We start from the raw sequence: 56586 nt of genomic DNA, 5'->3' as shown, positions 1-56586 counted from the left end.
CGGTGCAGACGGGCGAGCGGATCGCGTCGCTCGATGACATCCGTGCGCTGCCGCTGACGAGTTCGTCGAGTTCGTCGAGTTCGTCGGGTTCGGACGGGGCCGGGTCCGCTGGTGCCGATGGGACGGCGTCCGGTGACGGTACGGCCGCGGGCGCGACCGGGACGGGTACGACAGGGAGCGGCACGGGTGCGACCGGTTCCGCGCCCACGGATGACGCCGCGACGGGCGGGTCCACGACCGCCGCCACCCCGACCGACACCACGCTCGGCGACGTCGCGAAGGTCGCGATCACGGAGTCGCCACGCACCTCGATCAGCCGGGTGGACGGCGAGCAGGCCCTGACGATCTCGATCACGAAGACGCAGGAGGCCAACACGGTCGACGTCTCGAAGACCGTGCGCGACGCCCTGCCGGGAATCGAGGACAAGATCGAGGGCGATCCCCGCTTCACCGTCGTCTTCGACCAGGCGCCCTACATCCAGCAGTCGATCGACTCCCTGGCCGAGGAGGGGCTGCTCGGCCTCGCCTTCGCGGTGATCGTGATCCTCGTCTTCCTGCTCTCGTGGCGTTCCACGCTCGTCACCGCGATCTCGATCCCGACGTCGGTGCTCCTGGCCGCGATCGGCATGCGTGCCGCCGGGTACACGCTCAACATCATCACGCTGGCCGCACTCACCATCGCGATCGGCCGCGTGGTCGACGACTCCATCGTCGTCATCGAGAACATCAAGCGGCACATGGTCCCCGGTGTCGACCGCGGCCAGGCCGTGCGGGAGGCCGTGCGCGAGGTCGCCGGTGCCGTCACCGCCTCGACCCTGACGACCGTCGCGGTGTTCCTCCCGGTGGCCTTCGTCGCCGAACTCGTGGGGGAGCTGTTCCGTCCGTTCGCCGTGACGGTCACCCTGGCGCTCGTCGCGTCGCTGTTCGTCTCGCTCACCATCGTCCCGGTGCTCGCGTACTGGTGGCTGCGCCCGTCGAAGGTGAGGCCGGGCGAGGCGACGGCAGCAGCGGCGGCGGCCACGGACGCGGAAGCGGCAGTGGAACCGTCGGCGGTCGGTGCCGAGCACGATCGCCCAGACGGAGCGCTCGCCTCCGCCGCGGACCTGCACGACGCCGGCCGGGTGGACCGCCTGCGCCGCGTGTACCTGCCGGTGCTCCGGTGGGTCGTCCGCAAGCCGGTCGTCGTCATCCTGCTCGCCGTGATCGTCCTCGGCGGCACGGTCGCCACGCTGCCGTTCGTCACCACGAACTACCTCGGCGACTCGGGGCAGAACACGTTCACGGTCACGCAGGACCTGAAGGCCGGCTCCAGCCTCGCCGTCCAGTCCGAATCCGCGCGCAAGGTCGAGCGGGCGCTCCAGGGCGTCGACGGCGTCGAGACCGTGCAGACCACCATCGGCACGAGCGGCCAGTCGATCCAGGCGGCGTTCGGCGGTGGCGGCAGCGCCTCGGTGCAGTACGCCGTGACGACCGATGCCGAGGCCGACCAGCCGACGATCCAGGCCGACGCCCGGAAGTCGATCGCGCGGATCGACGACGTCGGCGAGGTCACCATCGCGTCCTCCGGCGGCGGGTTCGGCGGCAGCAGCGACATCGAGGTCGACGTGACCGCGCCGACCCAGGCGCAGCTCGAGACCGCGTCGCGCCAGGTGCTGAAGACCATGCAGTCGGTCCCGGACACGACCAGCGCGACGAGCAACCTGTCCGCCGCCGAGCCGTTCCTCGCCGTCCGGGTCGACCGTGCCAAGGCCGCGTCACTCGGCCTCACCGAGACCCAGGTGGGTGGCCTCGTCGCCGCCGCGGTCTCACCGCGGGACACCGGCAGCATCGAGATCGACGACGCGACGCTCGACGTCTACATCGCCGACCCCGAGCCGCCGACCACGATCGCCGCGCTCCGCGCCCTCGACGTCCCGACGAGCACCGGCACCGTCCCGCTGTCCGACGTCGCCTCGGTGGAGGAGTCCGAGGGTCCCACCACGGTCACGACGACGAACGCCGCCCGCACCGCCACGATCACCGTGTCGCCGGACGCCACCAACCTGGGGGCGGCCGTGCAGTCCGTCACGACCGCCGTCGACGAGCTCGACCTGCCGAAGGGCGCGACCGCCTCCATCGGTGGCGTCGCTGCCAGCCAGTCGTCGGCGTTCTCGCAGCTCGGCCTCGCGGTCCTGGTCGCGGTGCTGATCGTCTACGTGATCATGGTCGCGACGTTCCGGAGCCTGCTCCAGCCGCTGCTGCTGCTCGTGTCGGTACCGTTCGCAGCGACGGGCGCGATCCTGTTGCAGATCGCCTCCGGCGTCCCGATCGGCGTCGCGTCGCTCATCGGCCTGCTCATGCTCGTCGGCATCGTCGTGACGAACGCGATCGTGCTCATCGACCTCGTCAACCAGTACCGACGGCGCGGCTTGCGGGTGCGTGAGGCGTTGATCGAGGGCGCGACACGACGCCTCCGTCCGATCCTGATGACGGCGATGGCGACGATCTTCGCGCTGCTGCCGATGGCGATCGGTCTGACCGGCAAGTCCGGGTTCATCTCGCAGCCGCTGGCACTGGTCGTGATCGGCGGCCTGGTGTCCTCGACACTGCTGACGCTCGTGGTGCTGCCGGCGCTGTACTTCGTGGTCGAGCGGGCGCGCGAACGGCGGGCCGACCGACGGATGGCGAGCGAACCGGCGACGGGCGAGGCTGCCTAGCGGCGGTACTCGGCGTCGATCGCGGCGAGGGGCGAGACGGCGGGCCGGTCGGCACGCTCCTCGCGCTCGACGGCCCGGAACCACGACACGAGCACACAGGTCAGCGTGACGAGGAAGACGATCCCGGCGGCCTGCGCGAACACCGCCAGGTGCCCGGTCGCGGCCGCGTACCCGCCGAAGGCCATGGTGGCGGCGAACGACAGCCCGAGCAGCAACTCCGCAGAGGTCTGCAGCGCAGAACGGTCCCAGCGGGTCGCGGCGGCGCGTGCAGGGCGGGTCGAGGTGTCGGTCACCCCGGAAGTCTGCGACCTGCGGGCTGTCGGCAGTAGTCCCGACTCCGGGTGCCACCCACCCGGGGCACGCGGCAGAGGCCGTCCCCGCGAGCGCGCCCGCGCGTTCCCGCGAAAGCGACACTCTCCCGCCGAACATCGGCGGCACAACGTCGCTTTTGCGGCACGGACGGCCGCTCGTCGGCGAGGAGTGTCGCTTCGGCGGCACACAGCCCGGCCGCGGCCGTGCCCGCGCACGCCCGCGCCTCAGCCCAACTGGGCCCGGAAGAACGTCGCGACGCGGCGGCTCATCGCCTCGTCGAGCTGCGCGATCGAGTGCGCCGTCCCCTCGACCTGCACGAACGTGACCGGCACGTCGTGTGACCGGAGCGTCGCCGCGAACTCCTGCGACTCCCACAGCGGGATGAACTCGTCCGTCGAGTGCCCGATGAAGAACGGCGCCGTGTCCGAGGTGACGTGGTACTCCGGCGACGCCCGGGTGGCCGCTGGACAGTTCGCGTAGGTCCGGCATCCGAGGTAGAGCAGCTGCTTGCGCTGGAAGGACGCGGACACCCCGTCGGCCCGGGTCGAGCGTGACGTCAGGTTCGTGGGGCCGCTCAGGTCGACGACCGCACGGATCCGGTCGCCATCGGCGTACGCGGCGGACTCGTGGTCGGTCACCGCGAGCATCGCCGCCAGGTTGCCGCCCGCGCTCCCCCCGAACACCCCGACCCGCTGGGAGTCGACGTCGTACGTGGACAGCGTGGTGGGGCGGAACACGTAGTCGAGCGCTCGCCGGACGTCGTCGAGGCCGGCCGGGAACGGGTCGGTGGGGGCGAGCCGGTAGTCCACGTTGAACGTGACGAAGCCCTCGGACGCCAGGTACTTGCACACCGACCGGTAGGCGGCGGTGGCCTTGTCGCCGTGCGACCAGCTGCCGCCGTGGATCATCAACACCGCGGGCCGGCCGGTGCTGGCCGCAGCCTCGGCGGGGTCGGCGGTCGGGGTGGCGGACGGCGTCGCCGTGGGGGTCGCGGTCGTCTCCGGGGCGCTGTCGGCCGGCAGGCAGACGTCGAGTCGCTGCAGCGGAGCCGTGCCGTACGGCACATCCGCGACCACGTCGATGCCGTGGTACTGCAGGGACAGCGGGTAGATGACGCTGTCGGCGGTGACCGTCGCGTTCTCGTCGCCGACGGGGTCCGTGCTGCAGGACGCGACCGCGCCGAGCGCCACGACCGCGGCGACGAGCGCGAGCACTGTGCGGCGGCCGGACTTCATCGGTTCCACGGTAGCCGCACCCGAGGCCGGCCACGTCACCCCAGCGGAGGAACCCCAGCGGAGGAACCCCAGCGGAGGAATCCCAGCGGAGGAACCCCGACCGCGCAAGCCGACCGCGCAACCCTGCAACCACGACAGTGCCAGGATGAGAGCAGGGGGCAGCCGCCGCCCGGACCGCAGGAGGACCCGTGAGCCGTCGCAAGGCCTGGAACGCCGATCCCGAACCACTGCTCCGCGTCGAACCGGGCTTCCGCCTCGACCAGGTCGACCCGGATGCGACCCCGGGCTTCCCCGGCCGCAAGATCGACGGGCTCGAAGCGCTCGCCGCGGGAGCCTCTCGCCTCGCTGCCCTGCAGGAGCGCCTGTACGCGGCGTCGACCGCCGGCGACCAGCGCCGGGTGCTGCTCGTCCTGCAGGCGATGGACACCGCCGGCAAGGGCGGCATCGTCTCGCACGTCGTCGGTGCGGTCGACCCGAACGGCGTGCGGTACGCGGGCTTCAAGGCCCCGACGGCCGAGGAGCGCGAGCACGACTTCCTCTGGCGCATCGAGCGCCAGCTCCCGAGTGCCGGACAGCTCGGCGTCTTCGACCGCTCGCACTACGAAGACGTCCTCATCCAGCGCATCCGGGGCTTCGCGGCACCGGACGAGATCGAACGACGCTACGGCGCGATCACCGAGTTCGAGGACCGCCTCACCGCCGAGGGCACCACCATCGTCAAGGTGATGCTGCACATCTCGAAGGACGAGCAGCGCGAACGCCTCGGCGAGCGACTCGACCGCCCCGACAAGCACTGGAAGTTCAACCCGGCCGACATCGACGAGCGCCTGCTGTGGGACCGCTACCAGGACGCGTACCAGATCGTGTTCGACCGGACCTCGACCCCGCAGGCGCCCTGGTACGTCGTGCCGGCGAACCGCAAGTGGTACGCCCGCCTGGCGGTGCAGCAGCTCCTGCTCCGGGCCCTCGAGGACATGCAGCTCTCGTGGCCCAAGGCGGACTTCGACGTGGCCGAGCAGCGACAGCGGCTCGCCGAGTCCTGACCGACGGGCAGGCCGGGAGGCACGGGCCGGGTCCCGTTCGCGGCCGTCGGTCGACGACGGGGCTGGCATCAGAGCGCGGGGTCGCGTAGACTCGCTCGGTCGGCCTTCGACGCCGTGACATCGTGATCACGGGCTTTTTGTTGGGTGTGTGTTGCTCGAGGGCTGGAATCACGTCGAATCGCGACGGGATGAACCCCCTCTCCGCAAGCAGCCCCCGCCGATGTCGCTGTCGGGCGCTGCGGTTCGTTGCGCACCCGAGAAAGCAGTCATGGCTCCGTACAACAAGGGCGCGGACAACCGCGCCTCCGACCGTCCCCGTCACCCGAACGGCACCCCCGCCGCCCGCAGCAGCAAGCACCGCGGCTTCCGCGCCGCCGAGCCGACCGCGCCGCGTCAGAAGCAGCGCTGGGACGCCGAGGAGCGTCGCGGCCGCTCGGCGCAGGGCGAGCGCCCCGCGCGCCCGAACTGGGAGCCCCGCGACAGCGGCGGCCAGCGCCGCCCGGAGCGCGACGACCGTGGTGGTCGCGGCTACAACCGTGACGACCGCGCCCCGCGTCGCTTCGACCGCGATGACCGTGCGCCGCGTCGCTTCGACCGTGACGATCGCGCTCCGCGTCGTGACAACGACGACCGTCCCCGTCGCTTCGACCGCGACGACCGCGCTCCGCGTCGTGACAACGACGACCGTCCCCGTCGCTTCGACCGCGACGACCGCGCTCCGCGTCGTTCGTTCGACCGCGATGACCGCGCTCCGCGCAGCTTCAACCGCGACGACCGTGCGCCCCGTCGTGACAACGACGACCGTCCGCGTCGCTTCGACCGCGACGACCGTGCGCCCCGTCGTGACAACGACGATCGCCCGCGTCGTAGCTTCGACCGCGACGACCGTGCGCCCCGTCGTGACAACGACGATCGCCCGCGTCGTAGCTTCGACCGCGACGCTCCCTACTCGCACGGCCGTCCCGACGCTCCGCAAGCTCCGCGTCGCGCCGGAACCGGCTCGCAGGGGCCCAGCGCTCCGCGCAAGTTCGACCGCGACGACCGCAGCGCTCCCCGCCGTTCCTTCGACGAGCCCGAGCGCGGCAAGTTTGTCCCCGCCGACGACGTCAAGCTCGCGAAGCTCCAGGCCGAGTCCACAGTGGCGTCCGACGTCGAGGGCGTGACCTTCGGCGACCTCGGCATCGGCGGCAACATCTCCCGCGCCCTGCAGGAACTCGGCGCGAGCAGCCCGTTCCCGATCCAGGCAGCGACGATCCCCGACGTGATCGCCGGCAAGGACGTCCTCGGCCGTGGCCGCACGGGCTCCGGCAAGACCATCGCGTTCGGCGCCCCGCTCGTCGAGAAGCTCATGGAGCACGGCGGCGGCACGAAGCGCAAGATGGGCCGCGCCCCGCGTGCGCTCATCCTCGCGCCGACCCGCGAGCTGGCCCTGCAGATCGACCGCACGGTGCAGCCGATCGCCCGCTCGGTGGGCCTCTTCACCACGCAGATCTACGGCGGTGTCCCGTACGGCCGCCAGGAGGGCGCGCTCGAGCGCGGCGTCGACATCATCGTCGGCACCCCCGGTCGTGTGCAGGACCTCATGAACAAGGGGAAGCTCGACCTCAGCGAGGTCGTCATCTCCGTGCTCGACGAGGCCGACCACATGTGCGACCTCGGGTTCCTCGAGCCGGTGCAGGAGATCCTGTCCGCGACCGCCGAGGTGACCCCGCAGGGCAACCGTGCGCAGAAGCTGCTGTTCAGCGCGACGCTCGACACCCAGGTCGCGGCGCTCGTCGAGCAGTTCCTGCACGAGCCGAGCGTGCACGAGGTCGCGGGTGAGGACCAGGCGTCCTCGACCATCGACCACCGTGTCCTCGTGGTCGAGCAGCGCGAGAAGGACCGTGTCCTCGAGGAGCTCGTCGCCGGTGACGGCAAGACGATCGTCTTCGCCCGGACCCGTGCCTACGCCGAGCGCCTCGCCGACCAGTTCGAGGACGCCGGCATCCGTGCCACGTCGCTCCACGGAGACCTGAACCAGTCGCGCCGGACCCGGAACCTGCAGCTCCTGACGAGCGGCCGCGTGAACGTGCTCGTCGCCACCGACGTCGCCGCCCGCGGCATCCACGTCGACGACGTGTCGCTCGTCGTGCAGGCGGACGCCCCGGACGACTACAAGGCCTACATGCACCGCTCCGGCCGCACGGGTCGTGCCGGCAAGGAGGGCACCGTCGTGACCCTCGTGCCGCGTGGTCGCATCCGCAAGATCGAGGGCATCCTCGATCGCGCCGAGATCGCGGCGGACCTCGTGCAGGCCGCCCCTGGTGACGGCATCGTCAGCGAGCTCGCCGCGCGGTAGTCGCGACCACACGGACGACGGGAGGCCCGGTACCAGCTGGTACCGGGCCTCCCGTCCGTCACATGGTGAGCAGAAATGGTCGGGTCCCGAAGTCGGACCCGACCATTTCTGCTCACGAAGCGAGCACGCGAGCGCGCGACCGCGTCAGCGGTTGAAGAACAGCAGCCCGCGCACGAAGCCGGCCTGGCCGGCGTGCTGCGTGCAGTCGTCGAGGATGCTCACGAGCCGGGCGCCGGCGGTGACGGGCGGGTCCCACGCGTCGTCGACCACGGGGTCGAGGTCGTCGGGGCCGAGCGTGCCGAGGTACGCGACGGTGCGGTCGTGGACGGCACGCAGGTACCCGGTGAGCAGCTCGGCCGAGGCACGCACGCGACCGACGTCGTCGCGGGACATGCCGTAGCCGAGGGCCTCGGCCGGGAACGGCAGGCCGAACCGCTCGTACCAGCCGTCGGCGGTCCACACCTGCGCGGTACCGGCGAGGTCGGCGATCTGGACGTCCTGTCCCCGGGCGGTGTGCCACGCGAGCCATGCCAGGGTGTTCGCCCCGGCGGCCGGACGCGCTGCGAGTTGGTCCTCGGACAGGCCGTCGACGGCACGTTCGACGGTCTCGGGGACGCGGGAGAACGCTTCGATCAGGACTTCGGACGGTGTCATGGGCACCACGCTACGCGCGCGCCACGACACACGAGGTCACGCGCATCGTCACGCGGAGCGGGCTGCGGTCTCCGCGCGCGAGTGGCGGTCCAGCGCATCGCCGAGCCCGGCGAACGCGGCGGCGAGCCGGACCCGGTCGGCGGGGGCGACGACCTCGCGGAAGGCGTCCGAGTACACGGCGCCGATCTGCCGGGCGACCTCGGCGCCGGAGGCGGTGAGGTGCAGCAGGACGCTGCGACGGTCCTGCGGGTTCGGTCGTCGCTCGAGGTGTCCGCGCTGTTCGAGGCGGTCGACGAGCGACGTCATCGCGCCCGTGGTGAGCTCGAGGTACTCGCCGGCCTGCTTCGGGGTGACGCCCTCGCCGTCGGCCGCGGCCAGGAAGAACACGAAGCGGGTGTCGGTGGCGTTCAGCCCACGCACGACGCTCTCGTGGTGCAGGACGCGGGCGTGCTGCGTCTGGAGCAGGCGGAAGGCGGTGAGGAGCTTCGCGAGGTCGGTGTCCGAGTCCACGCTCTCCGGCACGGAGACGGTCGGCGACACGGGCGCGGGCGGCAGGGTGTCGGGCAGGACGGGCTGGGTGGTGTCCGTCATCAGCAGCTCTTCTCGGCAGGGGGTGGGAAGACTCAGTCAACAAGTATCTCACTCGTCAAGACACCCCCAGCACGGGGGTGGTTCCTTCCCTTGTGAGCCGCTCGGCGGAAAAGTAACTTGATCGTCGTAGCAAACACCACGGCACCGACGCGACCAACCACCGCGACCACGGCGCCACCGTTTCCGGATCAGGAGCTCTCGCAATGTCTCGTGTCACCCCTCGCGCCGCCCGTCTCGCGGCCTGGATCGCCATCCCCGCCGCCCTCGTCGCCTCGGGTGTCGTCGTCTCGACCGCGTCCTACTCGGCGTTCTCGGCCACCACCGTCAACCCGACCAGCAACTGGACCGCCGGCAGCGTCGCCCTCACCGACGACGACAACAACACCGCGCTCTTCACGGCGACGGGCCTCAAGCCCGGCTCGACCGGCGCCAACTGCATCACGGTCACGTCGACCGGCTCGCTGGCCTCGACCGTGAAGCTGTACGGCACGAACCCGGCCACCACGAACAACCTCTCGGGCAACATCAACCTGCAGGTGGAGCAGGGCACGGGCGGTGGCTTCGGCTCCTGCACCGGCTTCACCCCGGCCGCGACCAGCGGAACGCTCTACAACGGCACCCTCGCCGCGTTCGGCACCGGCTCCACGAACTTCGCCACCGGCCTCGGCACCTGGGCCCCGACCGGCTCCGCGTCCGAGTCGCGCGTCTACCGCTTCACCTACACGGTCTCGAGCACCGCGCCGAACACGGTGCAGGGCGGCACCGCGTCCCTCGGCCTCACCTGGGAGGCCCAGAACAGCTGAGCCGGGAGCCCTCCCACCCGGTGACCGGGGCTGAGCCCGAGCCAGCCCCGGTCGCCACCCCCGAGAACGCGCCCCCGGTCGAAGGCAGTCATGAGCAGCATCGCAGTGCACGGTGGTCCCACACCGCACGCCGTGTTCCGTGACGTCGTCGACTGGGGGCGCGTCGTCGTCGGCACCGTCGCACGCGGTGTGGTCGCGACCCTCCTCGGCCTCGCCCTGTGGGCGGCCGCCCCCGCGCTGATCGGCTGGCAACCCACCACGGTGATGACCGGGTCGATGGAGCCGCGGCTCACGCCGGGGGACGTCGTCGTCTCGCGACCGGTCGCGTCGGGCGAGGTCCGGACGGGCAGGATCCTGCTCGCCGACGACCCGGACCAGCCCGGTCACCTCCGCATGCACCGCTACGTCGAGGACGGCCCGCACGGCACCGTGGTCACCAAGGGCGACGCGAACCCGCAGCAGGACTCCACGCCGCTCGAACGCTCGGCCGTGCGCGGGGTCGCCTTCCTGCGCATCCCCTTCGTCGGTTCGCCGGTCCTGTGGCTCCGGCAGGGGGAGTGGGTGAAGGTCGTCGTGGTCGCACTCGGTCTGACGGCGATGCTCGCGCTCTGCACGGCCGACGGGTCGCTCCGCCGCCTCACGGCGGTCGACGACGGCTCGGACCGGGACGACACCGACCACGGGTCGGGTGACGGTCCGCCGGACGGGACCGACGCCGGCCGGGAGGCGCGGGACGGCGCCGCGACGCGCCTCCCGTCCGCCACCTCGACCGTCGTCACCCGTCGCTCGCTCCGTGTGCACGAGCGTCGCGTGCAGCGGCTGCGCCGCTTCGGCGGTGCGGCGGCGGTCCTCGTCATCGCGGGGAGCATCGGCGTGCTCGTGCCCGCGCAGGCGGTGGCCGTGCCGTGGTCGCGGACGACCGTGAACCCGGTGTCGAACTTCACGGCGGGCACGGCCACCGGTGTCCCGACGCTGACCTGCACGGCCGCGTCGTCGAGCACCGTGACGATCGCCTGGACCTACACGGACCCGACCGTGCCGAACTCCTTCGACCTGATGAACGGGGCGACCCAGCTCGCGACCGCCACGACCGCTGGACAGCGTTCGCTGGTCTACGGCGGTGCGGGCCTGCTCGACCTCGGCACGACCTACACGCTGAACCTCCGCACGAACCTCGGCAACAACTGGACCGCGACCAGCACCCAGACCGTCAAGGTCAAGGTCGTCTCGGTCCTCGGCCTGGCATCGGCGAGCTGCGTGCCCTGAGTTCTCCACAGGCGGCGCGCGGCCGTCCGGCGATGTCCCCGGCCGGCGTTACCGTGTCCGCATGCGCATCCTGCACACCGGCGACTGGCACCTCGGCCGCACGCTGCTCGGTGCCGACCTCCTCGAGCACCAGGCGGCGTTCACCGACTGGCTCGTCGACCTCGTGCGGGACCGCTCGGTCGACCTCGTCGTGATCGCCGGTGACGTGTACGACCGGGCGATCCCGCCGATCGACGCGGTCCGCATGCTGTCCCGGGTGCTCGAACGCCTTGCCGAGACGGCGACCGTGGTGCTCACGCCCGGCAACCACGACTCCGCCGCACGCCTGGGCTTCGGTGCCGGTGTGATGGACCGCCGCGTCCGCATCCTCGCCGAACCCGCCCGGATCGCCGACCCGGTGCTCGTCGACGACGCCGACGGCCCGGTGGCGGTCTACGGCATCCCGTACCTGCACCCCGACCTCACCCGTTACGCACTCGCCGACGTGCCGGACGAGCCCCTCGCGCGGTCGCACCACGCCGTCGTGCACGCCGCCACCGAGCGGATCCGGTCCGACCTCGCGCTGCGGGGCGGCACCCGCAGCGTCGTCGTCGCGCACGCCTTCGTCGGCGGGGCGGACCCGAGCGACAGCGAGCAGGACATCCGCGTCGGCGGTGTCGACCGGGTGGCCGAATCGGTCTTCGACGGCTTCGACTACGTCGCCCTCGGGCACCTGCACGGCCCGCAGCGGGTCGGCGACGGCGGACGGATCCGGTACGCCGGCTCACCGCTGGCGTTCTCGTTCGGCGAGCGGCACCAGCAGAAGTCGGTGACGATCGCCGAGCTCGACGCGGCCGGTGCCGTCTCGGTCGAACTCGTGCCCACTCCCGTGCCGCGCCGCCTGGTCGACGTCCGTGGGGGCATCGACGACATCGAGTCGGGGGTCTTCCGTGCCGACGCCGACGCGTGGGTGCGGGTGGCCGTGACCGACACGGTGCACCCCGAACGCATGTACGCCCGGGTGAAGGACCACTTCCCGCACGCGTTGGCGATCACGCACGAACCGGCTGACCGCGGCCCGGCCTCGGTGGCCCGTGCGGTCACAGCGACGTCCGACCCGGTCGAGGTCGCAGCCGACTTCGTGGCCTTCGCCACCGGTGCCGCCCCCGACGACGACGAACACGCCGTCCTGACCGAGGCGTACGAGGCCGCGGCACTGGCGCTGCAGCGTGAGGGGGACCGCTGATGTACCTGCACCGACTCGAACTCCGCGCCATCGGGCCCTACCCCGACCTGGTGTCCATCGACTTCGCAGCGCTCGCGGCCTCCGGGGTGTTCCTGCTCGAGGGGCCGACGGGCTCGGGCAAGTCGACCATCATCGACGCCGTCGTGTTCGCCCTGTACGGCGGGCTCGCCGGGTCCGACGCCAGCTCCGACCGCCTGCACAGCCAGCACGCCGACCCCGCCGTGGAGCCGTTCGTCGAGCTCGTCTTCGAGACCAGCGCAGGGACCTACCGGGTCCGACGCACCCCGCAGTACGACCGCCCGAAGCAGCGGGGGACCGGCACCGTCAAGCAGCAGGCGTCGGTGCAGCTGTTCCGTCTGGCGAACCCGTCCGACGCCGTCGGCGAACCGATGTCGTCACGCATCCCCGAGGTCGGCGTCGAGATCGGCCGCATCATCGGGCTCGACCGCGCGCAGTTCCTGCAGACCGTCGTGCTGCCGCAGGGCGAGTTCGCACGGTTCCTGCGCTCCCCGGGCGAAGAGCGCCGCAAGCTCCTGCAGTCCCTGTTCGGCACGCAGGTCTACGACCGCACGGCCGACGAGCTCGCCGCGCGGCGCCGTGCCGTGCAGGCCGAGGTCGACGGTGCCGACGACCGCGTGCGTGACGCCCTGAACCGCTTCGCCCAGGCCGCTGGTCTCGACGACGCCGACGAGTCCGCCGTGCCGTCGACCGTGGCGTCGGTCCGAGCGGCCGCCGATGCCGCTGCCGCCGTCCGTGCTGCAGCAGCCGCGGCGGCGACGACCGCGGCCGAGCACGAACAGGCGGTCACGGCACGTGCGAGCGCGCTCGAACGACGCGCGGGGCTGCTCGTGCGACGGGCCGCGCTCGACGACGACGCCCCCGCCGTCGACGCCGCCCGGTCGGCCCTCGCCCTCGGCGAACGCGCAGCACGGGTCGCTGCCGTGGCCGACGGACTCGACGCCGCGGTCCTGCGCTCCGACGCGACCAGCGCGGCCGCCCGGTCGCTGCGTGACCGCCACGGCGTCACCGAGGACGCCGACGCCGTCGTGCTGCGACGCGACGCCCTGGCCGACGACCTGTCGGCGGTGCGGCACCTCGTCGCGGTCGAGGACGGCGCCGCTGCCCGTCGGTCCGCCATCGCCGATGCCACCGCGGACGCCGAGCAGATCGCCGAGCAGCTGCTCGAACGCGACGCCGCACTCGACGCCCGTCCCGCCGAGCGGGCCCGCATCGTCGAGGCCGCACGCACCGCGGCCCGCACAGCAGCCGACGCGGACGCCGCCGCGCACGAGGTCACCCGGATCCGGTCCCTCCGAGCCGACCTCGTGGCGCGCGACGACGCGGCGCAGCGGGTCGCCACGGCCGAGCAGTCCGTCGCCGCCGCGCGCCGATCAGCGACGGACGCCCTCGCCGCCGAGCGGGCACTCCGCGAACGCCGGATCGCCGGGCTCGCCGGAGAACTCGGCGCGGCGCTCACGACCGGCGACCCGTGCCCGGTCTGCGGGTCGACGGCGCACCCGTCGGTGGCGACCCCGCAGGACGACCACCCCACGACCGAGGCCGTCGACGCCGCCGGTGACGCCACGCGCCGAGCGGATCAGCGCCTCGCCGACGCCGCGTCGGACCTGGCGGTCGAGCGCGCCGGACACCAGCGGCTCGTCGACGTCGTCGGCACGGTCGACGCGGCCACGCTCGACACCCTGACGGTGGCCGCTGACGAACGGGTCCGGGCCGCGCACGACGCTGCCGCGCTCGTCCTGCAGCACGAGCGGCAGCGGGCGGAGCACGACACGACGACCGGTCGGCTCCAGCGCGAGCGGAACGACCTCGACGCACGGCGGACCGTCCTGGTCTCGACCGCGCTCGCCGACGCCGAGCGGCTCGACACCGAGCTCAGCACCGTGGAGGCGGCGCTCGAGCGGCTCGCGGCGCTCCTCGACGACCGGCCTGCGACGCTCCGGACAGCCGTCGAGCTCCTCGACGAGCGACTCGTGGCGTACCGCGCGGTCGTGCAGGCCGACGAACGGGTGGCCACCGCGATCCGTGCCCGCGACGACCGCCGTGCCGAGGTCGACCGGGTCCTCGACGACCAGGACTTCCCCGACGTCGCCGCAGCGCGGGCCGGACGACTCGACCCCGACGACACCGACCGGCTGCGGGCGCGGATCAGCGCGGCCGACGCCGAGCGGGCCGTCGTCGTGGCCGGTCTCGCCGAGCCCGCCGTGGTCGCCGCGGCGGACGACTCCGCGGAACTCCTCGACCTCGACGGTGCCCGTGCCGACCGCGCGCGTGCCGCCGTGGCACTCGACGAGGCCTCCGCGGTCGCCGTCTCCGCGGCCGACCGTGCCGACGCGGTCGACCGGTGCGCCACCGAGCTCACCCGTGCGACCCGTGCCCGCGACGAGACGTCGGCACGCAGCCGCGCCGTGGTCCGGCTCGCCGACATCGCGAACGGGGTCACCGCGGCGAACCCGACGGGGATCACCCTGGGTACCTACGTGCTCATGCGCCGGTTCGAGGACGTCGTCGCCGCGGCCAACGACCGACTCCGGGGGATGCTCGCGGGGCGGTTCACGCTCGAGACCTCGGACGAGCGGGAGTCGGGGTCACGGGCACGCCGGACCGGACTGGCACTCGCCGTGCACGACCACACCACCGACACCGTGCGGGACCCCCGCAGCCTGTCCGGCGGCGAGACGTTCACGGTGTCGCTGTGCCTGGCGCTCGGGCTGGCCGACGTCGTGCAGGCCGAGGCCGGTGGCGTCTCGCTCGGCACGCTCTTCGTCGACGAGGGGTTCGGCACGCTCGACCCGGAGACTCTCGACGACGTCATCGGGCAGCTGTCGCGACTGACCGCGGGTGGGCGGCAGGTCGGCATCGTCAGCCACGTCGAGGAGCTCAAGCAGCGGATCCCGGAGCGGATCGCCGTGCGTCGCACCGCGGCGGGCGGCTCGCACGTCACGACGACCGTCTGACGCCGTCGGCCGTCGGCCGTCCGCCGTCGGCCGTCACCGCCGTGGTCGACCGCTACGGGGTCGGCGTGGACTCCACGGTGCCGTCCGGCGGCGGCAGGATGTCCGCCGCGATCCACGGGAACACCCACTGGAACAGCACGAACACGATCGCGGCGAGCAGCACCAGCAGCTCGAGCACCTTCAGGAACGTGGGGCCGGGCAGCAGCCGCCACACCAGGGGGAAGATCACTTGGCCGTCTCCGAGAGTTCCTTCGGGGTGCCCTCGGACGCGGGCATCCAGTAGTCGAGCTTCGCGTGCGTGACGAACCGTTCCGCCGCCGACCACATCGGGTGGCACGCGGTGAGGGTCAGCCACCGGTCCGACGCCGAGGGGTCGACACCCGGCTTGTTCGGCACCGGCGCGATCGTCTCGATGTGGTCCGGGGTGACGATCTGGCTGTCGGTGACCTTGTAGACGTACCAGACGTCGAACTTCGTCTTCGCGTCGGTGACCCGCACGACGACCGAGTCGCCCGTCTTGAGCTCGGCGATCTGGTTGAGCGGCTTGCCGTAGGTCACGCGGTGTCCGGCGACGGCGAAGTTGCCGGGAGCGCCGGGCATGGCGGTGTCCTGGTAGTGCCCGAGCCCGATGGTGTTGAGCACCTTCTCGCGGTCCGTGCCCTCGCCGATCGGCCGGTTGTAGTCCTTGCCGAAGCGCGGGATCTGCATCGTGCCGAACACGTCGGTGACGTCCGGCGGCTCGGCGAGCACGGGTGCGGTCCCGCGGTGCTCGGTGCCGGCCCCGTCCGGGGTCTTCAGCTGGTCGAGTCCCTCGACGAGCTTCGACTGCTCGTTGACCGCCACGACATCCGTCCACCACGCGGTCCACACCACGTACAGCCCGGTGCCGGCCCCAGCGATGATGAGCAGTTCGGCGATGAGCGAGACGATCGCCCCGCCGACCGTCTGCCGTCGCCGGGGGGAGCGGCGCCCGGACCGTCTGCCGCCGTCGTCGTCCCGCGCGCTGCGGCGCGACGAGATGGTGTCGTGTGCGGTCACGGGGCTCCTGATCGGGTGGTCGGTCGGACAGGTCTATCAGATCACGACGACGGCCCGGTGACGACGTTCTCCACACCCCCGTAACGTGGGGGGATGGAGTACCGGATCCGCCCGTTCCGCGCCGACGACACCGAAGCGGTCGTCGCCCTCTGGGAATCGTGCGCTCTCGTCCGCCCGTGGAACGACCCGCGCCGCGACATCGCGCGCAAGGCCACGGTGCAGCCCGAGCTCTTCCTGGTGGCGGAGTCGGAAACCGGCGGGGTCGTCGCCGCGGGGATGGCCGGTTTCGACGGGCACCGCGGCTGGGTGAACTACCTCGCCGTGCAGCCGGACCTGCAGGGCTCCGGTCTCGGCCGGACGCTGATGGCCGAGTTCGAGCGGCTGCTCACCGAACTCGGCTGCCCGAAGGTGAACCTGCAGATCCGTGCGGGCAACGAGCGGGTGCTCGGCTTCTACGAGTCCCTCGGGTACTCCGACGACCGCACCGTGTCGCTCGGCAAGCGGCTCATCCCCGACGTCTGAGCCCCCCCGCTGGGAGCCGTCCGCGGAGCCGAGTCTCGGCGTGGGCGACAGTTCTCGGGTTCTTCGCCCCGAGAACTGTCGCCCACGCCGAGGCTCGGGGCCGCGCTCAGGCCGACGCGAGTGCCACCGACGCCACGACCGCCAGCGCGATGCCGACCCACTGCGGCGCGGTCAGCCGCTCCCGCAGCACCACCCCGGCCAGCACGACCGTGCCGATCGGGTAGAGCGCGTTGAGCACGCTCACGACGGGCAGGGCGCCCGGGTCGTCGCTCGCGTGCAGCCCCGCCTGGATGCACACGTTCGCCAGGGCGTCGAAGACGCCGCAGGCCGCGACCGTCAGCAGCAGTCGCGGCGGCCACCAGCGCCCTGGAGGCACGGCAGACCCCGCGACGTCGTCCGACGCTGCTGGGCCTGCCGCGCCTCCAGACCGCGCCCCGCGCCCGGCACGCACCGTCACCACGAGCGTCGCTGCACCCAGCAGCACCGTCTGCAGCACCCGCGCGACCACGAGTGGGTGGATGCCCGCGCCGGGCGGTGTCATGTCGTAGGCGAGCACGATGCCGCCGAACCCGCACCCGGCCACCGCGGCGGCGACGACCCCGCGCACGGTGGGGCGTGCACCCGAGGTGTCCCGCACCGCGGCGACGAGCACCACCGCGACGACGGCCACGACCACCGCGGCGATCGCCAGCGGAGACAGGACGGTCCCGCGGGCGACGGCGACCACGACCGGGACGACGGCCGCGAACACGGCGGTCAGGGGTGACAGCACGCTCATCGGGCCGATCGCCAGCACGGCGTAGAGCAGCAGGACCCCGACGCCGCCGGACAGCCCGGCGACCGCGCCCCAGAGGGTGCTCGTCCACGACGGTGTCCCCCCGAGCACGGCCAGTCCGATCAGCAGCGGCGCGATCCCGATCGCCGCGGCCACGGCGGCGACCGTCACCGGACGGATGCGCCGTGATGCGAGCCCGCCGAGGAAGTCGGCGAAGCCGTAGACGACGGCTCCGGACAGGCCGAACAGCACGGTGAGCACGGGTCCCATCCTGCCCGGCCCGGTAGCCTGCGTGGCGTGAGCGTTCCCTACCACCGCCTGCCCCGTGTCGACGCACGATGGAGGTGGTGGCGCCCGCTGGTCGCCCTCGCGTTCCTGGCTGGCTGGTACTTCGTTTCCCAGGTGGTCATCGCGGTGGCGTACTTCGTCCCGCTCGGCGTGACCCAGGGGCCGCAGGCGCTGATCGACCTGCAGAACGACCTGGCGGGCGGAGCGCTGGACCCGACCGATCCGCTCGTCCTGTCGCTGTCGCTCGTGTCGCTGGTCATCCTGCTGCCCGGCATCCTGCTGGCGGTCAAGGTCGCACGCCTCGGTCCGGGCAGCATCCTCACCTCGACGCGCTTCCGGGTGCGGTGGGCGTGGACGGCGTGGTGCGTGCTGCCGACCCTGGTCATCGCGGCGGTCATGTTCGTGGTGCAGACCGGTCTCTTCTGGGACGGCGGGATGATCACGACCGACGGCGGTTTCGCCTGGAACCACGCTGCGATCGGGCAGTCGACGGTGTCGCTCGGCACCCTCACGCTCACGATCGTCCTGGTCGTGCTGCTCGTGCCGTTCCAGGGTGCGGCCGAGGAGTTCATCTTCCGTGGCTTCCTCATGCAGACGATCGCCTCGTGGATCCCGCGACGCACCGGCACGATCATCGCCGTGGCGGTGTCGACCGTCGTCTTCGCGGTGCTGCACATCCCGAACGGCTACAACGTCTGGGGCATCCTCGACGTCGGTTCGTTCGGCCTGATCGCGGCGATCATCGTGCTCCGCACCGGCGGTCTCGAGGCCACCGTGCTGCAGCACGCCTTCAACAACATCATGATCTTCGTGCTGCAGGCGCCCGGGTGGTCGAAGGTGGACCTGCAGTCACAGGACGCGAACGGCACCTGGCAGGGCTGGCTCGTCACCCTCGGCACCTCGCTCGCGTTCTGGGGCATGGTCGAACTCCTGGCGTGGTGGCGGAAGCTCGACCGGACGTTCGCCGGACACCAGGCACCGCGGTTCCGCGGGACGCCGCCGGTCTGGGCAGGTGGCAAGCGCTGGCTCGGCCCGGCGGGCACGGGGTGGGCCGTCGCGCCGGCTCGTGCCGTCGACGTCGACGACGTCGACGCAGCCGCTGTGGATGGTGCCGCTGTGGACGGTGCCGCTGTGGACAGTGCCGTGGGTGTCGCCGGTCGCCCGTAGGCTCGTGGCATGAGCACCACGCCCGCGCCCGCTGCCGTGTCGGCTTCGCGAGCCGCAGCGCTCGACGTCCTGCACCGTGTCTGGGGCTACGACGACTTCCGCGGCGAGCAGGCGTCGATCATCGACCAGGTGGTCGCCGGCGGTGACGCCCTGGTGCTCATGCCCACCGGCGGTGGCAAGTCGCTCTGCTACCAGGTGCCCGCGCTCGTGCGCGACGGCGTCGGGGTCGTGGTCTCGCCGCTCATCGCCCTCATGCAGGACCAGGTCGACGCCCTCGCGGCGAACGGGGTGCGTGCTGCCTTCCTCAACTCGACGCAGGGGCCCGACGAGCGTGCCCGGGTCGAGCGCGCGGTCGTCCAAGGCGAGGTCGACATGCTCTACCTCGCGCCCGAGCGGCTCCGGCTCGAGTCCACGCGCGCGCTCCTCGACCGGGCGCGCGTGTCCCTGTTCGCCATCGACGAAGCGCACTGCGTCGCCCAGTGGGGCCACGACTTCCGGCCGGACTACCTCGAGCTGAGCGTCCTGCACGAGCGCTGGCCGACCGTGCCCCGGATCGCCCTCACCGCCACGGCGACCCCGCAGACCCACAAGGAGATCTCGGCGCGGCTCGGCCTCGACGACGCCGCACACTTCGTCGCCGACTTCGACCGCCCGAACATCCAGTACCGCATCGAACCGAAGACCGGCGCGCTGCAGCAGCTCCTCACCTTCATCCGCACCGAGCACAGCGGCGACTCGGGCATCGTCTACTGCCTGTCGCGCAAGTCGGTCGAGCGGACCGCCACCGCACTGGCCGAACAGGGCATCCAGGCGCTGCCGTACCACGCAGGGCTCGACGCCAGGGTGCGAGCGCGCAACCAGTCGACCTTCCTGCGCGAGGACGGCATCGTCATGGTCGCGACGATCGCCTTCGGCATGGGCATCGACAAGCCCGACGTCCGGTTCGTGGCGCACCTCGACCTGCCGAAGTCGGTCGAGGGGTACTACCAGGAGACCGGTCGTGCCGGACGCGACGGACTGCCCTCGACCGCGTGGCTGGCGTACGGCCTGAACGACGTCGTGCAGCAACGACGGATGATCGACCAGTCCGAGGGCGACGCCGCACACCGTCGGCAGCTCAGCGCCCACCTCGACGCCATGCTGAGCCTGTGCGAGACGATCGAGTGCCGTCGGGTTCGGCTCCTGGCGTACTTCGGGCAGCCGTCGACGGCCTGCGGCAACTGTGACACGTGCATCGCCCCGCCCGAGTCGTGGGACGGCACCGTGCCCGCGCAGAAGCTGCTGTCCACGGTCGTCCGGCTCGAGCGTGAGCGCGGCCAGCGGTACGGCGTCGCCCACCTCGTCGACATCCTGGTCGGCAAGCAGTCCCCGCGGGTGCAGGAACTGCAGCACGAGTCGTTGGCGACCTTCGGCATCGGCTCCGACCTGTCCGACGGCGAGTGGCGCGCGGTGGCCCGACAGCTGCTCGCGCAGGGCTACGCCGCGGTGTCCGGCGACGGCTTCGGCACGGTCGTCCTCAGCCCGACGAGCGCCGAGGTCCTGACCGGCAAGGTCCAGGTGCGGATGCGTCGCGACCCGGTGAAGGCGCCGCGAGCGAGCCGGTCGTCCCGCCGGACCGTGGTCACCGACATGCCCCAGCAGGCGGTCGGCTTGTTCGAAGCGCTCCGGGTCTGGCGTGCTGCGCAGGCGCGCGAGCAGGGGGTGCCGGCGTACGTGGTGTTCAACGACGCGACGCTCCGCGGCATCGCAGCGGTGCGTCCGGCTGACGTCGACCAGCTCGCCGAGATCTCCGGGGTCGGTGCCGCGAAGCTCGAACGGTACGGCCGCGCGGTGCTCGACGTCGTCGCGTCCGAGGCCGACTGACCCCACGGTCGGACCTGCATGCCGCCGTGGGCATGTACCGCTCGCAGGCGTGATTACACTCGGGAGTTCGCCGTCACGACGAGGAGGCCCGGTGTCCGGTTCGACCAAGTTCGCCACCGTGCTGAGCCGCGCAGTGGTGACCCCGCTCGCGCGGATGCTCTGGCGACCGAAGATCATCGGACGCCGCAACGTGCCCAAGCGCGGAGCGGTGATCCTCGCGAGCAACCACCGCTCCTTCATCGACTCCCCGGCGATCACGTTGATGGCGCCGCGGAAGGTCGCCTTCCTCGCGAAGCAGGAGTACTTCACCGGGACCGGGTTCCGTGGCGCGGTGTCGCGGGCGTTCTTCGGCGGCATCGGTGCGATCGGCGTCGAGCGCGGCGCGGGGGCCGCGGCGCAGCAGGCGCTCGACCTGGGGCTCGCGCGGTTGAACGAGGGCGAGGCTTTCGCGATCTACCCCGAGGGCACCCGTTCCCTGGACGGCCGGATCTACAAGGGCCGCACGGGTGTGGCCTGGCTGGCCCTGACGAGCGGCGCGCCCGTGGTGCCCGTGGCGCTGACGGGGACCCAGGACGTGCAGCCCGTCGGCTCGAAGCTGCCGAAGCTCGCCAAGGTGACGATCGAGTTCGGGAAGCCGATCGACCTGTCCTCGTTCGGTGAGGCCTCCTCCGGACGCGCGCGCCGGCACGCGACCGATGCGGTGATGGCGGCGATCCAGGAGCTCAGCGGGCAGGAGCCGGCGAACACGTACAACAACCCGCCGGCGACGATCGTCGAGCGGGTCAAGCGGGCGCTGCAGCCCGATGACCCAACCGCGGCTGCCGTCGACCCCGACTGATCGCGTTCTGTTCGGTCACTATTGCACATCTGAAATATCGATGGTTGAATGAGAGACGTGCCGCACGGCACGCATCTCCGACGGGTCGCCCGCAAACGGCCCGCAACCACGACTCAGATCGGACGGTCAGCAGCATGTCCTCCACCCCGCTCTTCGACTCCATCGCCCAACGACGCGACCAGCCCGAGGCGCCCGTGCCGACCCCCGCCCGTGCAGCCGCCGCCGCCGCACCGACCTCGCCGATGACCGCTCCCGTCCGAGCCGGTGACTCGACCCTCGTGCCCGCGGCCCTCGTCGCCGCGATCGACGACATCACGGTCCGCGTCACCCCGTCGGTGGGCACCGAGCTCCGCGTGCAGCCCGAGCAGCTCGTCCTGGTCGAGACCGTCGCCGACGCCATCACCCGAGCGGTCGTCGACGCCGTCGCGATCGAACTCGACCGGATCGCCCGCGACGGCGTCGTCCGCGCCTGAGTCGGCGGTCCCCGAGCGATGACGACGCCCACCGACGGACTCCCGCTGCGCCCGCGCGGTGCCGAACGGCGGGCCGCGAACCGCTCCACCACCCGCCGACCCGAAGCGTCCGTGCGGCGCGGTGCTGGTGACGGCACGCGCCCGGACGTTCCCAGAGCCGCCGGGGTGACGGTGTCCCCTCCCGTCACCCCGGCCTCCACCTCCTTCTTCCGCAGTTCCGTCCGGCGTGCCCTGCCCGCGACGGCGACAGCGGCGGTGACCTGTCTCTTCGTCGCCGTCGGCTCCCCGCAGACCGCGATGGCGTCGACCCCGTCGCCGAGCACTCCCGTGCTCGGTGTGCAGCAGTTCATCGCCGACGGCTCCACCCAGCTCTCCGTCGACCGCGACGGTTTCTCGATCGGCAGGGCTGCTGCCGCCCAGGCACGTGCGACCACCGTCGGCTCGTCGGACGCGGCGGCCCGCCCCACCGCGGGGAGCGTGCCGGCCGCCGGTGGGTTCGGCTCGCGCTGGGTGACCGGGTGCTCCGCTTGCTCGACGAACCACCAGGGCATCGACTTCGCGGCTCCGATCGGCGCCACCGTCGTGGCGGCGATGCCCGGCAGTGTCGTCTCCGCCGGCGTTCTGGGCGGGTACGGCAACCAGGTCCTGCTCCAGCACGCCGACGGCACCCAGACCCGGTACGGCCACCTGTCGGCGATCGGGGTCCGACCCGGTCAGGTCCTGTCGGCCGGCCAACGCCTCGGTGCCGTCGGCAACACCGGCGTCTCCACCGGGGCACACCTGCACTTCGAGGTCATCGTCGACGGGGTCCCGGTCGACCCCGCCACCTGGTTGCAGGCCCGCGGGCTCCTCTGACAGCGACGACGGTCGAGCGCGTAGCGTCGGGAACGTCGGGGCACCGAGCCGTGGCAGGACGGAGACGCACGTGCGAGTGACGGTGTTGGGGACCGGGGCGATGGGTGCCGGCGTGGCGGGATCACTGCTGCGCGAGGGGCACCAGGTCACGGTCTGGAACCGGAGTGCTGACAAGGCTGCACCGCTCGGTGAGCACGGTGCGACGGTCGCCGCGGACCCGGGTACGGCCGTCGAGCACGCCGAGGTCGTCCTCCTGACCCTCTTCGACACCGACGCCGTGATCGACGTACTCGAACAGGCCGCCGGAGACGCTCCGACCGACGCTGTGTGGGTGCAGGCGTCCACGATCGGTGTCGACGGCACCGAGACCGTCGTGCAGCTCGCCGCGAAGTACGGCATCACCCTGGTCGAGGCGATGATGCTCGGCACGAAGGCCCCGGCCGAGCAGGGGAAGCTCACCATGCTGGCCGCGGGTCCCACTGACGAGGTCGACCGGGTCGTCACCGTGCTCGACGCGATCGGCGCCAAGACCGTCCGTGCCGGCGAGCGGGTCGGCGACGGGACCGCGCTCAAGCTCGCGGCCAACGCCTGGATCGCCTCGATCACCGCCGCCACGGGGCAGTCCCTCGCCCTCGCCGCGGCGCTGGGGCTCGACCCGCAGCTGTTCCTCGACGCGATCGACGGCAGCGCGAGCGACTCGGCCTACGCGCACACCAAGGGCGCGGCGATCATCGCGGGGGAGTTCCCGGCGCAGTTCGCGCTCGACGGGCTGCGGAAGGACATCGGCCTGATCGCCGAGGCCGCGCGGGCGAACGACGTGTCCACGACGCTCCTCGATGCCCTGGGTCGCGTCTACGCCGACGCGAGTGCGGCCGGGCACGGGGGTGACGACATCGCCGCGGTCGTCACCGCCTTCTGAGTCGACGCGCGAGGCGACGCGTCAGTCGCGGCGGAAGAACCGTCGCAGCCGTGCCGTGAGTCGCCCCACGGCCTCGTCGTTCATGGTGTTCGCCAGGTCGAAGGCCTCGCGTGTCGGATCGGCCCCGCCCTGGATCCGTCGGAGTGCGGCGTCGGCGCGGGCCCGGGAGTCGAGTTCGGCGAACGGCATGTCGTCCTCGGGGTCGTGCGTGCCGCGAGGGTCCATGGAGAGCAGGTTACGCGCGGCGGACGGCGCGGGCGCCGGCGTCGACGTCGTCCACCACGCGGACCATCTCGTCGAGGAAGTCCACGACGACGGCCATCTCGTCGGTCGGCAGGTGCTCGGTGACCTCGAGGGCGCGGGCGTCGAGCTCCTCGATCACGCGCAGGGCATGGCGCATGGACGTCCCCGTCGCGGTGAGGATCACGCCGCGTCGGTCGATCGGGTCCTGGTGCCGCTCGACGTGGCCGCTGCGGACGAGTCGGTCCACGAGCGCCGAGGTCGACGCCGCCGTGATGTCGAGGCGTTCGGCCAGGTCCTTGGCGTTGACGGTCCGGCCGTCCTGCTCGGCGTCGATGAGGACCCGCAGTGCGAGCAGTGCGTTCTCGCCGATGCCCAGGGCTTCACGAGCCCGACGCTGCGCGGCGCTCTCGGCGGTGCGGTACCGGCGCAGGGCGTTCAGCACGTCGACGGCGGTGACCGGGGAGTCCTCGTACCAGAACCCCGCGGTGCTGGTCAGGACCTCGGACGTCATCCTGCAATGCTAGACGGTCTAGTTAGATTGTCTAGCGAGGGACCGTGATCGCGGCGGAGACCCAGGTGTGTGCGCGGACATCGGACACTGCAACACCCGTGACGCGGCTCCGAAACACTCCCGCAATGCCCGCTGGTTAGGTTCTGGGGATGCAGGAGCAGCCGTGCTGAGCCGACTCGCGGGGAACGTCTTCCACGTGGGGAGCGCGGTCGAGCGCACCGACGTGGTCGCACGCCTGCTCGACGTCTACGTCGCCCGGCGTGAACCCGGCACAGTCGAGGACGACCGGGTCGTGGCAGCGGAGCTCCGTTCGGTGGTGGGAACCGCGGGGCCGGCGAACGACGCCGACCGGTCCGCGACGATCGACGCCCTCGCGCTGGACCGGCACGAGCCGGCGTCCATCGCCGCCGCGGTCGCCGTCGCGCGGGACCACGCCCGTCGAGCCCGCGAGGTCGTCTCGAGCGAACTCTGGGACTGCCTCGACGTCACCCGTTCACGCATGCCGCGCAAGATCGCCCCGGGCCGCGCACACGAGTTCCTCGGCTGGGCGCGGGAACGCAGTGCCCTCGCCATCGGCGTGGTCGAGGGGGACGCCAGTCGCGACGAGGTCTGGGAGTTCTTCACCCTGGGCCGTTCCCTGACCCGGGTCGCCTCGACCGCCCGCTTGCTCGCCTCGGGGCTGCTCGAACCGGACTCGGTCACCTCGTGGACGGCGGCGCTCCGGGCCTGCGGTGCGGGCGAGGCGTTCCTGCGTGGCCGGGACCACCATCCGGTGCCGGACGACGCCGCGGCGTTCCTGCTCCTGGACGAGCACAGTCCGCGGTCGCTGCGGTTCACCGTCCGACGGGCCGCCGAGTGCCTGGCCGACGTGGCACCGTCCTGCGTCGCAGAGGAGGTCGCGGCGTTCTCCGCCGCCCGCGACCGGCTCGAGGCCGTTCCGGCGGACGCAGCCCTCGGCGTCGTCGGCGACGCCGGCGGGCGGCTCGCCGCAGCCGCGGACCGCATCGCTGCGGCGCTCGACGCGCGCGTCTTCGCGGTGACCGAACCCGCGCACTGATCGCGGCCCTGGACCGGACCGGCGGCGGCCGGGAGGCCCGTGGCGGGCCCGACCCGTGCCTCCCGTCCGCCACGCGAAAGCGTCAGAGACCCGCCAACGGTTCGCGGAGATCTGTCGCGCTCGTGAGACGGACGCTGCCGCGTGACAGCGATCTGTCGCGTTCGCGGAGTGGACGCGTCAGACGGCGCTGGAGCGGTCGGCGACGGCCTCTTCGCGCTCGAGCTCCTGGCGGAGCGCGGCACGCGAGGCACGAGTGCCGACCACCGGCATCGCGTGCGTGACCGCGAGGTGCAGGCGGGTGTCCGCGTCGTACCGGAGCCGGAGGTGCTGGAAGCGGACGAGCCAGACGATGGCGATGGCGAGCGCGACGAAGCCCGACGCCGCTCCGACCGCGATGGCCCAGCGGGGACCCCATGCGTCTGCGATGGCACCGACGATCGGGGCGCCGATGGGGGTGCCGCCGGCGAAGATCGCCATGTAGAGCGCCATCACGCGGCCGCGCATCGCGGGCTTCGTGGTGGTCTGGACCAGGGCGTTCGCGGTGGTCATGAAGGTCAGCGCCGCGAGTCCGACGAACACCAGGACGAACGCGAACGTCCAGTACGTGGGTGCGAGGGCAGCAGCCGTGCATGCCAGGCCGAAGCCCCCGGCGGCGAGCACCAGCGTGCGCATCCGCGGCTTGTCCCGGCGGGCGGACATCAGCGCGCCGAACACCGATCCGATCGCCATCACCGAGTTGAGCAGGCCGAACTCGCCGGCGCCCTGGTGGAACTCGACCCGGGCCATGGTCGAGGTGAAGATCGGGAAGTTCACGCCGAACGTGCCCACGACGAAGATCATGCAGAGCACGACGATGATGTCCGGCCGGGTCCGCACGTACCGGAAGCCGGCGACGATCTGCCCCTTGCCGCGGCCGGCGTGCACCCGCTCGGCGAGCTGTGCGGGGTCGACGAAGCGCAGCGCGATGAGGACCGCCAGGAACGAGCCGGCGTTGATGACGAACACCCAGCCGGAGCCGATGGCAGCGATGAGCACGCCGGCGACCGCGGGACCGATCAGGCGGGCGGCGTTGAACGATGCGGAGTTCAGCGCGACGGCGTTCGCGACGTTCTCGCCCTGCACGACGTCGGAGACGAACGCCTGCCGGATCGGGGTGTCGAACGCGGCGACGATGCCGAGCGCGAGCGCGAAGCCGTACAGCGCGAGGAGCGTCGCGGTGTGTGTGAGGACCATGACGCCGAGGCCCAGCCCGAGCAGGCCCATCAGCGCCTGGGTGAGCATGAGCATCTTGCGACGGTCGAAGCGGTCGGCGGCGAGCCCGGTCAGGGGGAGGAGCAGCAGCTGCGGGCCGAACTGCAGCGCCATCGTGATGCCCACTGCGACGGCGTCGTTGTCGGAGAGCTGGGTCAGGACGATCCAGTCCTGGGCGGTGCGTTGCATCCAGGTACCGACGTTCGACACCAGGGCACCGGCGAACCAGATGCGGTAGTTGCGTCCGGCGAGGGAGCGGAACATGGCGGTCACTGCTGGGCCAGCCTCCTCATGATCTCGGTGGCGTCGGCGAGGGTGGCGCGCTCGACGGGGGTGAGTGCGGCGAGCCGCGGGGTGAGCCAGCCGTCACGGCGGCGCCGGGTCTCCTCGACGAACGCGGCTCCGGCGGGGGTGGCGCAGAGGACGACCTTGCGGCGGTCGTCGTCGTGGCCGCCCTTGGACACCAGGCCACGCTCGACCAGCACTGCGATGGTCTTCGTCATCGAGGGCGGGGTGACGCCGTCCTGGCGGCTCAGGTCGGCGAGGGTCATCGCGCCGTCGCGGTGGAGCCGGGCGAGCGCCGCGAACTGGGCGTCGGTGACGGTCGTGTCGGCCTTCTGCGCGCGGAGCGTCCGGGACAGCCGGTTCACGGCGATGCGGAGGTCGGTGGCGTCGGTCACAGGTCGTTAGCCTATCTCATTAGTTCAGCGAACGAACTGGTTTTCGGGTGTACCGTGATCCTGGACAACAGGTGTTGTTCAGAGAGAAGGAATCATGTCCGAGTTCGAGGGCAAGGTCGCCATCGTCACCGGTGGTGGCAGCGGCATCGGCGAGTCCGTCGCGAAGGAGCTCGCGCGCGAGGGGGCGATCGTCATTGTCAGTGACATCACGCCCGACGCCGCCCAGCGCGTCGCGACCTCGATCGTGGAGGCCGGCGGCACCGCCAGCGCGTTCGAGGCCAACTCCGCCGTCGCCGCCGACAACGAGCGCATGGTCCAGTACGCCGTCGACACGTACGGCGCGCTGCACCTCGCCGTGAACAACGCCGGCATCGGCGCCGCCCCGCAGAAGATCGGCGAGTACGACATCGCCGCCTGGGACCGCGTCCGTGCGGTCGACCTGGACGGCGTCTTCTACGGCCTCCGCTACGAGCTGCCCGCGATGGTCGCCGCCGGCGGTGGCGCGATCGTGAACATGGCCTCGGTGCTCGGCACGGTCGGCATCGCGCAGAACGCCGCGTACGTCGCGTCGAAGCACGCCCTGGCCGGCCTGACCAAGGTCGCCGCGCTCGAGTACTCGGCGCAGGGGGTCCGCACCAACGCCGTGGGCCCCGGGTTCATCGACACCCCGCTGCTCCGCAACGCCATGACGCCCGAGGCCATCTCGGCGCTGGAAGAGGAGCACGCCACGAAGCGTCTCGGCACCGACAAGGAGGTCGCCGCGCTCGTCCTGTTCCTGCTGAGCGACAAGGCCTCGTTCATCACGGGCAGCTACCACCTGGTCGACGGCGGGTACAGCGCGCACTGACGTCGGTCGGCGCACCTGGTCGAAACGGGCGTAGGTGGTCGAAACGGGCGTACCTGGTCGGAAGTTTCGACCAGGTACGCCCGTTTCCGTTTCCCAGCGTGGGTGCGATGGGAAGGAACGTACTAGTGGAACTGGGGGATCGTCAGCCAGATGCCCGCGAGCACGGCTGCCGCACAGACCACGAAGCACAGGACGGCACCCGCCAGTGCTGCCGGTGGCGTGTGCCCGGACCGCGGGGTCTCCTCGGAGTACTGGGTGCGCTCGCCGCCGGAGTCGAGCGGTTGCCCCGTGCCGAGCAGCCGCAGGCCGAGCGTGTAGACGAGCACGATGCCCACCGCGGCCACGAAGCCGACGCCCGCGACCAGGCCGATGCTCGTGAAGTCGATCTCCATCGTCGTTCCCCTCAGTTCTGCGCGCCGGCCGGCTGCGGCTCGGCCTGGTCGGTGGGTTCGGTCGATCCGGCGGCGACGTCGTCGTGCGAGATCGGCTTGCGCTTGGCGAGGATGTAGAAGGTCAGCCCGCCGGCCAGGGCGAGCACCGCCACCAGCACGAGGCCGACCGCCGAGGTCGAGGCGAGCCACGTCGCCAACCCGCCGACCACCGCGGCCGCCGGCAGCGTGATCACCCACGCGACGACGATGCGGCCGACGACCGACCAGTGCACGTCGGCGAGCTTCTTGCCGAGCCCGGACCCGATCACTGAACCGCTGGTGACGTGCGTCGTCGACAGGGCGAAGCCGAGGTGCGAGGAGATGAGGATCGTCGCGGCGGAACTCGTCTCGGCCGCGAAGCCCTGCGGCGACTGCACGTCGGAGATCTTCTTCCCGACCGTCTGCATGATCCGCCAGCCGCCCGTGTAGGTACCGAGGCCGATCGCGAGTCCACAGGCCAGGATCACCCAGAGCGCCGGGCCCGTGCCGCTGTCCTGGTAGTTCGCGGCGATGAGCGTGAGCGTGATGACACCCATCGTCTTCTGCGCGTCGTTGGTGCCGTGCGCGAGCGACACCAGCGACGCCGAGACGGTCTGGCCGTGCCGGAAGCCCGTCGCCGCACCGTGCGTCGTTGCGTTCTTCGTGAGCACGTACGCCAGGTAGGTGGCCACCAGGGCGATGACCCCGGCGATGACCGGTGAGAGCAGCGCCGGCAGCACGACCTTCGACACCACCGTCGCCCAGTCGACCGAGTTCAGCCCGGCGCCGATGATCGATGCGCCGATCAGCCCACCGAACAGCGCGTGTGTCGACGACGAGGGCAGCCCGAGGTACCACGTGGCGAGGTTCCAGAGGACCGCGCCGACGAGCCCGGCGAAGATCATCGTGGGGGAGATGTGGACGCCGTCCTGGCCCTCGCGGATGATGCCCTGCGAGACGGTCTTGGCGACCTCGGTGGAGAGGAACGCGCCGACCACGTTGAGGACGGCGGAGATGAGCACGGCGGTCCGGGGCTTGAGCGCCCCGGTGGCGACCGACGTGGCCATGGCGTTGGCGGTGTCGTGGAACCCGTTCGTGAAGTCGAACACGAGGGCCACCACGATCACGAGCACGACGATGACGAGGACGTCCATGCCGGGGACGGTAGGCCCGCCCCGAAGCCCCTGCGTGAACGCCGGATGAACAGGTCCGTGGGGGTGCCTGTCTGCGAGGATGTTCACGTGCCCACCTTCTCCGCAGCGCGAGGCGACGCCTCGTTCACCGACGCCCACGGCGTCGAGATCGTCTACTCGACCTGGCGAGCGGCGCGCCCCAAGGGCATCGTGCAGATCGCGCACGGCGTCGGCGAACACGGGCTGCGGTACGAGCCCCTGGCGCAGGACCTCGTCCGTGCCGGGTACACCGTGCACGCGAACGACCACCGCGGGCACGGTCGGACCGGCCTCGGGCAGTGGGACGGCGACCACGCCAAGCTCGGACGGCTCGGCCCCGGCGGGCTGCGCGCTGCCATCGCCGCGGTCGAGCAGATGGGGGAGGTCGCCCGTGCGGACACCCCCGGCGTGCCCCTGGTCCTGCTCGGGCACTCGTGGGGCTCGCTCATGGCGCAGCGGATCGTGAACACCGCGTCGGAGTCGTACGACGGGGTCGTGCTCTCCGCCACCGCCTACCGGTTGCCCGGCTGGATGAACAGCGGCGACCTCAACGCGCGGCATGCAGGCTCTGGTCCGACCAAGTACGAGTGGCTCACCCGCGACCGGAAGATCATCGACGCGATGTCCGTCGACCCGCTCGCCGTCGAGGCCGACGTCATCGGCCTGTTCGGCCTGCCCGACACGCTCCGGCTGCTCGGGGTCCCGCGGCGAGGGATCCCGCACGACCTGCCGATGCTGCTGCAGGTCGGGTCCGACGACGCCCTCGGTGGGCCGCGGTCGGTCGAGCGGCTGGCACAGGCCTACCGGCGGCGCGGACGACTGTCCGACGTCACGGTGCAGGTCTACGAGGGGGCGCGGCACGAGGTCTACAACGAGACGAACCGCGACGAGGTCGTGGCCGACCTGGTCGCATGGCTGGACCGGGTGACGGCGCGTCGTTGAGGCGACGACGAGAGAACTGACGGGGCGCGGTGTGGGCGGGCGACGGTGCGGACGGGAGGCCCGTGGCGGGCCCGCCACGGGCCTCCCGTCCGGCACACGGATGCGGATGACGACCGGAGTGACGTGGACGAGGTGACCGTCGCGGTCCTCGACCTGGCATCGGTCGAGGCAGTCGAGCGGCGCGAGCCCGCGGCGAGGCAGTACGTGCGCCCTGCGTTCGCGGCCCAGACGCGCGGCGAGCAGACCGTCCTGGTCGCGTGGATCGACGGGGTGCCGGTCGGCTCGGGCGAGGTGACCGCTGATGCCCGGCCCGAGCTCCGGAACCTCCGCGTCGACGCGGACCGGAGAGGTCAGGGTGTCGGGACCCGCCTCATCGCGGCGGCCGAGGCGCTGGCCACAGACCGGGGCGTGCTGCGGATCGGAGTCGCGCTCGACAACCCCGACGCACGGCGGCTCTACCAACGGCAGGGGTACGCCCCCACAGGCGAGATCGAGGAGTACGAGTACACGTACGTCGACGACGATGACCAGCGGGTGACGGTCCGTGAGGCGTCCGAGTACCTCGAGAAGGACCTGCCCGCGCGGGCGTAGGCTCGACGCGTGCACGGTGAGTACAAGGTCCCAGGCGGAAAACTGGTCGTCGTCGACCTCGACGTGGTCGACGGGGACATCCAGGAGTTCCGGCTCGCCGGCGACTTCTTCCTCGAACCCGACGACGCGCTGCCGCTCATCGATGCGGCCGTCAACGGGCTGCCTGCGACGACCGACGCCGCCGGCATCGCCGCGGCCGTCCGTGCCGCGCTCCCGGCCGACGCCGTGCTGCTCGGCTTCACTCCCGAGTCCGTCGGGGTCGCCGTCCGCCGCGCGTTGTCCCGTGCATCGTCGTGGCAGGACTACGACTGGCAGATCATCCACGAGGGCCCGATCAGCCCGAACGAGCACCTCGCACTCGACCAGGTGCTGACCGAAGAAGTCGGCGCCGGACGCCGCGGTCCGACCCTGCGCATCTGGGAGTGGGACCAGCCCGCGGTCGTCATCGGGTCGTTCCAGTCGCTGAAGAACGAGGTCGACCCGGCCGGCGCCGAGAAGTTCGGCGTGCAGGTGGTGCGGCGGATCTCCGGTGGCGGCGCGATGTTCATGGACGCCGGCGCGATCATCTCCTACTCGCTCTACGTCCCCGCCGACCTCGTGCAGGGCATGACGTTCGCGGACTCCTACGCCTACCTGGACGAGTGGGTGATCGAGGCGCTCAAGTCCCTCGGCATCGACGCGTACTACCAGCCGCTCAACGACATCACCTCGACCAAGGGCAAGATCGGCGGCGCCGCGCAGAAGCGCCTCGGCACCGGATCACTGCTCCACCACGCCACCATGAGCTACGACATGGACGGCGAGAAGATGGTCCAGGTGCTGCGGATCGGGCGCGAGAAGATGAGCGACAAGGGGACGACGTCGGCCGCGAAGCGCGTGGACCCGCTGCGCTCGCAGACCGGGCTGTCCCGCGCCGAGATCATCGACCGGCTCGTCGGCACGTTCACGAAGCTGTACGGGGCGACTCCCGGCGCGGTGACCGATGCCGAGCGCGAGAAGGCGCAGGAGCTGGTGCGGACGAAGTTCGCGACGAAGGAGTGGCTCGAGCGGGTGCCCTGAGCGGGCTCGTGGTGGGCGGCCGGAGCAGAGGGGGGACGCTCCGGCCGCCGCTCGACCAGTGTGACGACCGACTCCATGAACCACACGTGCGGATCATGAGAATCCCCCGCGCGGCTGATGTCGTGGCCGGATCGTCCACGTAGCGTCGCTCGCGTGAACTGGTTGATCTTCCTGGGGGCGGTGGCCGCCGTGGCCGTCGTGGTGTGGATCGCCGATCGCGTGGGGTGGATCGACCTGTCGAACAAGTCCACGCGTAGCGGCGGATCCGGAGGCATCGGCGGGATGCTGGACGAGGTGTTCGCGCCGACCCGCCACGAGACGGGGGCCGAGTACGAACGGCAGTCGCGCCTCCCGAAGGAGGCACCGTCACCGGCGGACGACGACCACGACTTGCTCAGCGGCAGCGTGCTCATCAAGGTGCCGACGGTGCGGAGCGCCGGTCGGCACGAAGCGCGCGTCGGGACGCACGACCGGTCGTACTGACCGGTGCTTGTGCGTCAGCGCGTCGTGAGTTCCTGGTAGTCCGGGTGCCGCTCGATCCACGCGCGGACGTAGCTGCACTGCGCGACGACCCGTCGTGACGAGTTCGCGCGCACGTCGTCGAGCGCGTGCTGCACGAGGATCGACGCGTGCCCGCCACCGCGGTGCGACGGGTCGACCTCGGTGTGGACGAAGCGGATCTCGTCGCCGTCGACCTCGTACGCAGCGAGGCCGATGACCTCGCCGTCCTCGACCAGGGAGTACTGCTGCTCGTCGGTGTCGTTGCGGACCTCGGGTGCTGCCATGCGCCGAGGCTACGCCGCGAGGCCGAGTCGCCGCTGGCTTCGCTGGCTGGGCCTTCTGGGCGGGGACCGGTGCGTCGCCGCCGGCCGCGGTCCGTGCGCCACAATGGTCCCGTGCACACGGGAGACGACCGAGGCCCGGACCGCGTGGTCCTCGGCGACGCCCTCGACGTGACCCCGGCGCTCGCCGACGAGACGTTCACCCTCGTGTACCTCGACCCGCCGTTCAACACGGGGCGGTACCAGCGGCGGCATGCTTCGTCTGCGGTGCCGAGCGCCGACGGGCCGGTGATGGGGTTCCACGGACGGACCTACGAGCGGGTCCGCGGCGACCTGATGCGGTTCGACGACCGGTTCGAGGACTACTGGACGTTCCTCGAGCCTCGGCTGATCGAGGCCTGGCGACTCCTCACCACCGACGGCACCCTGTACCTGCACCTCGACTACCGCGAGTCGCACTACGCGAAGGTCCTGCTCGACGCGCTGTTCGGCCGCGAGTCGTTCCTGAACGAGATCGTCTGGGCCTACGACTACGGCGCCAAGTCCAAGTCGCGGTGGCCGACCAAGCACGACACGATCCTGGTCTACGTGAAGGACCCGTCGCAGTACTGGTTCGACTCGTCGGCGGTCGACCGCGAGCCCTACATGGCGCCGGGGCTCGTCACCGCGGAGAAGCGCGAGCGCGGCAAGCTCCCCACCGACGTCTGGTGGCACACGATCGTGTCGCCGACCGGCAAGGAGAAGACCGGCTACCCGACGCAGAAGCCCGAGGGGGTGCTGCGGCGGATCGTGCAGGCGTCGTCGCGCGAGGGCGACTGGGTGCTCGACTTCTTCGCCGGCAGCGGGACGACCGGGGCGGTGGCGTCGGCGCTCCGGCGGCGGTACGTGCTCGTCGACGACAACCCCGCCGCGGTCGAGGTCATGCGGAAGCGGTTGCCGGCGGCCTCGTTCGAGGTGGCGGATGCGGGGCCGGGTGGTCGTGCGGGCGAGGTGCCCGCGGGCTGACGGGCGCGGCGGCGGCGGTGGCGCGTAGGTGCATGCTCGGGTGCGCGCAAGTGGTGGCCGCGCGCGGGCGGCGGCGGCCTCGCGTGGGTGCATGCAGGTGCATCGTGCGACGTTCCACGAGGTGATCGACGCGTGTTCCGTCGGAACATGCACACGCACACGATGCGGGTGCATGCTGCGACGTTCCACGAGGTGATCGACGCGCGTTCTGTCGGAACATGCACACCTACCGAGGGCGCGCCGTGCAGTGCGACATCCTCGACGTCGTACGACATCGAGGACGACGCAACCGCGCGCCCGCAACAGTTGCACGCGCGCGGAAACGACAAGGTCGACGTCGTGCGACGTCGACCTTGTCGTTCCGAGTCGGCAGGGCCGACCTGCGCCCGCGCCTGCGTCTACTCGGCCGAGTGCCGCCCGTGCGGGTGCGCGTCGTCCGCGTCGTCCAGCCGGGAGGCGCGACTCGCCTCCGCAGCGTCGTCCCCGGTCGCAGGGGCGCCGGCGTCCACCACCGGGGCAGCGTGCGCAGCCCGGGTCCGGATGGCACCGGTCGTCGTCGGGGGCTCGTCGACCGGCGCAGCCGCCGAGTGGGCGCCGTGCGTCGTGGCGTCGGGCAGCGGCGCGCGGGTGCCGTCCGTGGCGACGTCGTTCGGCGGCACGTCGTTCGGCAGCACGTCGTTCGGCAGCACCGACACGTCTGACGATCCGGCCGCGCGTGCTGACCGGGGCTGGGCGGGCACGTCGGGCGAGGTCGGCACCGAGTCCGACGACGCGATCGCAGCCGAACCCGATCCGGCGCCGGCCGCACCGGCTGCCGCAGCGTCGGCGTCAGCGGTCCGTGCGGCGTCCGCCTGCTCCTGCAGCGCCGACGTCTTGCGCAGCGGCGGCACCCGGAAGAACCAGGTGAGCACGAATGCGAGCAGGATCACCGCGAGACCGACGTAGTACACGCGGACGGCCGAGTCGCTGAAGCCGACCAGGAACGGACGGGTGAGTCGCTTGTCCGCGCCGTTCAGGAACGAGGTGTCACTCGTCGCCGCGGAACCGGACGAACTCGCACTCGAGTCGCCGCTCTTCAGCTGCTTGATGAGCGTCGGGGCCACCTGGTCCACGACGTTCTCGCGTTGTGCCTTGTCCGAGTAGTCGACCTGCAGGGTGCCGTCGACGACGGTCGCGTTGGCCTTGGCCGCAGCCGTCTCGAGGGCCTGCTGCTCCGCGGCCGGCTTGGCGTCGTCGACCTGCTGGGCGATGACGGTGTCGGCTGCGGCAGCGGGGAGCTTGCCGGCCGCGACCTGCTGCTGCACGGCGGCCGTGACCTGCTTCGTGACGGCGGCGTCGGCGGCTTCCTTGGCCTGCACGGCGCCCTCGTTCAGGCCGTCCTGCACGTTCTTCTGCACGGGATCGACGATCTTCGTCCAGATCTGGTCCATCACGCCCTTGTTCTCGGAGGCGTTCGCGACCGAGGGGGTGAGTGCGGCGTTGAGGGCGCTCTTCAAGTCGGGCTCGTTCTGCATCGCCGCGGTGATGTTCGTCGGCATCAGGGTGAACAGGACGGACAGCAGCACGGCGGTGCCCATGGTTCCGCCGATCTGCCGGAAGAACGTCGCGGCGCTGGTGGCGACGCCGATGTCGCGAGGGGACACCGAGTTCTGCGCCGCGAGGGTCAGCGTCTGCATGAGCTGCCCGAGCCCGAGGCCGATGCCGAACATGCCGAGCATCAGGAACCAGAGGGGGCGGTCGGCGGTCAGGAAGGTCAGGACTGTGAAGCCGATGGCCGTGAACGCCGTGCCCGTGATCGGGAAGACCTGGTAGTTGCCGGTCCGCGAGATGATCTGGCCCGAGGCGATCGACGAGATCATCAGACCGAGCACCATCGGGAGCATCGCGAACCCGGACTCGGTCGGGGTGACGCCCTTCACGATCTGCAGGTACAGCGGGATGGTCAGCATCGCGCCGAACATGCCGAAGCCGACGAGCACGGACAGGATCGCGGACATCGAGAACACCCGCGAGCCGAACAGCTTCATCGGCAGGATCGCGTCGCTGCCCATCGCCCGTTCGACGATGATGAACGCGATCAGACCGGCTGCACCGATGCCGTAGCAGGCGAAGGCGCCGGGGGAGCTCCAGCCCCACTCGCGACCCTGTTCGGCGATGAGCAGCAACGGCACGAGGGTGACGATGACGAGCGTCGCACCCCACCAGTCGATCCGGGGCTTGCCACGGTCACCGAACTTCGGCAGGTGCAGGAACGTCAGCACCATGAACAGCGCGATGACGCCGATCGGCACGTTGATCAGGAACACCCAGCGCCAGCCGGAGATGAACAGCAGCTCGCTCGCACCGGCGAAGACGCCACCGACGAGCGGACCGATCACGGACGAGATGCCGAAGACGGCCAGGAAGTAGCCCTGGTACTTCGCCCGCTCGCGGGGCGCGAGCATGTCGCCCATGATCGCCAGCGGCAGGGACATCAGGCCACCGGCACCGAGACCCTGCAGCGCACGGAACCCGGCGAGCATGAGCATCGAGGTCGAGAACGACGCCGCGAACGAGCCGACGATGAAGATGCCGATCGCCGTGATGAACAGCGGCCGCCGACCGAAGATGTCGGAGAGCTTGCCGTAGATCGGCGTCGTCACGGTCGAGGCGATCAGGTACCCGGTGGTGACCCACGCCTGCTGGTCGAGGCCGTGCAGGTCGTCACCGATGGTGCGGATCGCGGTGCCGACGATCGTCTGGTCGAGGGCTCCGAGGAACATCCCGGCCATCAGGCCGTAGATCACCAACAGGATCTGTCGGTGGTTCATCACGACGTTGGACGCCGTGGTGGGGGCCGCGGGTGCGGTCGCCGTCTGGGTCATGAGCAGGGTCTCCCGGTACCGATGCGCTGGCGAAACGATTTTTGCGCTGCCTGCAAAGTTACATCTGCCGCAAGTGCTCGGTTGCTCAGGAGCGGCTTCCTGTGTGGATCGGCAGTCACGGTACGCCCGGATCGCGGGCTCGGTGACGGTCCCGGTCCACGGCCAGGAGGCCCGGCTCGGCCCCGTCAGACCGCTGCGGTCTCCACGATCCGGGTCACACCCCGTGCCGTCAGCGCCGCGGGGTCGGCTGCGGTCCGGCTCGTCACGACGGTCACGGCCTCGCCGGCGGCGCGCAGGCGGTGCCAGCGCTCGAAGACGGGGCCGCCCGGTGCCAGGTCCGCCCGACGGATCGGCAGGTCGGCCTCGTCGACGTCGACCACGACGGCACTCGTCCGCGGGGTCGGGATCGGGGCGGAGCGCCGTGCGTCGGCGACGACCTCGGCGTAGCGCCGGCCGAGTGGCTTCACGCGGTTGTCGACGTCGAGCAGGCCGAGCGAGTACTCCAGGTCCTTGAAGTCGCCCAGGTCGCGGGAGACGTCGTGGGAGCACCACCACGTGACCGCGTGCAGGCGTTCGGTGGTGAGGGCCGCGCCGACCGTGCGCTCGAGGAACTCGGGCATCTCGGACTCGGCGAGGTGCCGGTCGGGCGCCCCGACTTCCTGCAGCCAGACGGGTCGCTCGAGGTCGGTGGCGAAGGCGCGGGCGAGCTCGATCATCCACTCGGCGTGCCGGACGGATTCGTCGGAGAGTGCGCCGTACCGACCGGCCACCCCGTTGAAGATCCAGGAGTGCACGGTCGTGACGTCTCCGAGCCGGCTGGCGTGCGCCGGCACGAACGGGTGGCTGTCGCGGTACCAGAGGTGGTCGTTCTCGGAGTGCGTGACGACGTGCCGCGGGTCCTTGTCGCGGGGTGCGCCGAGCAGGGACTCGAGCCAGTGCGTCACCTGCGCGGTGTCGGCGGGCATCGCGGCGGGGTTCGGCGGCTGGAACTGGTTGAGCTCGTTGCCCAGGGTCAGCCCGGTGAAGTTCGGGCGGTCGCGCACCGCGTCGTACACGGCGGCGACCAGGGCGGCCTGCGCGTCGATCGCCGGCTGGTCGGTGAACATGTTGCCGTCGTGCCAGTTCACGAGCCACGCGGGAACGAAGTCGAAGCCGGACATGTGCCCCTGGACGACGTCGACACTGGCGTCCAGCCCGAACTCGGCGGCGATGTCGACCACCAGGGCCACGTCGTCGAGGGCCCGTCGGCGGATGAGCGTGCGGTTCGGCTGCAGGGTCGGCCACAGCGGGAACAGCCGGACGTGGTCGAGGCCGAGGGTGGCGATCGCCTCGAGGTCGCGGCGGATCGCTGATTCCTCCACCGACTGCCACTGGAACATCCAGTCGGTCGAGGGCACGTAGTTCACGCCGAAGCGCGTGGCGGTGGTCATCGGTCTCCTTCGGTCAGGGAACGGTGGCGGCGGCTGGGGCGGGGCCGGTCGAGCCGCGGACGTGCAGGGCGCGCCCACCGACCTCGGCATCGGTGACCTCGTCGCCGCGGACGAGTCGTTCGACCAGGGCGACGGCGGTGCGGGCGGACTCCTCGACGGGGGCGTCGAGGGCGGTCAGCGACGGGCGCACGATCGACGAGACCCACGAGTCCTCCCACGCGACGACGGACAGGTCCTCGGGCACGCGGACGCCGAGCTCGGGGGCGTGCGCGATCACCTCGGCCGCGATCGCCTCGCCGTCCAGGACGATCGCGGTGGCACGGTCGAGTCGGGCGAGCAGGTCGGCCACCGGGTCCTCGGCGTCGGCTCGCCACCCGAGCACGAGCGCGTCCACGCCCCGACGTGCTGCTGCGGCGGTGAAGCGGGTGTCGCGGGCGCCGGTGTGCGCGAGTGCCGGGCCGTCCCCGACGCGGGCGATCCGGCGGTGCCCGAGCGAACCGAGGTGGTCGAGCAAGGACTCGGTCGCGTCGGCGTCGCCCACCGTGACCGCCGGGACGGTGCTGCCGGGGATCGGTGCGCCGAGCATGACGGCCGGGGCCGCCAGGTGCTGCAGCATCGGGATGCGGGGGTCGTCGGTGCGGACGTCGACGAGCAGGAAGCCGTCGACCCGCTGCTCGGTCCACCACTGCCGGTAGACGGCGGCTTCGTCGTCGGCCTGCACGAGGGTGACGGACAGCGACCAGCCGATCGCGGCGAGGGGTTCGGTCAGCCCAGCGATCAGCCGCATGGTGAACGGGTCGCGCTGGAAGGTGTCGCGCGAGCGGGCGAGGACCAGCCCCAGACTGCGACCCGCGTTGCCGGAGAGCTTGCGGCTCGCCAGGTTCGGCCGCCAGTTCAGGTCGTCGGCGGCCTTGCGGATGCGGGTCGCGGTGGCGGCGGACACGTTCGGCCGCCCGTTGAAGACGTGCGAGACCGCCGAGGTCGAGACGCCGGCGCGCTTGGCGACCTGCGCGATGGTCACGCGGCGTCGGTCGACGGCTCCGGCGGTGGTGTCGCTCATGCCGTCGAGCGTAGAGGCTTGACCACCCCGTGTAAAGCGGTATACGTTGCTCGTCACCTGAAGTACACCGCTGTACCAAATGCATCGCGATCGCTCCACCATCCACTGCCAGGGAGGCACCGTGACGGACGGCATCAGTAGGCGCACCCTCATCGGAGCCGGGCTCGGCGCCGGCATCCTCGCGCCGATCCTGGCCGGGTGCAGCGCCCTCACCCCGGCCTCGAGCGGCCCCGGCACGCTGAGCGTGCACACCCAGCTCAGCGGCGCGGTCGCCGGCGCGCAGACGTTCACGGACGTCGTCGCCGCCTACCGTCGTCGCACGGACCGCAAGGTCGCCCTGCTCTCGAACGGGTCCGACCTGCCGATCGTCTTCGAGACGAGTTCCCTCGCCGGCAAGGAAGCCGACGTCGCGATCGTGAACATGGTCGGGCGGACGTTGTCCTGGACGGGTGAGGACGCCACGATCGACGTCTCCCGCTACCTCGACGAGTGGGGCCTGCGCGACAAGATCATCCCCGAGGCGCTCGAGGAGTGGACCGACGACCAGGGCCGGCTCCGGGCGTTCCCGTTCACCCGGACGAACTGGCCGGTGTCGTTCAACACGGCGCTGCTCGAACAGGCCGGTGTCAGCGAGATCCCGACGACCTCGGACGCGCTCATCGCCGCTGCCGACCGCCTGCGCTCCGCCGGCATCGGGCCGGTCACCGTCGGTGGGTCGGACTGGAGCGGGCAGAAGCTCCTCATGCAGGTGATCCAGGGGTTCGTGTCTCGGGACGAAGCGGCGAAGGTCTTCTCCACGGGCAGGATCTCGGAGAGCGCCGGTGCGGTCCGCGGCGTCGAGCACTTCGTCGAGCTCCGGGACGCCGGGGTCTTCGTGGACTCGGTGCAGGGCTTCACGTCGGACTCCGAACTGACGCAGTTCACCACCCGCAAGGCCGCGATCGTCCCCGCGATGTCCTCCGCCCTGGCACTGGTGTCGAAGGAACGCGCGAAGGAGGTGACGGTGGGTGGCTGGCCGGTCCCCTCGCAGCACGCCGCCATCGCGCACCCGAGCGTCATCAAGAGCTACAACGGGCACGGCATCTGGATCAGCGAGAACGGCCGGGCGAAGCTCGACCTCATCAAGCCGTTCGTGCAGTACCTGTACTCGTCGGCCGTGACGACCGAGTTCGTCCTCGACTCCGGCCGTGACATGAGCCGGATCACCGACACCGTCAGCCGCGACTTCCCGCTCGTCGCCCAGGCGTCGAAGCTCACCGACGACCAGGTCACCCCGGTGATGCTGCCCGACCTGCTCGTGCCCGACTCGGCGTACGAGCCGATGATCCGCGCGACCAGCCTGGCGTACGGCTCGGGAACCTCGGCCGACCGCATCATCGACCTCTTCGAGCGCGCCTACACGGCCGCCTGACCCACCCGACCCTGCGAGAAGGAGCTCCCCATGGCAGTGCTCGTCGAGGAACCACCCGTCCGGTCGGCGTCGACCCCGTCCGGGCCCGCCCGCCGCGGATCCCGCGCCGTCGGCAGCAGCCGCGGCAGCTTCCCGACCTTCGCGATCCCGGCGCTGGTCTGGTACGGCCTGTTCATGATCGGGCCGGTCGTCGCGATGATCGTGATCGCCTTCCTGAGTTGGCCCGGCATGCTCGTCTCGCCGACGTTCGCGGGGCTCGACAACTTCCGGGTGCTGTTCTCCGACGAGACGTTCTGGGCCGCGGTCCGGAACAGCACGGTGCAGATCGTGGTGGGGCTGCCGATCATGATCGTGCTGGCGTTCCTGCTCGCCTTCCACGTCGTGCAGAAGCCGCGCGGGCACAAGGTGCTCCGCTACCTGCTCTTCATCCCGGCGCTCATCTCGGCACCGGCCACGGCGATGATGTTCTACGCGATGCTCAACCCCGACGGTCTGGTCAACGGGGTGCTCGCGACGCTCGGCATCGGCGGCAAGGCCTGGCTGGCCGACCCCGCGACCGCCCTCGGCGCACTCATCGTCGTCGACCTGTGGGCCGGCATCGGGTACTCGGCGGTGCTCATCGCGAGCCGGCTCGACGGCGTCGACACCGAGGTCGTGCAGGCCGCGCGCATGGACGGCGCCGGATCGTGGCGGCTGGCATGGGGTGTGTACTGGCCGATCGCCCGCGACTTCATCGGGGTCGTGGCGATGCTGCAGTTCCTGTCGATGCTCTTCAGCTCGGCGCAGAACGTGCTCCTGCTGACCCAGGGCGGCCCGGGCACCGCGACCACGACGCTGTCGTACCTCGTGTACCAGAAGGCGTTCGTCGACACCGACCTCGGCTACAGCCAGGCCGTCGGCGTCGTCCTGTTCGTGCTCGGACTCGCCGGGATGTTCGTCATCCGCCGCGTCCTGCGCAAGACCCACTGACCGCCCGCCCCTGACCGACAGACCCCGGGAGACCACCATGGCGAAACCCACCGCCGGCATCCGGCTGCGTGACCGGATCGGCTCTATCACGAGCGGCACCGTGGCGTGGATCTACGCCGCCCTGCTGATCCTGCCCTTCTACTACTTCGTGGTGTCGTCGTTCAAGGACAACGACGGCATCTTCGAGTCCCCGTTGGCGCTGCCCGCGTCGTGGGACCTGTCGAACTTCACCGAGGCGATCCGCCAGGCTTCGCTCGGACCGGCCATCGCGAACTCGGCGATCACGACGGTGGCGGCCCTCGTGCTGACCCTCGTCCTCGCGCTGCCGGCGTCGTTCGCCCTCGCCCGGGCCACCGGCCGCGCCGGACGGATCGTCGAGGGACTGTTCTCGCTCGGGTTCCTCATCCCGTCGTTCGCGGCGCTGTTCCCGACGTTCCTGCTCGCCGCCGGGATGGGGCTGTTCCACACCCGGACGTTCCTCGTGCTCCTGCTGCCGGCGACCGCGATGCCCCTGGCCGTCGTGATCCTGACGCAGTTCATGCGGACGATCCCGCGCGAGCTGGAAGAGGCGGCGTCGATGGACGGCGCCTCGGCGTGGCAGGTGATGCGCCAGGTGTACCTGCCGATCTGCATCCCGGGCATCGCCACGGTGCTGCTGCTGAACTTCCTGTCGTTCTGGAACGAGTACCTGTACGCCCTGGTGCTCATCGGGCCGGACACCGCGCAGCGGACGATCCAGGTGGCGCTCCCGACGCTGAAGGTCGACGCCGGCACCGACTACGGGATGCTCATGGCCGGCACGCTGTTCACACTGTTGCCGGTGTACCTCGTGTACTCGATCCTGCAGCGCCAGATGCAGCGTGCCCTGGTCTCCGGAGCGATCAAGGGATGAGCGAGCACCCGACCGAGCACCCAACCGAGCACTCGACCGGGCGCCAGACCGCGACCAGCCTCGACGTCCGCGCCCGCATCGGCCAGCTCAACCAGCGCCTGAAGGGCTGGGAGGCCATCCGCTGGGTCGACGGTCGCCCGCGGATCACCGACGTCCTGCGCGCCGAGGTCGACCGGTGGGGCGGCATCGGCGCGGTCTACGGCGTGCTCCGCGCCGACCCCTGGTCCGGTGTGCACTGGGGCAACGGCATCCCACCCGAACGCTCCGCCGAGGCCTACGCCGCCGTGCAGGACCACGTCGTCGCACACAGTGACGGCGGCGTCCCCACGCTCTTCGTGGAAGAGGTCCCGCACGGGCTGCAGGCCCTCGGCGGCACGACGGTGCCGGTGAACCTCGCGCTCGGCACCGCGATGGACGAGCAGCTCGTCGAAGACCTCGCGGCCGCTGTCGCCGCCGAGGTCAGCGCCCGCGGCACCCACGTCGCCCTCGTCTCCGGGCTCGACGTCCTGCGCGACCCCCGGTGGGGCCGGAGCGAGGAGTGCTGGTCCGAGGACGCCGGGCTCGCCGCGATCATGGTCGCGGCCACCGTCCGGGGCATGCAGGGCGGCGGTCCGGGTCCGATCGACGACCGGCACGTCGCGGTCGTCGCGAAGCACCTGGCCGGGCAGGGTGCCGGCATCGGTGGGCGGAACGGTTCCGGTGCCCCGATCGGCCGCCGCGAGCTCGCCGAGGTGCACCTGCCGCCGGCCCTCGCCGCGGCACGCGAACACGTCGCCGGGTTCATGGCGGCGTACAACGACGTCGACGGGGTGCCGTGCTGCGGCAACCGCGACCTGCTCACCACCACGATCCGCGACGCCTGGGGCTGGGACGGGCTCGTGATGGCCGACGGCACCGCCGTCGACCGGCTGCGCGACGTCACCCCGGACCCGGCCTCGGCGGCGGCGCTCGCGCTCCGTGCCGGGGTCGACCTGAGCCTGTGGGACGAGGCCTACGCGCACCTCGACGAGGCGCTGGACCGGGGCCTGATCAGCACCGACGACCTCGACCAGGCGGTGGAGCGCGTGCTCGCCCTGAAGCGCCGCGTCGGCCTGCTCGCGACGCCGACACCGGCACCACCGACGACACCGGCACCACCGACGACACCAGCACCAGCACCAGCACCGACGCGCGCCGAGCCGCCGGAACGCGCGACCATCGCGCTCGCTGAACGCGCCGCTCACCGCGCCGTGGTCGCCCTGGGTGGTGCACTGCCCGCGATCGCACCCGACGCCGTCGTCGCCGTGGTCGGCCCGAACGCCGACGACGTCGACGCCCTGCTCGGCGACTACTCACCCCCGAGGCCGCCCGTCGACCCCGGAGCGTCCACCGTCCGCTCCGCCCTGGAGGCCCGGCTCGGCCCCGCCCGGATCCGCACCACCCGGGGCAGCGGGCTCCGACAGCCCCTGCCGGGCCCCGACGGGCTCCTCGCGGTCCGCACGGCGCTCCTCGGCGCCGACGTCGCGGTGGTGGTGCTCGGCGGCTCGAGTCGTCGCGCGTACGACGACGGCTTCGAGGACAACGGCGCCGTCAGTGGTCCGGCACCGGACACCACGAACGGCGAGGGGGTCGACCTGGCCTCGATCGCCGTGCCCGAGGCGCAGCTCGACGTGCTCCGCGCCGCCCGCGAGGGCGGTCTGCCGGTCGTCGCGGTCGTCGTCGACGGTCGACCACGGGTCCTGACCGAGGTGCTCGCCCTGGCCGACAGCGTGCTCGTCGTGCCGTTCCCGGGGCCCTCCGGCGGTCGAGCCGTCGCGGACGTGTTGTTCGGTGCCCCGGCCGAGGGGCGACTCCCCGCGACCTGGCCCGGCGCCGACGGCGTCCTGCCCGTGGCGCACGACGAGCGCCTCGAGACGGCACGGGGCTACGTCGACGTGACCAGCCGCTCGACCGTGACCGGTGCGCCCGGTCCGGGTGACGGGGTGGACGTCCGCCTGGCGGAGGGGAGCGACGCGGTGACTGCTGTGCGCCTCCTGGCCGGGGGGACGGTGACCGTGCCGGTGACGGTGCGCAACACGTCGGACGCACTCCGTCGGGTCTCGGTGCCCCTGTGGGGGCGGCGGCGTGAACCCGGTGTCCGTCCGCGGCGACGACGACTACTCGCCCTGGTGACGGTCGACGTGCCCGCCGGTGGGACCGTCGACACCGCGTACGCGCTCGGACTCGATGCGCTCGGCACGTGGGACGCTGGTCTCCGGCTCGGTGCACGGCCGCTCGAACTCGACTGCTGGACGGACGACGTGCTCGATCCACCCGGGTCGACGCGGACCGTCCGCGTCACCGACGGACAGGAGTCAGTGCGATGGGTGTCGTGACGCAGACGCAGCTCGAGGAGATCACGCCGACGCTGGTGGCGGCCGCCGACCGGGTCCGGGCCGCGGTCGGCACCGAGGTCGGCGACCGCGTGGAGCGCGCGCTGGTCCGCACGCTGCGGGACACGATCTCGATCGACGACGACGGCGCCTTCGTGATCACGGGGGACATCCCGGCGATGTGGCTCCGCGACTCGACGACGCAGATGACGCCGTACCTGCGGTTCGTGGCGGACGACCCGGCGCTCGCGGAGCTGCTCTGGGCGGTGGTGCGGCGGCAGTTCCGGCTGATCGAGCACGACCCGTACGCGAACTCGTTCAACCGCGAACCGAACGGCGCGCACTACGACCCCGACGACCTGAACGCCGACCCGCTGGTGTGGGAGCAGAAGTACGAGGTCGACAGCCTGGCCTACCCGGTGACCTTCGCGCACGCGCTGTGGCGGGCGACCGGGTCGACCGCGGTGCTCGACGAGCGGGCCCACCGGGTGTTCCGCACGATCGTCACGCAGTGGCGGGCCGAACAGGACCACGAGGCCTCGGCCTACCGGTTCGTCCGCGACGGGGCGATCCCGACCGAGACCCTCGCGCGCGACGGCCGCGGCACCCCGATCGCGGTGACGGGCATGACGTGGTGCGGGTTCCGCCCGTCGGACGACGCCTGCACGTACGGCTACAACGTGCCGGCGAACCTGTTCGCCGCCGAGGCGCTGCTCGCCGTCGCCGCCATCGCCAGGGACGTCTGGTCCGACACCGGCCTGGCGGACGACGCCGACGTGCTGCGCGCGAGCATCCAGGACGGCGTCCGGCAGCACGGCGTCGTGCCCGGGCCGGCGGGCGAGGACGTCTACGCCTACGAGGTCGACGGGCTGGGCGGCGTGCTGCTCATGGACGACGCGAACACCCCGTCGCTGCTGTCCCTGCCGTTGTCGGCGCCGTCGGTGCTCGACGACTCGGTGTGGGCGGCGACGCGGGACTTCGTGCTGTCACCGGCCAACCCGTACTGGTTCAGCGGCACCGCGGCGGCCGGCGTCGGCAGCCCGCACACGGTGCCGCAGCGGGTGTGGCCGATCGCCCTGGCGGTCGAGGGGCTCGTGTCCGGGTCGCCGGCGCGTCGCCGGGAACTGCTCGACGTGCTCGTGGCGACCGACGGCGGGACCGGCGACATGCACGAGTCGTTCGACGTCGAGGACCCGGCGCAGTTCTCGCGCCCGTGGTTCTCGTGGGCCGACGCGATGTTCTGCGAACTGGCACTGGCGGCGGCCGAGGACTGAACCTCGACCGCCGCCAGTGCGGGACCTGCGGGTGATCGACTAGGCGCCGAGTGCGGCGTCCACGATCTCCTTGGCCTCGCGCTGCACCTGCTCCAGGTGCTCCTGCCCGACGAAGCTCTCGGCGTAGATCTTGTAGACGTCCTCGGTGCCGGACGGCCGTGCGGCGAACCAGGCGTTGTCGGTGACGACCTTGACGCCGCCGACGGCCGCGTCGTTGCCGGGAGCCTTCGACAGCTTCGCGGTGATCGGGTCGCCCGCCAGGGTCTCGGCGGTGATGGCGTCGCCGTCGAGCTTCGACAGGCGGGCCTTCTGCTCCTTCGAGGCAGCGGCGTCGACGCGCTGGTAGACCGGGTCGCCGAAGCGCTCGGTCAGCTCGACGTACAGCTGCGAGGGGGTCTTGCCGGTGACGGCGACGATCTCGGACGCCAGGAGCGCCAGGATGATGCCGTCCTTGTCGGTCGTCCACGCCGTGCCGTCGGTGCGCAGGAACGACGCGCCGGCCGACTCCTCGCCACCGAACGCGACGGAACCGTCGATCAGGCCGGGCACGAACCACTTGAAGCCGACCGGGACCTCCCACAGACGGCGTCCGAGCGACTCTGCGACGCGGTCGATGATGCTCGACGACACCAGGGTCTTGCCGATGGCGGCGTCGTCGCGCCAGGCCGGACGGTGTGCGTAGAGGTACTCGATCGCGACGGCGAGGTAGTGGTTCGGGTTCATCAGGCCGCCGTCGGGCGTGACGATGCCGTGCCGGTCGGAGTCGGCGTCGTTGCCCGTCAGGACGTCGAACTCGTCCTTGTGCGCCAGGACCGAGGCCATCGCCGAGGGGCTCGACGGGTCCATCCGGATCTTGCCGTCCCAGTCGAGCGTCATGAACGACCAGGTCGGGTCGACGTCCGGGTTCACGACGGTCAGGTCGAGGCCGTAGTGGTCGCGGATGAGGTTCCAGTACGGCAGCGATGCACCACCGAGCGGGTCGGCGCCGATCTTCACCCCGGCACGCTTGATCGCGGCGATGTCGATGATGTTCTCGAGGTCGGCGACGTAGGTGTGCAGGAAGTCGTAGCGGTCGGGGGTGGCGTGCTCGGTGCGCTGCACCTCGGTGTTGCCGCCCTCGATGATCGCGTTCGCTCGGTTGGCGATCCAGCTCGTGGCGTCGCTGTCGGCGGGGCCGCCGTGCGGCGGGTTGTACTTGAAGCCGCCGTCGCGGGGCGGGTTGTGGCTCGGCGTGATGACGATGCCGTCCGCCGTGTCGGGGTTGCCGGCGCGGTTGTAGCGGATGATCGCGTGGCTGAGCGCGGGGGTCGGCACGTAGCCGTTGTCGCTGTCGGCCAGGACGTGCACGCCGTTGGCGGCCAGGACCTCGAGCGCGGTGCGCTCGGCGGGGCCGGACAGGGCGTGGGTGTCGCGCCCGATGAAGAGCGGGCCGTCGGTGCCCTGCGACTGCCGGTACTCGACGATCGCCTGCGTGATCGCGGCGATGTGGGTGTCGTTGAAGGCGGAGTCGAGCGAGGAGCCGCGGTGGCCGGAGGTGCCGAACACGACCTGCTGCTCGGCGACGGAGACATCGGGCACACGGTCGTAGTAGGCGGCGACGAGCGCGTCGATGTCGACGAGGTCGTCTGCGGTCGCGGGGGTGCCGGCGCGGTCGTTCATGGGTCCATCCTGGCATCGCGCACCCGGAGGCGTCCGGCCGGCGCACAGCCGGGGCCGCAGAGCGCGGCCGGAGCCGTGTCCGCCGACCGGGGCGACGGCACGGCTCAGGCGGTGCGGAAAGAGCCGGTCGCCGTGCGGAACGAGCCGGTGGCCGTGCGGGTGGAGGCGGTCCAGGTGGCGGGACGCGAACGCTGCGCGTCGGTGAAGCGCCCGAGGCGCCCGGTGATCGGTGCGCCCGTGTACGTGCCGACCGAGTCCGTGGTGCGGGTACCGGTGAAGGACCCGCGCTCGTCACGGTCGCGGAGTCCGGACACGAAGGTGCCGCCGAGCGGGAAGGTGCTGTTCGTCATGGGCCCGACCGTACGTGACTGTCTTGCATGATGCAAAACAACTGCACGAACGTGCGTGTTCAGGCCAGGAGCTCGCAGAAGCTCCGGCCCGCGACCGTCCAGCTCTGCCGTGCCACGAGACCGGCGTCCGCCGCGTGCCGGTGCAGCGCGTCGAGTCCGACCTCGGCCCAGGGGAACCCGGCGCTCTCGTGGCCGTCGGCGTCCATGACGCGGGCGGTGTACACGCGGTCGGCCAGCGGGTCGGGGTTCGTCTCGACGATGACCCGGCCGCCGGCGCGGACGATCTCGCCGCAGCGCTCGAGCAGTGCCGCGGGGTCGCCGCCGATGCCGATGTTGCCGTCGATGACCAGGGCGGTGTCCCAGTGCCCCTCGTCGGGGACCGCGTCGAACACCGACCCCTGGATCGCGGTGCCACCGGACCGCTGCGCGATCGCCACGGCCTCGGCGGAGACGTCCACGCCGAGTGCGGGGATGCCGCGGTTGCGGGCAGCGACGAGCATCCGCCCGGGGCCGCACCCGATGTCGATCACGGGACCGTCGGCGTCGTCGAGCAGCGAGCGGTCGACCCGGTCGGCCGCGGCGCTCCACCGGCCGACGTCCATCGTCGTGACGACGTCGGGGCGGTCCGGGTCGGTCAGACGGAGCCGTCCGTCCGAGCGCAGGGCCCGGGCGTAGGGCTCGCCGCCGCCGGCGCCGAAGGAGACGGGTGCGTGCATGGTCATCGGAGACTCCCCGCGGTCTCGGCACGGAGTGCCTGGGTGAAGCCGGAGTCCGGCGCGAGTTCGGCGACGCGTTCGGCGTCGGGCATCGTGTCGACGTCGAGCAGTTCGCCGAGGATCCCGACGTCGAGGCCGGCGTCGGTCAGGCGGGCGAGCTGGACGGCGCCGGTGTCGTCCTGCGACATCGGGACGCCGCGCAGCAGGTCGCCGGTCGGGGCCTGCAGGTACAGCGACCAGAAGCCGCCGTCCTCTGCGGGACCGAACCACGCGTCGCGCTCGGGCTGGTCGAACACCGGGGCGAGCGCGTCGGTGGACACCTGCGGGGTGTCCATCCCGACGAGCAGCAACGGGCCGTCGATCGCGTCGAACAGGAACCCGAGGCGCTCGTCCAGCCCGCCGCCCGGCTGGTGGAGGACGTCGAAGCCGTCGGCCGACTCCGGGACGACGTCACCATCGAAGAACAGCACGCGGCGCTCGGCGGCCAGGGCGCGGACGGTCGACAGGGTGTCGGCGAGGCTCGCGGACGCCACACGGGCGGCACCCTCGGGGGAGAGCGCCGGGGTCAGCCGGGTCTTCACCTTGCCGGGCAGGCACTCCTTCGCGACCACGGCCACGGTGATTTCGGCGGTCATGCGCGCGTCCCCTCGACCGAGGCGGTGACGGGGGCGGAGTCGGCCCGTGCCGCGGCACCGGCCGCGGCGGTGGAGCCGGCCACGTGGCGGACGGGCGCCGGTGCGACGACCCGGACACGGGCCTCCCGGCGGTACGCGCGCAGCAGGCGGGTCATGTCGCGGACCGCGTTGACCGTGCCACGGAGCGTCCCGGTCACCTTGCTGTCGCCGATGCGCTGCGCGTAGCCGATGTCGGACTCGTCGACGCGCCAGCCCGCCGCGTGCGCGGCCAGGACCATCTCGAGCGGGTAGCCGCTACGGCGGTCCTGCAGGTCCAGGGCGACGAGGTCCTCGCGGCGCATGACGCGCATCGGGCCGAGGTCGCGCAGGCGGTAGCCGGTCGCGCGGTGCATGAGGACGGCGAGGACGCGGTTCGCGAACCGCGCGTGCGGCGCCCAGGCGCCCTTGCTCGTCGGGACACGTCGTCCGAGCGCCAGGTCGACGCGGCCGCTCGCGACGCGGTCGACGAGCGGCGGCAGCTCTGCGGGGTCCATCGAGGCGTCCGCGTCGCAGAAGGCGACGAAGTCGGCGGTGGCGGCCGCGACGCCCGCAGCGCAGGCGGAGCCGAAGCCCTTCACCGGTTCCGTGACGACGACGGCGCCGTGCGCGCGGGCGACGTCGGCGGAACCGTCGGTCGATCCGTTGTCCACCACGATCGCGCGGTAGCCCTCCGGCAGGCGAGCGATCACCTTCGGCAGGGCATCGGCCTCGTCGAGGCACGGGAGGATGACGTCGACACTCATGTCCGTCATTCGGTGCCGGTCGTCAGATCGACGGGTCTGTCCTGTCATGCACTCGACGTAACACGACGACGCGCGCCGGGGTACAGGAAAGGTGTACCCGCTGGTCAGTCAACGCACTGTTTCCGGGCGGGCGTCCCCAGAACGGGGGACAAGCGGACGGGAGGCCCGTGGCGGGCGTTCTGGTCGGGTCGCGTCCGACGCGCGGTCGCGCTGGGCGCGGTGCGCGCGGTTCGTGAGCAAGATGGTCGGGCCGCGTCCGGCGACCCGACCATTCCTGCTCACGAAGTGGGTCTACTGGACGGCACTCCGGAGGGGAGCGGTCGCGAAGTCGCGCATGCCGGCCCCGAAGTCGACCTCGGCGCGCCAGCCGAGCTCGGCGGCGATGCGGTCCGAGCTCGCCGTGACGTGGCGCACGTCGCCCAGGCGGTACTCGCCCGTGACGACCGGCTGGGGGCCGTCGGGCCCGGCGATCGCTGCGGCCATGTCGCCGATCGTGTGCACGACGCCGGACCCCACGTTGTACGCGCGGAACGAGTCGGCGGGCTGGTCGGCGGTCGCGGCGATCGAGGCGGCGTTCGCTCCGGCGACGTCGTCGACGTGCACGAAGTCGCGGCGCTGGGCGCCGTCCTCGAAGACGCGGGGGGCCTCACCGCGGGCCAGCGCCGAGCGGAACAGTGACGCGACACCGGCGTAGGGGGTGTTCGCGGGCATGCCGGGTCCGTAGACGTTGTGGTACCGCAACGCGATCGCCCGGCCGCCCGTCGCGCGTGCCCAGCTCGAGGCCAGGTGCTCCTGCGCGACCTTCGTCTGCGCGTACACGTTGCGGGGGTCGAGCGCGGCGGACTCGTCGATCAGGCCGGGCAGCAGGGGGTGGCCGTCCGGGCCGATCGGGTCGAAGCGACCGGCGTCGAGGTCCTCGCGGCGGCGGGCCGGCGGCCGGACGGGCTCGCCGTCGGACGTCGTGTACGCACCCTCGCCGTAGACGACCATCGAGCTCGCGACGACGAGTCGGCCGATGTCGTGCCGGTCCATGCCGGCGAGGACGTAGGCCGTGCCGGCGTCGTTCGACGAGACGTAGTCGGGGGCGTCCTGGAAGTCGACGCCGAGGCCGACCTTGGCGGCCTGGTGGCAGACGACGTCGACGCCGTCGAGCGCGGCGTCGAGCGAGACCCGGTCGCGGACGTCGCCGTGCACGAACTCGATGCCCTGCTGCTGGTGGGCGCGCACGACCTCGCCGGGATCGCCGTGGACGTCGTCGCGGAGGGAGTCGAGGACGCGGACCTCGTGGCCGTCGGCCAGTGCGCGGCGGACGATCGCGGAACCGATGAAGCCGGCGCCGCCGGTGACGAGCAGGCGGGTCATGCGGTGGGGTCCGTGGTGACGGCGGGGCCCGTGCTGGCGGCGGTGGGCTGGGTCTGCACGATGCTGGCGCTGGCGCTCGCCGGGACGAGTTCGCGCGGCGTGAAGTCGGCGGGGATCGCTCCGACGATCTCGCCGATGGCGCGGACGATCACCTCGTTGGCGCGGGCGAGACGTTCCATCACGAGGGCGTGGGTGACGGGTGCGCCGGCGTCGTCGGCCGCGTCCGCGGTGGCCGCTGCGTCCGCCGTGGCCGCGTGGGCGGCCGCTGCGGCGGCTTCGTCCTCGGTCGGGGCCAGGCCGGCGTCGGCGTCGGTGACGAACGACAGGTTCACGGTGGCGATGCCGAGCTCCGCGGCGAGCGGGACCTCGGGGGTCATCGTCATGTTGATGGTGTGGCCGCCGGCCTCGCGCAGCCAGACGGACTCGGCGCGCGTCGAGAAGCGGGGCCCCTGGATGACGACGCACGTACCCGTCGGCCGGAACGGCACGTCGAGTGCTGCGATGGCGTCGACGGCCGCCCGCCGCAGCGTCGGGTCGAACGGGTCGGCGAACGACAGGTGCTGGACGTCGTCCTCGAAGAACGTGTCCGCGCGGCCGAAGGTGCGGTCGATGAGCTGGTCGGTCACGACGAAGGTGCCCGGGGCGTAGTCGGGGTGCAGGCCACCGACGGCGCTCGAGGACACGATCGCCCGGACACCCAGGGAGCGGAGCGCCCAGACGTTCGCGCGGTGGTTGATGCGGTGCGGGGCGACGGAGTGCTCACGGCCGTGCCGGGTGAGGAACGCGACCCGATGGCCGGACATCGTGCCGATGCTGATCGGGCTCGACGTCGGGCCGAACGGTGTCGGCACGTCCAGCTCCTCGGCGGTCCCCTCCTCGAACAGCTGGTAGAGGCCGGAGCCCCCGATGACACCGATCGTCACGGCTTCGTCGTTCTCCACAGGTCCTCCGAAAGGTCGTCGGCGCGGTCTGCGCGCTGGATACGCTACTGACGCCGGCCCCGGACGAACCGGGAGCGGCGACACCATCCCTGTTCGGAGGCACCTGTGCGAACGATCGGTCAGCACCGCGACGACCTGGCGGCGCTGCTCGCGCCGGTCCTGGCGGGCCTCGGGGCTGCATCGTGGCGGATCGACGACCTGGCCGTCGACGGCCGTGCCGGGCACGGGCACCGCGTGCTCGCTGCGCCCGTCGCCGCTCCGGTCCCGTTGCCGCCCTTCGACAACAGCCAGATGGACGGCTTCGCGGTCCGGGTGGCCGATGCCGGGCAGGACGTCCGGGTGGTCGCGCCGATCCCCGCCGGCGTGGTGCCCGCGCCGCTCTCCGCCGGCACCGCTGCACCGATCATGACCGGCGCGCGGATCCCGGACGGCGCAGATGCGGTCTTCCCGGTGGAGTCGACGTCGCCGGGGTCCTTCCCGGCGGCGCTCGACCTGGGGCACGTCACGGTGCCGTCCGACCTCGCGCCGGGCACCTTCGTCCGTGGGACCGGCAGCGACCTGGCCCTCGGTGCGTCCATCGCGCCGACCGGTGCGCCGATCACCCCAGCCCTGCTCGGTGCGCTCGCGTCCGCCGGAGTGTCCACCGTGCAGGTTCGTCGACCACTGCGGGTCCTCGTGGTCTCGACGGGATCCGAGCTGCAGGGCGCGGACACGGCCGCAGCGACGATCGGAGACGCGAACGGCATCGCGCTGCAGGCGGCGCTCGCCGAGGTCGGTGCTTCGTCCCGCAGGGTCCGGGTCCCCGACGACGTGGAAGCGTTCGTCTCCGAGCTCGACGACGTGGGGGATTGGGCCGACCTCGTGCTCACCACCGGGGGCATCAGTGCGGGCGCGTACGAGGTCGTGCGGCAGGCACTCGAACCCCGCGGCCTCGCCGTGACCCCGGTCGCGATGCAGCCCGGCGGGCCGCAGGCGTTCGGCAGTGTCGTGCTCGCCGGTCGACCGGTACCCGTCGTGTCGTTCCCCGGCAACCCCGTCTCCGCGCTCGTCTCGTTCGAGGTGTTCCTCCGTCCGCTGCTCGCGCCCCTCGTCGGGCTGCCGGCCGACCGCCCCGAGCTGCACCTGCCCGCTGCTTCGGCTGCGCAGTCACCGGGTGGCAAGCACCAGGTGCGGCGTGGCCGGGTGGACGACGGGGCCGTCCACTTCGTGGGCGGACCGAGTTCCCACCTGCTCGCGCACTACGCCGCCGCCACGCACCTCGTCCACGTCCCGGTGGGGGTCGACGCCGTCGAACCCGGTGACGTCCTGACCGTCTGGAGTCTCCGATGACCGAACCCGCCGCCACGTCCGATCAGTCGGGTCCGTCCGAGCAGGTCGATCCGTCCGACGCGGCCGAGCTGTCGCACGTGCGCGCCGACGGGTCCGCGCACATGGTGGACGTGTCCGCGAAGGACGTCACCGACCGCTCGGCGACCGCCACCGCCACGCTCGTCACCCGGCCCGACGTCGTGGCCCGCATCCTCGACGGCTCCCTGCCGAAGGGCGAGGTCATCGGCACCGCCCGCATCGCCGCGATCATGGCGGTGAAGAAGACCTCCGACCTCATCCCGCTCTGCCACCCGCTGCCCATCGCCGGGGTGCAGATCGACATCACCGGTGCCGACGACCGCGTGTTGATCGAGGTCTCGGTCCGCACGACCTCGCGCACCGGCGTCGAGATGGAAGCGCTGACCGGCGCGAGCGTCGCCGCGCTGACCGTGTACGACATGGTGAAGGCCGTCGACCGGGCGGCCTCGATCACGGACATCCGTGTGCTCGAGAAGCACGGTGGTCGGTCCGGAGACTGGAGCAATCGATGACCTCGCAGCCGACCAGGGGCCGTGCCGCTGTCGTGGTGGTGTCCACGCAGGCTGCCGCCGATCCCGCACTCGACCGCACCGGGCCCGTCATCGCAGGGTGGCTGCGCGAGCGGGACTTCACCGTCGCCGAGCCCGTGATCGTCCCCGACGGCGGGGCGATCACCGAGACCGTGACCGCCGAACTGCTGGCCGGGGCCCGGATCGTCATCACGACCGGGGGCACCGGCGTCACCCCGACCGACCGGACGCCCGAGGCCGTCGCGCCGCTCATCGACCTGGAGCTGCCCGGTGTCCTCGAAGAGGTCCGTCGTCGCGGGCTCGCGGGGGCCGGGCCGACCGCCCTGCTGAGCCGCGGCATCGCCGGCATCAGCACCGGCGGAACCCTGATCGTCACGCTGCCCGGGTCGCGCGGCGGGGTGGCGGACGGACTGGCCGTGCTCGACGGGCTGGTCGATCACGTGCTCGCGCAGGTGCACGGCGAGGGCCACGCGCCGCGGAGTGCGTCATGACCGCTGCGCCGGCCCCGTCCCCGGCACCGGACGCGCGCGTCGTCCTCGCCGACGTCGTCGACCGGGGGATCACCGTCGACGAGGTCTCCGCCGTCGTCGCCACCGACCGGGACGGCGCCGTCGTCACCTTCGCCGGCATCGTCCGCGACCACGACGGTGGCAAGGGCGTCACCGCGCTCGACTACGAGCGGCACCCCAGCGCCGGCGATGTCATCGCCGAGGTCGCCCGCGCTGTCGCCGATGCGCACCCCGACGTCCGGATCGCCGTGCTGCACCGCGTCGGGGCGCTCGGCATCGGGGACGTCGCGCTCGCCGCAGCGGTGGCGTCGTCGCACCGGGCGCAGGCGTTCGCGGCGTGCGGCGAGCTCGTCGACCTGGTGAAGGAGCGTGTGCCGATCTGGAAGCACCAGCGGTTCACGGACGGGTCCGACGAGTGGGTCGCGGCGTTGTAGGACGCCGACCCTGTGCGACTTCGCAACTGCGACGCTCGTTCGGGGCATGGTGAGACTCCAAGCGGATCCATAGAATCGCGAACATGAGCGTTCTGCTGCCCGGGATCACCGTCATCCTGCTGGTCTTCGCCCTGATCGACATCCTGACGAAGAACGACGACCAGATCCGCGGACTCCCGAAGATCGCGTGGGTGATCCTCGTGATCCTGGTCCCCGTCGTCGGCAGCATCGTCTGGTTCGCCATCGGCCACGACTGGGCCCCGGGTGAGCGGAACCACGGCCGCTACATCGAACCCGCCCGTCACGAGGACCGGTACGCCACCCTCGGTGATGCCCGGAGCGCCCACGGCGCCAAGCGCGTCAGCGGCACGGAGCAGGAGCTCGCCGAACTCGAGCGCGAGATCGAGTACTGGGAGGCGCAGGCTCGCCTGAAGCGCGCGAAGGAAGCCGCCGGCGAGGGCGACGCCGCTCCCGCGAGCTGACGTACCCGACTGCCGGAGCCGAACCGGCCCCGGTGAGCTGACCCGCGCCTCCAGGCCGACGCGCCGTCGCACCGACGCGACGGGCGCACCGTGCGCGGTCGGTCGGTCGGTGCGAGGTTGTGCGCTCCGTGCGCCGCTACAACCTCGCACCGAGCGGTCAAC

The 56586-nt window shown here is 71.9% G+C and carries 55 protein-coding genes (1 of these 55 only partly in view); 31 read left to right on the top strand and 24 right to left on the bottom strand.

Going from position 1 to position 56586, the window contains the following annotated elements; translation table 11 throughout:
• Positions 1-2696: the 3' portion of an efflux RND transporter permease subunit gene (locus OGL88_RS12880; RefSeq protein WP_263091646.1), read on the top strand. The gene continues 670 nt to the left of window position 1, outside the view; the window shows 2696 of its 3366 coding nt (coding positions 671-3366); the start codon falls outside the window, past its left edge; it ends in the stop codon at positions 2694-2696.
• Here the strand turns inward: OGL88_RS12880 and OGL88_RS12875 are convergent.
• A complete protein-coding gene (locus OGL88_RS12875; protein WP_205463936.1) occupies positions 2693-2989 on the bottom strand; it encodes a hypothetical protein in 297 nt (98 codons plus the stop codon). The genes OGL88_RS12880 and OGL88_RS12875 overlap by 4 nt on opposite strands.
• A gap of 243 nt (positions 2990-3232) precedes the next feature.
• Complete coding sequence (locus tag OGL88_RS12870) at positions 3233-4243, bottom strand: alpha/beta hydrolase (RefSeq protein ID WP_263091645.1); 1011 nt, start codon at positions 4241-4243, stop codon at positions 3233-3235.
• Between the two features lie 188 nt (positions 4244-4431).
• Here OGL88_RS12870 and OGL88_RS12865 point away from each other — a divergent pair, with 188 nt between their 5' ends.
• Positions 4432-5286, top strand: a complete 855-nt coding sequence (locus OGL88_RS12865; protein ID WP_263091644.1) for a polyphosphate kinase 2 family protein — start codon at positions 4432-4434, stop codon at positions 5284-5286.
• Positions 5287-5554: 268 nt separating this feature from the next.
• Complete coding sequence (locus OGL88_RS12860; RefSeq protein ID WP_263091643.1) at positions 5555-7624, top strand: DEAD/DEAH box helicase; 2070 nt, start codon at positions 5555-5557, stop codon at positions 7622-7624.
• 144 nt (positions 7625-7768) lie between these two features.
• Here OGL88_RS12860 and OGL88_RS12855 read toward each other — a convergent pair whose 3' ends face one another.
• Both OGL88_RS12855 and OGL88_RS12850 read right to left on the bottom strand, forming a co-directional pair.
• A complete protein-coding gene (locus OGL88_RS12855; protein ID WP_123293670.1) occupies positions 7769-8278 on the bottom strand; it encodes a mycothiol transferase in 510 nt (169 codons plus the stop codon).
• A 48-nt stretch (positions 8279-8326) separates the two neighbouring features.
• On the bottom strand, positions 8327-8869 hold the full coding sequence (locus tag OGL88_RS12850) for a MarR family winged helix-turn-helix transcriptional regulator (protein ID WP_205463939.1): 543 nt from the start codon (positions 8867-8869) through the stop codon (positions 8327-8329).
• A 203-nt stretch (positions 8870-9072) separates the two neighbouring features.
• On the opposite strand from OGL88_RS12850, the gene OGL88_RS12845 reads away from it, so the two are divergent.
• The 4 genes from OGL88_RS12845 (at position 9073) to OGL88_RS12830 (ending at position 15138) form a co-directional block, all read left to right on the top strand.
• Positions 9073-9672 (top strand): hypothetical protein, encoded by a 600-nt coding sequence (locus OGL88_RS12845; RefSeq protein WP_111085548.1) that lies wholly within the window; start codon positions 9073-9075, stop codon positions 9670-9672.
• Between the two features lie 90 nt (positions 9673-9762).
• On the top strand, positions 9763-10938 hold the full coding sequence (locus OGL88_RS12840; protein ID WP_263091642.1) for a S24/S26 family peptidase: 1176 nt from the start codon (positions 9763-9765) through the stop codon (positions 10936-10938).
• Positions 10939-10999: 61 nt separating this feature from the next.
• Positions 11000-12163 carry an exonuclease SbcCD subunit D gene (locus tag OGL88_RS12835; RefSeq protein ID WP_263091641.1) on the top strand — a complete coding sequence of 388 codons (1164 nt, stop codon included), beginning with the start codon at positions 11000-11002 and terminating at the stop codon, positions 12161-12163.
• Positions 12163-15138: an AAA family ATPase gene (locus OGL88_RS12830; RefSeq protein WP_263091640.1), complete on the top strand. Its 2976-nt coding sequence runs from the start codon at positions 12163-12165 to the stop codon at positions 15136-15138. Before OGL88_RS12835 ends, OGL88_RS12830 begins: the two co-directional genes overlap by 1 nt.
• 52 nt (positions 15139-15190) lie before the next feature.
• Here the strand turns inward: OGL88_RS12830 and OGL88_RS12825 are convergent, their stop codons facing one another.
• Together OGL88_RS12825 and OGL88_RS12820 are read right to left on the bottom strand one after the other, a co-directional pair.
• A complete protein-coding gene (locus OGL88_RS12825) occupies positions 15191-15367 on the bottom strand; it encodes a hypothetical protein (RefSeq protein ID WP_159573240.1) in 177 nt (58 codons plus the stop codon).
• Entirely contained in the window at positions 15364-16176 is an 813-nt protein-coding gene (locus OGL88_RS12820) for a class E sortase (protein WP_263091639.1), read from the bottom strand. The genes OGL88_RS12825 and OGL88_RS12820 overlap by 4 nt, the downstream gene beginning before the upstream one ends.
• Before the next feature lie 93 nt (positions 16177-16269).
• Between OGL88_RS12820 and OGL88_RS12815 the strand changes: the two genes are divergently transcribed.
• Positions 16270-16698: a GNAT family acetyltransferase gene (locus OGL88_RS12815; protein WP_263091638.1), complete on the top strand. Its 429-nt coding sequence runs from the start codon at positions 16270-16272 to the stop codon at positions 16696-16698.
• Between the two features lie 106 nt (positions 16699-16804).
• Here the strand turns inward: OGL88_RS12815 and OGL88_RS18085 are convergent, their stop codons facing one another.
• Positions 16805-17734 carry an EamA family transporter gene (locus tag OGL88_RS18085; protein WP_263091637.1) on the bottom strand — a complete coding sequence of 310 codons (930 nt, stop codon included), beginning with the start codon at positions 17732-17734 and terminating at the stop codon, positions 16805-16807.
• A gap of 36 nt (positions 17735-17770) precedes the next feature.
• Between OGL88_RS18085 and OGL88_RS18080 the strand changes: the two genes are divergently transcribed.
• The 6 genes from OGL88_RS18080 (at position 17771) to OGL88_RS12780 (ending at position 23876) form a co-directional block, all read left to right on the top strand.
• Positions 17771-18928 carry a CPBP family intramembrane glutamic endopeptidase gene (locus OGL88_RS18080; protein WP_263091635.1) on the top strand — a complete coding sequence of 386 codons (1158 nt, stop codon included), beginning with the start codon at positions 17771-17773 and terminating at the stop codon, positions 18926-18928.
• Between the two features lie 9 nt (positions 18929-18937).
• Complete coding sequence (gene recQ / locus OGL88_RS12800; RefSeq protein WP_263091634.1) at positions 18938-20791, top strand: DNA helicase RecQ; 1854 nt, start codon at positions 18938-18940, stop codon at positions 20789-20791.
• Between the two features lie 91 nt (positions 20792-20882).
• The gene (locus OGL88_RS12795) at positions 20883-21629 is read left to right on the top strand and encodes a lysophospholipid acyltransferase family protein (protein WP_205463948.1); all 747 of its coding nucleotides are present in this window, start codon (positions 20883-20885) and stop codon (positions 21627-21629) included.
• 134 nt (positions 21630-21763) lie between these two features.
• Positions 21764-22102, top strand: coding sequence for a hypothetical protein (locus OGL88_RS12790; RefSeq protein WP_263091633.1), 339 nt, complete (start codon positions 21764-21766; stop codon positions 22100-22102).
• Between the two features lie 18 nt (positions 22103-22120).
• Complete coding sequence (locus OGL88_RS12785) at positions 22121-22957, top strand: M23 family metallopeptidase (protein WP_263091632.1); 837 nt, start codon at positions 22121-22123, stop codon at positions 22955-22957.
• A 70-nt stretch (positions 22958-23027) separates the two neighbouring features.
• Positions 23028-23876 carry an NAD(P)-dependent oxidoreductase gene (locus tag OGL88_RS12780; RefSeq protein ID WP_263091631.1) on the top strand — a complete coding sequence of 283 codons (849 nt, stop codon included), beginning with the start codon at positions 23028-23030 and terminating at the stop codon, positions 23874-23876.
• Between the two features lie 21 nt (positions 23877-23897).
• Here OGL88_RS12780 and OGL88_RS12775 read toward each other — a convergent pair whose 3' ends face one another.
• Positions 23898-24101, bottom strand: coding sequence for a hypothetical protein (locus OGL88_RS12775; RefSeq protein ID WP_205463951.1), 204 nt, complete (start codon positions 24099-24101; stop codon positions 23898-23900).
• A 10-nt stretch (positions 24102-24111) separates the two neighbouring features.
• A complete protein-coding gene (locus tag OGL88_RS12770; protein ID WP_263091630.1) occupies positions 24112-24630 on the bottom strand; it encodes a MarR family winged helix-turn-helix transcriptional regulator in 519 nt (172 codons plus the stop codon).
• 163 nt (positions 24631-24793) lie between these two features.
• Here OGL88_RS12770 and OGL88_RS12765 point away from each other — a divergent pair, with 163 nt between their 5' ends.
• Complete coding sequence (locus OGL88_RS12765) at positions 24794-25687, top strand: alpha-E domain-containing protein (RefSeq protein WP_263091629.1); 894 nt, start codon at positions 24794-24796, stop codon at positions 25685-25687.
• A 177-nt stretch (positions 25688-25864) separates the two neighbouring features.
• Here OGL88_RS12765 and OGL88_RS12760 read toward each other — a convergent pair whose 3' ends face one another.
• The gene (locus OGL88_RS12760; protein ID WP_374114445.1) at positions 25865-27211 is read right to left on the bottom strand and encodes an MFS transporter; all 1347 of its coding nucleotides are present in this window, start codon (positions 27209-27211) and stop codon (positions 25865-25867) included.
• The gene (locus OGL88_RS12755) at positions 27208-27618 is read right to left on the bottom strand and encodes a MarR family winged helix-turn-helix transcriptional regulator (protein ID WP_111085532.1); all 411 of its coding nucleotides are present in this window, start codon (positions 27616-27618) and stop codon (positions 27208-27210) included. Before OGL88_RS12755 ends, OGL88_RS12760 begins: the two co-directional genes overlap by 4 nt.
• Positions 27619-27712: 94 nt before the next feature.
• Between OGL88_RS12755 and OGL88_RS12750 the strand changes: the two genes are divergently transcribed.
• Entirely contained in the window at positions 27713-28465 is a 753-nt protein-coding gene (locus OGL88_RS12750) for an SDR family NAD(P)-dependent oxidoreductase (protein WP_263091628.1), read from the top strand.
• Positions 28466-28587: 122 nt separating this feature from the next.
• Here OGL88_RS12750 and OGL88_RS12745 read toward each other — a convergent pair whose 3' ends face one another.
• Both OGL88_RS12745 and OGL88_RS12740 read right to left on the bottom strand, forming a co-directional pair.
• On the bottom strand, positions 28588-28857 hold the full coding sequence (locus tag OGL88_RS12745) for a hypothetical protein (RefSeq protein ID WP_263091627.1): 270 nt from the start codon (positions 28855-28857) through the stop codon (positions 28588-28590).
• 11 nt (positions 28858-28868) lie between these two features.
• On the bottom strand, positions 28869-30029 hold the full coding sequence (locus OGL88_RS12740) for an inorganic phosphate transporter (RefSeq protein WP_263091626.1): 1161 nt from the start codon (positions 30027-30029) through the stop codon (positions 28869-28871).
• 87 nt (positions 30030-30116) lie between these two features.
• On the opposite strand from OGL88_RS12740, the gene OGL88_RS12735 reads away from it, so the two are divergent.
• From OGL88_RS12735 to OGL88_RS12720, 4 genes are all read left to right on the top strand, one after another.
• Positions 30117-30989 carry an alpha/beta hydrolase gene (locus OGL88_RS12735; RefSeq protein ID WP_263091625.1) on the top strand — a complete coding sequence of 291 codons (873 nt, stop codon included), beginning with the start codon at positions 30117-30119 and terminating at the stop codon, positions 30987-30989.
• Positions 30990-31112: 123 nt separating this feature from the next.
• Entirely contained in the window at positions 31113-31580 is a 468-nt protein-coding gene (locus OGL88_RS12730; RefSeq protein ID WP_263091624.1) for a GNAT family N-acetyltransferase, read from the top strand.
• A gap of 9 nt (positions 31581-31589) precedes the next feature.
• Entirely contained in the window at positions 31590-32639 is a 1050-nt protein-coding gene (locus tag OGL88_RS12725; RefSeq protein ID WP_263091623.1) for a lipoate--protein ligase family protein, read from the top strand.
• Positions 32640-32792: 153 nt separating this feature from the next.
• Complete coding sequence (locus OGL88_RS12720) at positions 32793-33122, top strand: hypothetical protein (protein WP_111085525.1); 330 nt, start codon at positions 32793-32795, stop codon at positions 33120-33122.
• Between the two features lie 14 nt (positions 33123-33136).
• Here the strand turns inward: OGL88_RS12720 and OGL88_RS12715 are convergent, their stop codons facing one another.
• Positions 33137-33424: a GNAT family N-acetyltransferase gene (locus OGL88_RS12715; protein ID WP_263091622.1), complete on the bottom strand. Its 288-nt coding sequence runs from the start codon at positions 33422-33424 to the stop codon at positions 33137-33139.
• A gap of 111 nt (positions 33425-33535) precedes the next feature.
• Between OGL88_RS12715 and OGL88_RS12710 the strand changes: the two genes are divergently transcribed.
• A complete protein-coding gene (locus OGL88_RS12710; protein ID WP_374114444.1) occupies positions 33536-34426 on the top strand; it encodes a DNA-methyltransferase in 891 nt (296 codons plus the stop codon).
• A gap of 398 nt (positions 34427-34824) precedes the next feature.
• On the opposite strand, the gene OGL88_RS12705 is transcribed toward OGL88_RS12710, so the two are convergent.
• The 3 genes from OGL88_RS12705 to OGL88_RS12695 form a co-directional block, all read right to left on the bottom strand.
• The gene (locus tag OGL88_RS12705) at positions 34825-37290 is read right to left on the bottom strand and encodes an MDR family MFS transporter (RefSeq protein WP_374114443.1); all 2466 of its coding nucleotides are present in this window, start codon (positions 37288-37290) and stop codon (positions 34825-34827) included.
• A 185-nt stretch (positions 37291-37475) separates the two neighbouring features.
• Positions 37476-38720 (bottom strand): glycoside hydrolase 5 family protein, encoded by a 1245-nt coding sequence (locus tag OGL88_RS12700; RefSeq protein ID WP_263091621.1) that lies wholly within the window; start codon positions 38718-38720, stop codon positions 37476-37478.
• Positions 38721-38733: 13 nt separating this feature from the next.
• Positions 38734-39780 (bottom strand): LacI family DNA-binding transcriptional regulator, encoded by a 1047-nt coding sequence (locus OGL88_RS12695; protein WP_263091620.1) that lies wholly within the window; start codon positions 39778-39780, stop codon positions 38734-38736.
• Between the two features lie 121 nt (positions 39781-39901).
• Here OGL88_RS12695 and OGL88_RS12690 point away from each other — a divergent pair, with 121 nt between their 5' ends.
• The 5 genes from OGL88_RS12690 to OGL88_RS12670 are packed head-to-tail and all read left to right on the top strand — an operon-like array spanning position 39902 to position 46677.
• Complete coding sequence (locus OGL88_RS12690) at positions 39902-41191, top strand: ABC transporter substrate-binding protein (RefSeq protein WP_263091619.1); 1290 nt, start codon at positions 39902-39904, stop codon at positions 41189-41191.
• A 30-nt stretch (positions 41192-41221) separates the two neighbouring features.
• Positions 41222-42160, top strand: coding sequence for a carbohydrate ABC transporter permease (locus OGL88_RS12685; protein WP_263091618.1), 939 nt, complete (start codon positions 41222-41224; stop codon positions 42158-42160).
• Positions 42161-42197: 37 nt separating this feature from the next.
• Positions 42198-43052 carry a carbohydrate ABC transporter permease gene (locus OGL88_RS12680; RefSeq protein ID WP_123293697.1) on the top strand — a complete coding sequence of 285 codons (855 nt, stop codon included), beginning with the start codon at positions 42198-42200 and terminating at the stop codon, positions 43050-43052.
• Positions 43049-45406 (top strand): glycoside hydrolase family 3 protein, encoded by a 2358-nt coding sequence (locus OGL88_RS12675; protein WP_263091617.1) that lies wholly within the window; start codon positions 43049-43051, stop codon positions 45404-45406. Before OGL88_RS12680 ends, OGL88_RS12675 begins: the two co-directional genes overlap by 4 nt.
• Positions 45394-46677 (top strand): glycoside hydrolase family 125 protein, encoded by a 1284-nt coding sequence (locus tag OGL88_RS12670; protein ID WP_263091616.1) that lies wholly within the window; start codon positions 45394-45396, stop codon positions 46675-46677. Before OGL88_RS12675 ends, OGL88_RS12670 begins: the two co-directional genes overlap by 13 nt.
• A 39-nt stretch (positions 46678-46716) precedes the next feature.
• Here OGL88_RS12670 and pgm read toward each other — a convergent pair whose 3' ends face one another.
• The 7 genes from pgm to OGL88_RS12635 all read right to left on the bottom strand — a co-directional run bounded on the left by pgm (position 46717) and on the right by OGL88_RS12635 (position 53122).
• Entirely contained in the window at positions 46717-48336 is a 1620-nt protein-coding gene (gene pgm, locus OGL88_RS12665) for a phosphoglucomutase (alpha-D-glucose-1,6-bisphosphate-dependent) (protein ID WP_248704703.1), read from the bottom strand.
• A gap of 104 nt (positions 48337-48440) precedes the next feature.
• Entirely contained in the window at positions 48441-48686 is a 246-nt protein-coding gene (locus tag OGL88_RS12660) for a hypothetical protein (protein WP_205463967.1), read from the bottom strand.
• 59 nt (positions 48687-48745) lie between these two features.
• Positions 48746-49408: a class I SAM-dependent DNA methyltransferase gene (locus OGL88_RS12655; protein WP_263091615.1), complete on the bottom strand. Its 663-nt coding sequence runs from the start codon at positions 49406-49408 to the stop codon at positions 48746-48748.
• The gene (locus OGL88_RS12650) at positions 49405-50037 is read right to left on the bottom strand and encodes a TIGR04282 family arsenosugar biosynthesis glycosyltransferase (protein WP_263091614.1); all 633 of its coding nucleotides are present in this window, start codon (positions 50035-50037) and stop codon (positions 49405-49407) included. The genes OGL88_RS12655 and OGL88_RS12650 overlap by 4 nt, the downstream gene beginning before the upstream one ends.
• Positions 50034-50819 (bottom strand): glycosyltransferase family 2 protein, encoded by a 786-nt coding sequence (locus OGL88_RS12645; RefSeq protein ID WP_308202625.1) that lies wholly within the window; start codon positions 50817-50819, stop codon positions 50034-50036. Before OGL88_RS12645 ends, OGL88_RS12650 begins: the two co-directional genes overlap by 4 nt.
• A gap of 291 nt (positions 50820-51110) precedes the next feature.
• Positions 51111-52181, bottom strand: coding sequence for an NAD-dependent epimerase/dehydratase family protein (locus OGL88_RS12640; protein WP_263091611.1), 1071 nt, complete (start codon positions 52179-52181; stop codon positions 51111-51113).
• A complete protein-coding gene (locus OGL88_RS12635) occupies positions 52178-53122 on the bottom strand; it encodes an MTAP family purine nucleoside phosphorylase (protein WP_263091610.1) in 945 nt (314 codons plus the stop codon). Before OGL88_RS12635 ends, OGL88_RS12640 begins: the two co-directional genes overlap by 4 nt.
• Positions 53123-53227: 105 nt before the next feature.
• Between OGL88_RS12635 and OGL88_RS12630 the strand changes: the two genes are divergently transcribed.
• The 5 genes from OGL88_RS12630 (at position 53228) to OGL88_RS12610 (ending at position 56424) form a co-directional block, all read left to right on the top strand.
• Complete coding sequence (locus OGL88_RS12630) at positions 53228-54451, top strand: molybdopterin molybdotransferase MoeA (RefSeq protein WP_263091608.1); 1224 nt, start codon at positions 53228-53230, stop codon at positions 54449-54451.
• The gene (moaC, locus tag OGL88_RS12625; protein WP_374114442.1) at positions 54448-54981 is read left to right on the top strand and encodes a cyclic pyranopterin monophosphate synthase MoaC; all 534 of its coding nucleotides are present in this window, start codon (positions 54448-54450) and stop codon (positions 54979-54981) included. Before OGL88_RS12630 ends, moaC begins: the two co-directional genes overlap by 4 nt.
• Positions 54978-55490, top strand: a complete 513-nt coding sequence (locus tag OGL88_RS12620) for a MogA/MoaB family molybdenum cofactor biosynthesis protein (protein WP_263091606.1) — start codon at positions 54978-54980, stop codon at positions 55488-55490. Before moaC ends, OGL88_RS12620 begins: the two co-directional genes overlap by 4 nt.
• Positions 55487-55942, top strand: a complete 456-nt coding sequence (locus OGL88_RS12615; protein WP_263091605.1) for a molybdenum cofactor biosynthesis protein MoaE — start codon at positions 55487-55489, stop codon at positions 55940-55942. Before OGL88_RS12620 ends, OGL88_RS12615 begins: the two co-directional genes overlap by 4 nt.
• A gap of 83 nt (positions 55943-56025) precedes the next feature.
• Positions 56026-56424 carry a PLDc N-terminal domain-containing protein gene (locus tag OGL88_RS12610; protein WP_123310144.1) on the top strand — a complete coding sequence of 133 codons (399 nt, stop codon included), beginning with the start codon at positions 56026-56028 and terminating at the stop codon, positions 56422-56424.
• The last annotated feature ends 162 nt before the right edge of the window (positions 56425-56586 follow it).

The sequence above is a fragment of the Curtobacterium sp. RIT-PI-V genome (genome assembly GCF_025642935.1).
GTDB lineage: Bacteria > Actinomycetota > Actinomycetes > Actinomycetales > Microbacteriaceae > Curtobacterium.
This window is presented reverse-complemented; position numbering and strand designations above follow the sequence as displayed.

Bases quoted from the DNA above. Each gene is read 5' to 3' on its own strand.
- OGL88_RS12700 (WP_263091621.1), bottom strand. From the start codon at position 38,720: ATGACCACCGCCACGCGCTTCGGCGTGAACTACGTGCCCTCGACCGAC.
- OGL88_RS12645 (WP_308202625.1), bottom strand. From the start codon at position 50,819: ATGAGTGTCGACGTCATCCTCCCGTGCCTCGACGAGGCCGATGCCCTG.
- OGL88_RS12775 (WP_205463951.1), bottom strand. From the start codon at position 24,101: ATGGACCCTCGCGGCACGCACGACCCCGAGGACGACATGCCGTTCGCC.
- OGL88_RS12745 (WP_263091627.1), bottom strand. From the start codon at position 28,857: ATGGAGATCGACTTCACGAGCATCGGCCTGGTCGCGGGCGTCGGCTTC.
- pgm (WP_248704703.1), bottom strand. From the start codon at position 48,336: ATGAACGACCGCGCCGGCACCCCCGCGACCGCAGACGACCTCGTCGAC.
- OGL88_RS12855 (WP_123293670.1), bottom strand. From the start codon at position 8,278: ATGACACCGTCCGAAGTCCTGATCGAAGCGTTCTCCCGCGTCCCCGAG.
- OGL88_RS12615 (WP_263091605.1), top strand. From the start codon at position 55,487: ATGACCGCTGCGCCGGCCCCGTCCCCGGCACCGGACGCGCGCGTCGTC.
- OGL88_RS12675 (WP_263091617.1), top strand. From the start codon at position 43,049: ATGAGCGAGCACCCGACCGAGCACCCAACCGAGCACTCGACCGGGCGC.
- OGL88_RS12705 (WP_374114443.1), bottom strand. From the start codon at position 37,290: ATGACCCAGACGGCGACCGCACCCGCGGCCCCCACCACGGCGTCCAAC.
- OGL88_RS12640 (WP_263091611.1), bottom strand. From the start codon at position 52,181: ATGACCCGCCTGCTCGTCACCGGCGGCGCCGGCTTCATCGGTTCCGCG.
- OGL88_RS12770 (WP_263091630.1), bottom strand. From the start codon at position 24,630: ATGACGTCCGAGGTCCTGACCAGCACCGCGGGGTTCTGGTACGAGGAC.
- OGL88_RS12660 (WP_205463967.1), bottom strand. From the start codon at position 48,686: ATGACGAACAGCACCTTCCCGCTCGGCGGCACCTTCGTGTCCGGACTC.
- OGL88_RS12655 (WP_263091615.1), bottom strand. From the start codon at position 49,408: ATGACCATGCACGCACCCGTCTCCTTCGGCGCCGGCGGCGGCGAGCCC.
- OGL88_RS12870 (WP_263091645.1), bottom strand. From the start codon at position 4,243: ATGAAGTCCGGCCGCCGCACAGTGCTCGCGCTCGTCGCCGCGGTCGTG.
- OGL88_RS12835 (WP_263091641.1), top strand. From the start codon at position 11,000: ATGCGCATCCTGCACACCGGCGACTGGCACCTCGGCCGCACGCTGCTC.
- OGL88_RS12740 (WP_263091626.1), bottom strand. From the start codon at position 30,029: ATGGACGTCCTCGTCATCGTCGTGCTCGTGATCGTGGTGGCCCTCGTG.
- recQ (WP_263091634.1), top strand. From the start codon at position 18,938: ATGAGCACCACGCCCGCGCCCGCTGCCGTGTCGGCTTCGCGAGCCGCA.
- OGL88_RS12790 (WP_263091633.1), top strand. From the start codon at position 21,764: ATGTCCTCCACCCCGCTCTTCGACTCCATCGCCCAACGACGCGACCAG.
- OGL88_RS12695 (WP_263091620.1), bottom strand. From the start codon at position 39,780: ATGAGCGACACCACCGCCGGAGCCGTCGACCGACGCCGCGTGACCATC.
- OGL88_RS12840 (WP_263091642.1), top strand. From the start codon at position 9,763: ATGAGCAGCATCGCAGTGCACGGTGGTCCCACACCGCACGCCGTGTTC.
- OGL88_RS12685 (WP_263091618.1), top strand. From the start codon at position 41,222: ATGGCAGTGCTCGTCGAGGAACCACCCGTCCGGTCGGCGTCGACCCCG.
- OGL88_RS12670 (WP_263091616.1), top strand. From the start codon at position 45,394: ATGGGTGTCGTGACGCAGACGCAGCTCGAGGAGATCACGCCGACGCTG.
- moaC (WP_374114442.1), top strand. From the start codon at position 54,448: ATGACCGAACCCGCCGCCACGTCCGATCAGTCGGGTCCGTCCGAGCAG.
- OGL88_RS12715 (WP_263091622.1), bottom strand. From the start codon at position 33,424: ATGGCAGCACCCGAGGTCCGCAACGACACCGACGAGCAGCAGTACTCC.
- OGL88_RS12680 (WP_123293697.1), top strand. From the start codon at position 42,198: ATGGCGAAACCCACCGCCGGCATCCGGCTGCGTGACCGGATCGGCTCT.
- OGL88_RS12750 (WP_263091628.1), top strand. From the start codon at position 27,713: ATGTCCGAGTTCGAGGGCAAGGTCGCCATCGTCACCGGTGGTGGCAGC.
- OGL88_RS12830 (WP_263091640.1), top strand. From the start codon at position 12,163: ATGTACCTGCACCGACTCGAACTCCGCGCCATCGGGCCCTACCCCGAC.
- OGL88_RS12610 (WP_123310144.1), top strand. From the start codon at position 56,026: ATGAGCGTTCTGCTGCCCGGGATCACCGTCATCCTGCTGGTCTTCGCC.
- OGL88_RS12620 (WP_263091606.1), top strand. From the start codon at position 54,978: ATGACCTCGCAGCCGACCAGGGGCCGTGCCGCTGTCGTGGTGGTGTCC.
- OGL88_RS12815 (WP_263091638.1), top strand. From the start codon at position 16,270: ATGGAGTACCGGATCCGCCCGTTCCGCGCCGACGACACCGAAGCGGTC.
- OGL88_RS12860 (WP_263091643.1), top strand. From the start codon at position 5,555: ATGGCTCCGTACAACAAGGGCGCGGACAACCGCGCCTCCGACCGTCCC.
- OGL88_RS12850 (WP_205463939.1), bottom strand. From the start codon at position 8,869: ATGACGGACACCACCCAGCCCGTCCTGCCCGACACCCTGCCGCCCGCG.
- OGL88_RS12785 (WP_263091632.1), top strand. From the start codon at position 22,121: ATGACGACGCCCACCGACGGACTCCCGCTGCGCCCGCGCGGTGCCGAA.
- OGL88_RS12845 (WP_111085548.1), top strand. From the start codon at position 9,073: ATGTCTCGTGTCACCCCTCGCGCCGCCCGTCTCGCGGCCTGGATCGCC.
- OGL88_RS12650 (WP_263091614.1), bottom strand. From the start codon at position 50,037: ATGACCGCCGAAATCACCGTGGCCGTGGTCGCGAAGGAGTGCCTGCCC.